This window comes from Salmonella sp. 32100201201700099SM (genome assembly GCF_017572645.1).
GTDB lineage: Bacteria > Pseudomonadota > Gammaproteobacteria > Enterobacterales > Enterobacteriaceae > Salmonella > Salmonella enterica.
In genome coordinates, this window is sequence record NZ_JAGERQ010000004.1 from 287,762 (window position 1) to 341,518 (window position 53,757).

The following is a 53,757-nucleotide window of genomic DNA, read 5'->3' on the forward strand; positions in this document are numbered from 1 at the left end:
AAAGCGTTTGTGACTTACCTGAAAAAAGAATCACCGGCTATGCAGTTACCCAGTGGTTCAACCGGTTGGATAGAACTGCCGAACGGCCAGCGTTGGAATCCTGGTCACACCTATAAATTCAATGCACATGAGTCTGTCCAGATGAAGGGCGGTTCTGTTCTGCGTTTCCTGACGACTAAAATCCGCCGCTTGCTGGGAATGGTTGGGGGGCGTTATGGCAATTAACCAGGAACAGCAAAAGCGTGGGCTGGATCATCTTAAAAAGATTCGGCGCAAATATTTTAGTACCAGCAGTGAAGCCGCTGAATGGTGGGACAACCTGACACCAGAATGGCGCGGGGTGGTTCTTCATGCTGCTGCAATCAATTCCAGATCCGGAGTTTTTAAACGCAGCTTAAGTAATTGTTGCTGGCGAGAACTTTTTGAGCGGTTGGAGTATCGGGACATGATACAGCTGCGCTAGGGAATTTCCCGTGCTCGTTTAACTTTTAGCGGATTCGGGAGTTTACGGGACAGTGATTTCTCCAGACGAACCGCTGAACGTCCAGTAAAAATCGTCCATCCCATTAATACCAGGAACAAAGTGCAGATGATTATCGCACCTCATATTGTCCATAAATTGCAGCAGGGGAATCACTGATGAGCATTATTTCTGTAGAGGGTAAATCGTTGGGGGCTGAACTGGCTGTGTGGGGAGTCCCGCATAACTACGCGGTAGCGTTTGCAGAGAAAAGCGCCAGTAAAAATGGCCGCATTGCGTTGCATCCGTTCTTCTTCAATGACACCGAACACATGACTAACCAGCGCCACTGGCTGGCGATCAATGCCGCTTTCTGGTGCTGCGTGTACCGCGAAGCTGAGAGCAAAGAGGCACAGATTGAAGCGCTGGCGGGGATTCGCGCAATTTTCTATACAGCCGGGGCGCTGGGTGTTGGCGAGATAAAGGCGCTGATCCAGGAGTGGTGGCGGACAACCTATGAGCTTCACCTTATTCCGGCACCGAATTATTCAGCCGTCACTACACAACCCGCTTTTCACTAATTAACAACCTGAATTTTTTGGCCACGGTTCAAGTGGCCGGGGATTCTTTTGTCTTGAGGATATTGAAATGGCACAAATTAGCTCTGAAGTAAACGTTACTACTCCTCTTTCAAACTATCAGGAAATCTTAAAAAAAGCCGTAGATGAGGGAAAGGCAGCAGCCGCCGTTCTGTTTTCCTCTCGTCTGGATAAGCTGGCCACCCATGCGGCCACCGAGGGGCTTAATGCTGCTGAAATAATTGAACTGTTGCGCGAAGAATCGGTGATTTTTGGTAAGGGCGGTGCCGCATGGCAGTAAAAACTCCTCTTAAATGGGTGGGCAGCAAAGCCCGCCTTATGCCGAAGTTGCGCCAGCATCTTCCAGAAGGTAAACGCCTGGTTGAACCGTTCGCCGGTTCCTGTGCCGTCATGATGAATACGGATTATGACGAGTATCTGATTGCAGATGTGAATCCTGATCTGGTTAATCTTTATAAAGCGATGGCATATCACACAGATGCGTTGCTTAATGAGCTGGAGAGTCTGTTTACTGCCGGTTCGTTAGGTGACGAAGAAAGCCGAGCGGTTTTCTATTACGCGGTGCGTGATGCGTTCAACCTGTCAGGTAAATCCTTTGGTTCGGAATCCGTAGAAGCTGCTGCGCGTTTCCTGTACCTGAACCGGCACTGCTTTAATGGCCTGTGCCGGTACAATCGCCGCGGTCAGTTCAATGTTCCGTTTGGTAAGTACAAAAAGCCTTATTTCCCTGCTGATGAAATCTGCGCCTTTGCTGAAAAAGCAAAGCGCGCAACATTCATTACTGCCGACTATTCAGAAACGCTCGATTTGGTTCGGGACGGGAATGACGTTGTTTACTGCGATCCGCCTTATCTGACAGATAGCGATAATTTCACCGCTTACCATGAGCGTGGTTTTTCGCACATGGATCAGGGGCGGCTGGCGCGTAAGCTGCGGCGCCTGGCTGAACGTGGAGTTCAGGTAGTAGCGTCAAACAGCGATCTGGAAATAGTGCATTACCTTTATGCAGGGTTTGAAGCCTTAAAGGTTAATGCGCCGCTGTTGGTGCGGCAGCTGCAAGCCCGAAAATGGCGGCAGAACTGATACTTAAATGGCCTTTACCGACGAATCCTGAGGCCAGCGCATGACGCTGGCAATAAACGAAGATTGCTACGCCGTTGATGCCTGGCGGCGTGAAACCTTCGCGCCAGGTACACCGGCAGACGTGACAATCACGGAGCGCCGCCTGTGGGCTGTAAACCCGCAGGATCATAAATGGCGTGCTTAATACCTGCATGAAATACCCGACTGGTTAGCAGGGTATTTTGGCCGTCGTTACGAAAAGCTTTTTACTGGCCCTGACGGGCGTCGCCGTGTCAATACATTCCTGCGTCAGACTATTGGAGGGAATGTATTGCCACGTCTGCGCAAAGTGGCTGCTCGTTATAAGCTGGCCGCTGATGCAATAGACCTTCCTTTTGGCAAGTCGCTGGAACGCCTGCCGTCACTTGACCGCCCGGAACTTAAAAAACTGGCTGGCCAGATATCTGGCTGGATCTCCCAGTCGCTGTATGACTTCACAGAACGGTTTGATTCCGGCACTGACGACGCTAAAGAGCTGCACCGCCGAACGATGGAGTCTTATCGCTATCTTTGTGCGTGCAGTCGGATGCTGAATAATCAGCCGCCATACTGGGCAGAACATGAAGCCAATGCCGGGCAACTGGAAACACGTAAGGCTGAATCCGGCATTCTTCGCATGATGGCACCTGAATGGTGGTATCTGCGCCTGAAGCGAGCGCGTGACGTACAGCGTGAGCATATGGCCATAGCCGTGGGGCAGGTGCAGAAAGCGGCCAGCGCTTATGTATCCCGTAAAACGCTGGGGGAATGGATAGAACAGAAAAAACGAAATCTGGAGTTCTTTAAAAAGTTTGATCTGCTGAATGATGAAGGGTTGCGCATTGCACTGGACAGCATGGTACACCGCAGTGTTGCAAATCCGGCGATCCGTCGCTGTGAGCTAATGGTAAGAATGCGAGGATTTGAAGATATGGCCAATGAAGAAGGGCTGGCCGGTGAGTTTTACACTATCACCGCGCCATCTCGTTTCCATGCGGTACACAGCAAAGGGGGCTTTGTATCGCAATGGGATGGAAGTACGCCGCAGGATACCCAGCGCTATTTATGTGGCGTATGGGCAAAAGCCCGCGCCGCGATCTCGCGTGCGGGTATCCATGTATTTGGGTTCAGGGTTGTCGAACCTCACCATGACGGGACACCGCACTGGCATATGTTGCTGTTCATGCGCCTGCAGGACGTGGACACGGTGCGAGATATTCTTTGTTATCACGCCAGAATTACCGATTCCGAAGAACTGCAAACGCCAAATGCGCTAAAGGCACGTTTCCATGTTGAAGCCATCGATCCCGCTAAAGGGTCAGCGACGGGCTACATCGCCAAATACATTTCCAAAAACATTGATGGATTCGCGCTGGATGGCGAGCAGGACGAAGAAACCGGCGAAAACCTGCGGGATATGGCTAAATCTGTTTCTGCATGGGCTTCACGCTGGCGCATTCGCCAGTTTCAGCAGATTGGCGGTGCGCCGGTGACAGTCTGGCGTGAGCTTCGTCGGTTGCGGGATCAGGTGCTGACCGATCGCAGAATGGATGCGGTTCTGGCTGCTGCTGATGTCGGGGACTGGGCTGCATATACCCAGGCGCAGGGCGGCGCACTGGTTGCCCGCCGTGATCTGGTTGTTCGTCTGGCCTATGAAATTACGGAACAGGGTAACGAATATGCGGAAGACGTGCAGCGCGTACAGGGTGTTTATTCTCCTTTGGTTCCAGATTCAGAGGTCTGCACCCGTCTGGTTAAGTGGCAGAAGGTTGCGAAGTTGACCGAAGCGTCAGCGGAGGCGGGTTTTTCTGGCGGCAACGCCGCCCCTTGGAGTTCTGTCAATAACTGTACGGAGGGTGGAACCCGCAGACGGTTAAAACTGGAATTAAGAAGCCGGGGGTTCGATGGTTCTGATGAAGAGATAGACATTCTGAAACGAGGGGGAGGGCTTCGTTTCGGTCAGTCAGCACTCATATACCGGAACGGACGACTACAGGAGAAGCAAAACGAGCCAATGCAGGAGCTGTGGCCGGGATGGTTTTAGTTTTAAGTCTGTGAAAGGTAAACGCTTATCACTAAATAGCAGGAAAAATCCCTTTTACATTTTGTGCTTGAATGTATACTGTAATTATATACAGTTATTCTGTTTTAGGAGGATGCTTGTGCAGGATTTGTTTTTGGAAACCATCGCATTGCAGCGGATTGCTTTGTTTACCCGGTTGATTGCAAACAGTAAGTGCACTGGCTGTGAAAAAGATATAGCACTGGCCTGGCTGAGCGAATTGACTGCGGATCTGGAAAGTAAACTTGATGAATATGAAGGCAAAAGCCCCCAAAAAGGGGGATTGTCATGCGGCGGGAGTCGCTTTCAGTAAGTCTAATGCCATCTGACGCTGATCGGGTGAAAGGGCATTCAGTATTTTTTGTACCATAGCATCACCTGTTTTAGCGCTTGGGCTGAGAGTGTGGGAGAACGTCAGATTCATGACAAACGTGTGGCCACACTCGACATCTGAACAGGCGCAGTAAATATCGGCAATCTGCCGGTGTTTCCGGTTCGTTTTACGAATAACAGCTTTTGAGCCGCATTCCGGGCATTCGATTTTCAGAACTCGCATATTCCATGCTCCAGCTGTTAAATGATGCCTGGATTTTAGCCTTTTTTGCCTCATACCGCACCCTTATCCGTTGATTCTGTGTAACTTAAATCAAAGTTCAGGTGCAGGTTTTCCGGTATTTCTGGATCATTGTTTACGGCCATCATAAACCGGCGCTGAACAGGGGCGACTTCGCTTTTTTTATAAATCCGTTCGGCCTTTTCTACGTCACCAAGTCCGGCAGTATTTTGCGGGACAATGCCGGCAAGCCCGGCAGGAAAACGGTGCGCGTTCAGAATATCCTGGGCGCTGATATTTTTGATGTTGGCAAATTCATCCTTAGCGGAAATATCCCCCATTTCAATGAATTTGATGGCGTCACCTTCTCCACCGGGAATGTTTACCAGGATGGTGGAGAAGTTGCCGATCCCTTTGCTGTCACGCAGCTGCTGTTCAATTTCCTCTTCCATTTCATCCGTCATGCTGGGATCGCGCGTGTAGAGAATGCCGCCAGTGTGGGCGCCATTGTGGTAGTAACGGCGACGGAAAATGACCGCTTCACTGTTGAGTAATGCAGAATGTACGCCGCCGATGTAGTCCGGCAGTCCGTAAATATGCTGTTGCGGATCATACATTTTGATGAAGATAATATCTTCTTCAGGCCATATCTGCGGTTCGCCTTCCTGTAACACCACGTAATCACCAGGTTGATCAGTTGCGTTGTTCCTGTCTTTCCTGCGTCGGATATAGAGCCCGGGTAAGGGTTCCAGTCCGATCACATCTCCCCATCCGTTACGAATTTTTCCAAGCGCAATATCCCCAAATGTGATGTAGTCAAAAGCTGCGGCTTCCAGCTGGTCGTAAGTCAGGCCGCCAGACAGATAATCAGACACAATCATGTTTTTACGGGCGTGGATGATACCGCCATGTTGACCGTTAAGGTTAATCAGTTGTGCCAGTGCCAGCCGGTCAATTGGCTGAGTAAAATGATCGGCGGCATTGTCGTACCAGATATCCCGGTAGTCGGTGCCAGTGGTCAGAACCGGTTCCGGTTTGCCGAACGTAATGATGCTCATTTTTTTTGACTTATCGCCGCGCTGGTCGCGCTTAACGAAGTGTTTCTTTTTACTCATGCTGCCTTGTTCCTTAAATTCCAGCGTGATTTAGGTTTATTTTCATAGTTCAGAGGTTCGTTATGCAGGGCGTGGGTTATCGCCCAGAACGCTTCGGCGTGTCCTGTGTCCTGGCTGCGGTCTGCAACAAAGGTCATGGCGTTACCGCTTTGCGTGGTTGTGCGGCGTACGGACATAAAGCTGGCCGGGATCTCTTTCAGGTTTTTGTCCCATTCAATTCGCTGACTTTCGACCACGCCAGCCGCCTTCAGTACCAGCTGATTTTTTGTGTTCAGGTCGTAACGAATGGCGACGGCCACACGCATGGCAAAATGCTGAATGTTGTCAAAAACGCCCTGGCCAATACCGGTAACGTCCACGCCCAGATAGGTGAAGTTGTATTTTTTAAACAGCTGCTCGATCTGCTTTGCTTGGTACCGGAAGTTCATCCCTTTCCAGTAAATCACCTTCAGAACGCGGAATTTCTCCACGGCGAACATCGGCGGCGCCACAATCACAAAACAGGACAAATCCCCGCTGCGAGCCGGATCAAAGCCGCCCCATACTGGCCTGTCACCAAATGGCCGGGCGGCGTCCGGGTTATGATCCTGCCAGGTATCCACTTCCACGCCGCAGGCTTCCAGGTCGGAAAAGCTGAAAACGGAATCTTTATTGTCCACGAACACGCACATATAGAGCATGTTGAAAGTGGCTGTGTTGTAGCGGTTGCGCAGCTTCTCGATGTTGGCCAGATTGAAGCCGCCCGCAATAGCATCCTCCATCGTAATGACGTAGCGCCACTGGCCATCCGGACAAACCCGCCCGCCGTCGCGCAATTCATCAAAGGTCGGAAACTTAATGGCAGTACGTTTTTTACTGCCCTGTTTCCATTCATCGCCTGTCCAGAACGGGTACGCCTGGTGAGTTTTAGCTGACGGTGTTGAAAAGTAGGTGGTACGCCACTTGTCATGTGTGGCCATTGCACTGGCCACTTCATTAAGTTTTGTGAAATTTGGAACCCAGAAATATTCATCACAGTACAGGTGGCCGCTGTAGGACTGGGCGGTGTTCTTGTTGGTGGACAGGAAGCGCAGCTCCGCGCCGTTGGACAAGCGGATGGGGTTGCCGGTCAGCGTGATCCCGAAATACTGTTCAGCAATATTTACGATGTAAGACCGGAAGTATTCCGCTTGGACTTTGGAGGCAGACAGGAAGATTTGCGGATCGCCTGTCATGACCGCGTTTTCAAAGGCTTCAAATGCAAAATACCAGGTCGCACCTATCTGGCGGCTTTTGAGGATGTTTCTGACCAGCTGGCCAATGTTCCGGCGCAGGTGTTTCTGGTATTCAAAAAGATGTTCTTCCGCCCAGGTGTCAAAATCCTCCTGCGTCAGCGAGGAAATATCGTTTTTCTTGTATTTCCGTTTGCGGCGGGGTTCGTCGTCATTGCTGTCCCGTGCATCTGCCTGCCCGGAATTCTGACCGCTGGCCATCTTTTCTTTATGCTTATTGCTTTGCGCACGTAGCTTTGTGGCGTGAGCAATGAGCATGTCCATTTCTTTCAGGTCGAGATCGGTTTTGTTATCCCGGCTGGCCAGTAGCTGGTAGCGGCGTTCGATAGCCTCTTCAGTGCTTTCAAAACTGAGCAAATCAGCCCAGCTGTATTTTTCAGCCCAGTAGTAAACTATCCGCGCATTCGGCAGATTTAATTCAGATGCAATTTCTTTTGGCGTATAGCGGCGCAGATAAAGTGCGCGGACAACGCCTTTTAATTCTTCAGAGTATTTAGCCATGCGGTAATTATGCCGTGGCTGTAATAAAAAAACGGTGGTGATAATTCGTCTGTATTCGGTAAAGCGTTATATCCGAACTGTTCAGAATAAAACGTAATGCAGCAATGGTTTTATTTGGCAATAATTGATTTGCAGCGTCAGGGAGTGGAACAGGGGGGATATGTCACATTTAAAAACTGACTGGCTGTGTGTTGCTACTGAAGGGGATACCGTTGACGGACGGATTATTGAACGTCAGTGGATTATCGATATGGGGGAAACCTATGACTATAACCACTATGTCGCTTTAATCTGGCCGGAACACCAGAAAGGCGGGGGTAATTTCGGTGAAGTACTGGAAGCCACCTGGCGGGACGGGGATGACGGGCTGGCGCGGTTGTATGTCAGTCTTTGCCCGAATATGCGGCTGATATACGCTAACGAAGAAGACCAGCTTCTTTTCTTCTCCATAGAGCCGGAGGAAGACTGGCGCGGAACAGGACGAACATACCTCAAGGGACTGGCAGTGACGGATACTCCTGCCAGCATTGGCACCACACGGCTGCGCTTCAGTCGGCAGCGCAAATTATCTGAACAGGGTTATTACCGTTATGTAATTTCCCGCGATGGCAAAATTAAGCAGGAAGGAAAAATGAAGAACTGGCAAAATTTGTTTGGTATTAAACCGAAGTTTGAAGATGAAACGCCGCCAGATAATACCGCGCAGGGTGATGATAAGTTACAGGCACTGGCAAACGCGGTAAACGAGCTGGAAGGCCGTGTGGCCAAAATTGAAAATCAACTGAATGATGTTCAGGGTGATGTGGATACTATTGCGGAAGTGGTGGATACAGAAGAATTTGCCGCCATTCGTGATAATGCAAAAGATATCGTTAAGCGTTTTAACGATTTGGGAAATAAATCAGTCCGTACACCAGGACGCAAAATTTCAGAGAAAGCCGGGAAGTTTAATTTCCTGTAATTCACTTTAGCGCTGATTAGTTTCAAATATTTTTATTATCGCTTAATCGCGAGGGAGTTTTATGCACCTTAATAACCGTGCGCGGGAATTACTGGACGGATATTCGGCGGGCATGGCGCAGCAGTTTGGGGCGCGTGATGCCAGCCGTTATTTTTCCCTGAATAACCCGCAGGAAAATGCGCTGCGTCTTGCGCTGCTGGAATCCGTCGAATTCCTGGACATGCTTACCTGTCTGGATGTTGATCAGCTGAGTGGCCAGGTGATTTCCGTTGGTTCTTCCGTATTACACACAGGACGTAGTGAAAGTGGCCGTTTTATTCGCCAGGTTGGTGTGGACGGAAACGACTATTCACTGGTTGAAACAGACAGCTGCGCCGCGTTGCGCTGGGATCTGCTTTCGGTCTGGGCAAACGCCGGTAAGGATGAAAACGAGTTTTATAACCTTGTCCAGGCATTTACCACACAGGCTTTTGCACTGGATATGTTGCGTATCGGCTTTAACGGTAAGAGCCGCGCAAAAACCACTGATCCCGAAGCTAACCCGAACGGTGAAGATGTGAATATCGGCTGGCATGAGCGCATGAAAACGCTGCTGGGCGGCAATCAGATTATGACCGATCCGGTGGTGCTGGATGCAGCCGGGGATTACAAATCACTGGATGCAATGGCGTCAGACTTGATTAACGCCAAAATTCCGGCGCAGTTCCGCAATGACCCGCGTCTGGTGGTTCTGGTGGGGGCTGATCTGGTTGCTGCTGAACAGTATCGCCTGTATCAGGCCGCAGACCGTCCGACTGAAAAAATCGCAGCGCAGTTGCTGGGGAATACCATTGCTGGCCGTCCGGCCATTATCCCGCCTTTTATGCCGGGAAAACGCATGGTGGTGACGCCGCTGAAAAATCTGCACATCTATACCCAGCGCAATACCCGTATGCGTAAGGCGGAGTTTGTGGAAGACCGTAAGCAGTTCGAAAACAAATACCTGCGCAATGAAGGATATGCGGTGGAAGTGCCGGAACTGTATGCGGCCATTGATGAATCCGCCGTAACTATCGGCAAGGTTTCCGAACCAGCGGAGGGCTGATAAATGGCACTTTCTCCCGCGCAGCGTCACAGCCAGCGCATTGCGATGGAACAAAAGCTGAAGCGAAGCCAGGCGCTGGAAACCACGGAAAGTATGCACCTTCTGGTCAAAGCGCTGGAAACGGATGTGGGGCACGTACGCAGCCTGCCGACAATCGCGGATCGCATTGAGTTTAAAAGGGATGTGTTGCTGCCGCGCTGGGTACCGACTGTTGAAGCGTATCTGGAAAGCAAGCAGGTGTACGCCAATCCGGTATTTGCCTGGTGTGTTATCTGGCTGTTTGACGTGGGCGACCTGGATCAGGCGCTGGAATGGGCTGATATCGCAATCAGTCAGCAACAAGCCACACCGGATCAGTTACGCAGCAATTTTCCCACGTTTGTGGCCGATACGATGCTGGCATGGGCGCAGGAAAGCGCCGGGCGCGGAGAAAGTATTGAGCCGTATTTCTCCCGTACGTTTGAACGTGTGGCAGGGGTATGGCGACTGCATGAGCAGGTAACAGCCAAGTGGTACAAATTTGCGGGGCTGGAGCTGCTGCGCAATGAGGATGGCCAGCAAACTGCTGCGGGTGTGGATGATATTGAAACGCTGGAAAAAGCCGATCATTTGCTGGCCATCGCAGAAAAACACTATTCAAAAATTGGCGTCAGAACAGCGCGGCAGACCATTGCCGCCCGTGTCCGAAAACTGACGCAGGGGTAAAGACTACCGTACGCCAGGCGGACGCGGTGGAGGGCAAAACACCTTGTGTGTCATTGCGCCGTGGAAACCGGTCAGTCCGCCTTTTTCGGGGGATTTATGTTTAGTGGAAAACCGCTGGATTATCAGGACGAACCGCTGGCTAATAACGGTTTCTGGCCGGATCTGAACCTGAAGGATTTTCAGGCGCAGCGGTCACTACCGCCAGATATTGACGCTGATACCATCAGCCAGGCGCTGCTTGCCGCTGTCGCGGAGGTGAATGCCGAGCTGGAAAACGTGGAGGCCAGCTGGAAAGCGAAAGGCCATACGCTGGCGGCAGATGTGCCGGGTGTAAAGATGGGCGGACTTAACAGCCTGTGCGCCCAGTACATGAAAGCCGTTTTTGCCAGGGCAAAAGCGGATCTGTTGGGTGAGTTCGCCACTATCGGACGGCGTGATACCCATCCGGGGCAGGAAAGCCAGGAGACACGGGCCGGGTTACTGGCTGAGGCGTCCGTGGTGATCCGTCGCATGAAGGGGCTTAAACGGGCAACGGTGAAAAAAGTATGAGCCAGACGCAGATCCAAAGCCTGACCGCTTTTTTTCAGGAGAACGTTCCGCCGCGGGCGATGCAGTCATTTGACAGCGTACTGGATGAAATGAAGTTCATCCCCGCCGCGAAGGATTACGGGCTGGGGCAATATCGCCAGGCGGTTATTCGGTATGACGCAGTTCTGAGCTGGGCGCGTTTTCCCTATCGCCTGTGTCCGCCGCAGTTACTTATGTCCTTACTGGCGGCGTGGCTGGACGATGCAGACAGAGACCTGCTGGATGAAGTAGGGCTGAGTGAAGCCGAACCTGACTGGGATGTGTCGGTGGAAGATGAGGAAACCGCCACTGTGGTGCTGACCGTTCCGATGGTGGAAGAACTGGTGATCAGGCAGGACGAAAACGGGGCTATTCCGTGGCGTGGTGAACGCTGGTCACTGGCAGATCCTGAAATCTGGACGGCGTTAACTGCCAGCATTTTCAGTGTGGATGAAACCGGGGCGCCGGTGAGCGGGGAAATATGATAGCCGGTGGCGAGCTGAATAAAAAACATCTGACTGAATTACGTAAGGCACTGGCCAGTATGGAGTTGCCACCGCAGAAGCGCCAGCGGCTGATCTGGCGTCTGGCGAAATATGGCGTGATTGCTGCTGCAAAAAGACATGTTCGTAACCAGGAATCCCCGGACGGCCAGAAATGGCCGGGACGTAAGACAAAACGCAAAGGGAAGATGCTGCGTAACCTGCCAAAGCTGCTTCATATCCGCGAAATGCCTGAGATTCAGGCCGTACGGATCTATTTGCAGGGCGGCGGGTACCGGAACGGGGAAGCGCCGGTTCCGGCAGGAACCGTAGGTTATGCGCAACAAAACGGAATGCGGGTAAAGGTCAGCCGCAGAAGTCAGCCACGTAAGGCGGACGCCGGAAAAATGGCGACACCTGCCCAGGCTAAAAAACTGCGTGCGCTGGGATATCGGGTGAGAACCGGAAAACGCTGGAAAAAGCCCACGCTGGGCGATATCACGCGGACGATACCATACAGCCAGGCCGGATTACTGATTCGAAAGCTGAGTGGTAAAGCAGTGAAAACCAGCTGGACAGTGGATCTTCCTGCCCGCGTATTTCTGGGCATGAATGACGATGAATTTGATAAAGCGCTGGCGCGTCAGCTTCAGGCTATAGGCTTTGGCTGGAATGTAAAGGCGCAGGATATTAAGGGGAAAACATGACCTGGCCAACCGTGACCGTTAACCAGGTAAACCAGCTACTGGGTGAAACCAATGAGGTGGAGCGCACGTTGCTGTTTATCGGTACGGGTACCAAAAATGTGGGTAAAACGCTGGCTGTTAACGCACAGAGTGACTTTAACGCGCTACTGGGTGAGGGGAACAGCCCGTTAAAAAGTGATGTACTGGCGGCAATGGCGAACGCCGGCCAGAACTGGTGGGGATTTGTTCATGTACTGGCCGCAGACAGTGAGCCGGGCGCGTGGGTGGATGCCGTCAAAGCTGCACAGGTTTCCTGCTCGGTGGAAGGCGTGGTGCTGTCGGATGATGTGGCGGCAAAAGAACAGATTAACCAGGCGGCAACGCTGCGATCTGAACTGATTGCGCAATACGGGCGCTGGGTGTGGTTCATCCTGGCGGTTCAGGGAATGCAGGAGGATGAAGCCCAGGCGGATTATCTGAAACGTCTGTCCACCCTTCAGCAGGGTATTGCAGAGAAAGCGGTTCAGCTGGTTCCGCGTCTGTGGGGGAATGAACCGGGCGTGCTGGCCGGTCGCCTGTGTAACCGGGCGGTGACGGTGGCTGACAGCCCGGCGAGGGTGAAAACCGGGGCGCTACTTAATCTGGGCAGCGATGAACTACCGGAAGATGGCACCGGGAAAACACTGGAGCTGGCTACCCTTAAAGCGCTGGAAGCGCAGCGCTACAGCGTGCCGATGTGGTATCCGGATTATGACGGTTTTTACTGGGCTGACGGACGTACGCTGGATGTGGAAGGGGGGGATTATCAGTGCATTGAGACGCTGCGTATTGTGGACAAGGCCGCCCGTCGTGTCCGTCTGCTGGCTATCGGTAAAATTGCCGATCGTTCGCTGAACAGTACGCCGGGCAGCATCGCGGCACACCAGACGTTGTTTGCCCGCCCACTGCGCGAAATGTCCACGGCGGCCAACATTAACGGTGTGTCGTTTCCGGGAGAGGTGAAGCCGCCGCAGGATGGAGATGTCTCTATTGTCTGGAAGAGCAAAAAGGCAGTGGATATTTACATTGTGGTACGCACGTATGAAGTGCCGCTGCAAATTACTATCAGCCTGTTACTGGATGCCAGTCTGGAGGCCGCAGCATGACCAAACGTATTTCAGGTATGTCATTTGATGCCTACATCGATGGTGAACTGATCCATATAGAAAAAATTTCGCTGGATATCACGGATAACAGCGCCGCCGCCCAGACCCGTGGTGTGCCGGACGGCCATGTTGATGGCGATGTGGCCGCAGAGGGAGAAATTGAAGTCAGTTCTAAAGTGCTTCAGGTACTGACAGCCAAAGCCCGCGCCGCAGGTTCGTGGCGAGGTATTGAACCGCTGGATTTTCTTTTCTACGCCAAAGCAGGCAGTGAAGAAGTGAAGGTCGAGACGTTCGGCAATAAATTGCAGTTAAGCAATCTGCTGGATATTGATCCAAAAGGCGGCAGCGTATCCACGCACAAAATTAAATACTTCGTGACCAGTCTGAAGTTCGTCAACATCAACGGGGTTCCGTATCTGGAAGCGGAAGCTACGGAAAATCTGATCGGGTAAGGAAAAGGGATGCAGGACTACGAAAAAGGGTTTATTGCGCTGGCAATTATGGGGGCGCTGATTGCCCTGGGCAAGATGCTGAACAGTGACGAGCCGATCACGGCACGTCTGGTTCTGGGGCGTGTCATTGTGGGCAGCGCGTTATCAGTAGCGGCAGGGGTGGCGCTTTACTTCGTACCGGATATCCATCCGCTTGCGCTTGCCGGCATTGGTTCAGCGTTGGGGATTCTTGGCCTTAATGGTGTTGAAGCCTGGTTACGTAAGAAAGGGATCGGTTTTCTGGGGAAAGGGGCTGACAAATGACACTGAGTGAAAAACAGCAGCTGTTTACCGTTATGGTGGCAAATCTGATCCACTGGGCAGAAGAACACGGCTACCGGCTGACGTTCGGGGAGGCTTACCGCACGCCGGAACAGGCGGCGCTGAACGCGAAAAAGGGCAGCGGTATTACCAACAGTCTGCATACACGGCGTCTGGCAGTGGATTTTAACCTGTTTGTTAACGGCCAGTACCAGACCCGCACAGAGGATTACCTGCCGCTGGGCGAATACTGGGAGTCACTGGGCGGCAGCTGGGGCGGGCGCTTCAAATCCAGGCCGGATGGTAATCATTTCAGTCTGGAGCATGACGGGGTTCGCTGATGGATCGTGTGGTGGCGGGCTGGCTTATGACGGTTGTTCTGGCCTTCTGGGCAGGGTGGAAGGCGGCTAACTGGCAGCGTGACAGTATCGATCTGGCCATCAGCCGGTCAGCCAGCGCTACCGGGGAAAGGCTGGCAAGCATGGCCAGTGAATCCGGGCGAAAACTGGAAAAACAACTGGAGGCTTTGAAAAATGCACCGCCGCGTGAAATTCGTACGGAGGTGGTTAAGCCGGTGTTTACTAACGTGTGCCTGTCTGACGACTTTGTCCGCATGTACAACGACGCCGCCGCCAGTACCGAACGTGCGTTATCAGGAAAACCTGAAAACTAAATGCGTCACGCAGCTGCCACGCCTGAAAGGGACTACGGGTAAAGATGCTGCGGAACTGTTGAATGCGTATCTTGAAATTTATGGTCAGTGCGCAGCACGCCATAATCAGTTAATAGATGAAATTAATCGTAGAGAGAGTCTTTTATATGGAAAAAATTAAACTGTGTGTCTGTGGGACTGATATTATTTTTGAACCAAATCAGACCGCCTATAATAAGTTTATTAATGAAATGGCAATGGACAATAAAGTGGCACCTGCGCATAACTACCTGACGCGTATTGTTGCAACGGAAAGCAAGGAAGCTTTAGCTGAAATATTAAAACGTCCGGGCGCTGCGCTTCAGCTTGTCAGTAAGGTTAATGATATTTACGCCCCTGAACTGGAAATTGAAGTAAAAAACTGACAAAGCGAGTCCGGGCAATTGAACAGAACGGACTCGAACAATATTTAATACTTCGCCGTCATTATTTACCACATGGTCAGGATTCCGTTGACGATATTGCCGCCGCTATCTGGCTGGATAATCGTCACTGGGAATATACAGGAATTGCTGTAGCCAATGGTGTGGCTAAAGCATTTAAAGGCACAGAATGAAACAGTTAGATTTTACATTAAGCCTGATTGATAAGCTGTCCCGCCCGTTAAAACAGGCACAGAGCAGCGTCACCGGCTTTGCGGAAAAATCAAAAGCGGCCTTTATGCAGATTGGCGGTGGTGTGCTGGCTTTAGCGGGTACAGGAATGGCCATACGGGGTGCGTTATCACCGGCAATTGAAATGTATGATGCGCTGAATGATGCAGCGTCAAAAGGGATTGATGATCAGGCATTAAAAGCCGTACAGCGGGATGCGCTGCGCTTCAGTACAACTTATGGCGCCAGTGCGGTGGAATTTGTTCAGTCCACTGAAAGTATTAATTCCGCCATTGCCGGGCTGACCGGTAATGAACTGCCGAAAGTGACAAAAGTTGCTAATACCCTGGCGTTTGCACTGAAATCCACCGCCGCAGAAACGGCGGAATTTATGGGGCAGATGTTTGGTAATTTTTCCGCCGATGCGGAGCGTCTGGGCAAGGTTCAGTTCGCTGAACAGCTGGCCGGAAAAATGGTGTATATGCGTAAAACGTTCGGTACTGAAATGGCGACGATTAAGGATTTGATGGAAGGTGCGCGCGGCGTGGGGACTAACTACGGTGTCGGACTGGATGAACAACTGGCGGTACTGGGGCAGCTTAACCGCACGCTGGGAACGGAAGCCAGCAGCGCCTATGAAGGCTTTATGACGGGGGCAGTTGAAGGGGCAAAAAAACTGGGTCTGTCCTTTACTGACGCCACCGGAAAAATGCTGTCCATGCCTGAGATGCTGATTAAATTGCAGGGCAAATACGGCAAGAGCCTGGAAGGGAATCTGAAAGCCCAGGCGGAACTGGATGCGGCATTCGGTGACAGTTCGGCTGTGGTCAAACACCTTTACGGTAATGTGGCGCTTCTTCAGAGGAACATCACCGAACTGGGCGGATCTGACGGTCTGAAACGTACGCAGGAGATGGCCAGTAAACTGGTGAAACCGTGGGATCGGTTTGTACAAATCCTGAAAGCCATTCAGACCGTAATAGGGCTGACACTAATCCCGGTATTGTATCCGGTGCTGAACCGTCTGGCGGATATGGGACAGACATTTGCCAGATGGATGCAGCTATTTCCCAACATTGCCCGTGTTATCGGCTACGCCGCTATGGCGTTGCTGGGGTTTGCGGCAGTGGGCGCGGTTGCCAATATTGTGATGGGCGCTTCTAAGTTCATCATGGCAGGTTTACGCGGGATCTGGGTTGCCATGACCGCCGTCACGAAAGCATATACGGCAATGGTATGGCTGGCACAAATTGCTGTTATCGCCTGGAATGCGACGCTTAAATTTTTGCGCGGAGCGTTGCTGGCCGTTCGTATGGCGGCAATCATGGCCGGAATCGGTATTAATCTTATAAGCTGGCCGGTCTTGCTTGTGATCGGGGCGATAGCGTTGCTTGCGGCGGGTTGCTGGTTGCTGATTAAACACTGGGATACGGTGAAAGCAGCTGTTATGGAAACATCCGCGTTTCAGGCATGTGCCAGGGCGGTGGCGTGGCTGGCCGGGGTGTTTTCCACAGCATGGCAATTTATCAGTGAAGGCTGGAACAGTTTTATTGCGCTATTAACAGGGTTTTCACCCTCACAGGCATTAAGTGGACTGGCGTCGGGTATTGTATCCATGTTTGATAATGTCTGGCAGTCCGTTAAAGGTGGTTTTCTGAAATCGTGGAACTGGATTGTTGAGAAGCTGAATAAAATACCCGGCGTTGATATCTCAATGGCTAATGAAACCTCTTCGCCACCATTAACAGTAAATAATTTATCTACAGGTGGCGAGCTAAAAGGAATTGATAAAGGTGGTATCAGTAAATCAGTCAGTAATAACTCAAGGTCTGTGACGGATAACAGCCGGAAAATTAATACTGTCAATATCTATCCAAAAGAAATGATAACGCCGGGGCAGTTAATGGAGTTTCAGGAGCTGGGCGTATGAATGAAATCCTGTATGTTGATTTATTAATTCAGGGAAATGACTTTGTCCTGAATACCGGTAATGAACCTGAATTATGTAATAACCGTAAAAGTATCGGGCAGGACATTATTCATTCCATTATTGAAAGCGGTCTGGCGACGGAATTAATTGCCGAGAGAAGCCCGACCATGCGGGCAGATATTTTTACCCGTATGGAATTACTGATTGAGGATGATGAACGTATCGTTCCGGGAACAGTGGAAATCGGTGAAGAAAGCCGGACACGGTTGTGGATCACGGCCAGTACTTATGACTTCGGCGGAATATCGGTACAGGTGGATTTATGACGGAAAAGCCACAGGTTGACTTTGAAGAGGTGGTGAAAGCCAGCGGTATGCCGGTGACGGAAGAAGAGATTCGCGATCGCTTTAATGCCATTGCGACGGAGGAGGGAATTATCACGAATACCTCCCGTATGTCTCCGTTCTGGCGACTGGTCACGGCCATTGTAACCGCGCCGGTGATGTGGCTGAAGGAGGTTCTGATCTCCACCGTACTGGCCAATATGTTTGTGGCCACGGCCAGTGGAAGCATGTTACGGCTGCTGGCATGGGCGGTGAATATCACGCCGAAGCCCGCCAGCGCTGCACAGGGCGTTATCCGTTTTTACAAGGAAGACGCCAGCGCCGTGGTGACGGTGAAGGCCGGAACGGTGATACAGACAGAACGTATTAACGGCAGGGTGTATGAACTGGCCATCACGGAAGATGTGGTGATGGCCTCCGGTACCGCCAGCGCACTGCTGCCGGTAAAGGCAACGGGAACGGGCGGCGCATATAACCTTGCTCCGGGATATTACCGCATTCTGCCGGTGGCCGTGGACGGCATCAGCCATGTGGCCAGTGAAGAAAACTGGCTGACCGTACCGGGCGCGGATGAGGAAAGCGATGATGAACTGCGTGAGCGTTGCCGTAACCAGTTTAACCTGGTGGGCAACTACCACACGGACGCGGTGTACCGGTCGATGATAGCCGGCGTTGCCGGACTGAGCATTGACCGGATTTTCTTTGAGCACGAAGTACCGAGGGGGCCGGGGACAGCCAACGCCTATTTATTGCTGGACAGCGGCGTGGCTTCTGCGCCGTTTGTGGATGCCGTGAATGACTATATCAACACGCAGGGGCATCACGGCCACGGGGACGATATGCAGTGTTATGCCATGCCGGAAACCCTGCACGATCTGGTGGTCACTGTCTGGGTCAGGAACCTGAACAACATCAGTGATGATGAACAGAAGCGCCTGAAGGACGGTATTGAAAACCAGATCCGGTGCGCCTTCCGGGAAAATACGGACTATGACGTCAGAAGGACGTGGCCGTATTCACGGTTCTCCTTCTCGCAGTTGGGGCGCGAAATCCATAAAAATTTTCCGGTAACAGAATCGCTGAATTTTTCGCTGGATGACATTGCCAGTGAGCTGAATGTGCCGCGCCTGAAATCGCTTGTGGTGAGTATTGAGAATGAATGAGTTCATGAAAAAACTGGCCGGAATGGTACTTCCCTCCTGGATGGACAGGGGAGAGCCGCGAAAACTGCTGCAAACGGCGCGGCGATTCTGGGCGGAGGTGTACGTCTGGGTGACGTGGCCACTGAACCAGTTTGATCCGCTGACCTGTACACCGGCGTTACTTAACCTGCTGGCGTATGACCGGGACATTTCCCGCTTTGACGGGGAGCCGCTGGAACTGTTCCGCAGGCGTGTGGCGTATGCCTTCGTGAATGCGCGTGACGCCGGTTCTGTTGAGGGATTTATCAGTATCTTTGAGCGTCTGGGGATCGGGTACGTTGAACTGATGGAGCGCCAGCCGGGCATTGACTGGGATGTGATTCAGGTTCGCGTCACGGACAGCCAGATTGCGGATAACACGCAGCTGATGATCCAGATTATCCGGCAGTACGGGCGGACATGCCGCCGTTACCAGTTTGAAGTGATCACGTCCGAACGGCTGACTATACGGGCGGGATGGGATCAGGGGGAATATGTGGTTTATCCGGCAGCACTGAGCGGTACGGAAACCAGCAGCGCGACGTACAGCGCAGGGTTATAAGGGGATTATATGTCGCAGACAACAATTACACTGGCATTTGAACAGTGGAAAGCGCAGCAGGGAACCACGGGTGAGCCTGTTCTGCTGGATGAATTTGTATTCGCTAACGTACCGGGACTTGACCCGGATCAGCCGGTTGATCGCAATGAAACCCTGCCACCGGCTGAACAGATTGTTCACCGGCAGGCCGTCAGCCGTAAGGGTGTGGTGAATGACAACGCCGTGGTCCATTCCGTCGTACTGGGGGCGGACGTGGGGGATTTTTCCTTTAACTGGATTGGTCTGATTAATAAGGCCAGCGGTACGCTGGCAATGATTGTTCATGCGCCATTACAGCAAAAACTTAAAACAGCTGAAGGGCAACAGGGGAACGTGCTTACGCGCTCGTTTCTGATGGAATATAACGGCGCACAGGCTGAAACCGGAATTAATACGCCTGCTGAGACCTGGCAGATTGACTTTACCGCGCGTATGGCCGGAATGGACGAGCGCCAGCGCCTGGAAAATATCGACATCTTCGGGGCGGCGGCGTTTTTTGGGGACGGCTATCTGGTCGGGAAAAGCGGGAATCAGTTTTATGTGACCAAAGGTACCGGCTATGTGGCTGGGCTGCGTACAACGCTTGCAGCAAACCTGAATATTACCGTGACAACCAGGCCGGTCAAAGTCTGGCTGGATGTATGCTGGACAGGAACGCTTACCAGCGTGTGGGGTGTGCAGTCCCGTATTACGGTTGCTGACAACCTGGCGGATTATGTGCAGAACGGCGTACAGCATTATGTGTTTGCGGTGGCGGGTATTGATGAAAACGGCAATATTACGGATTTACGCCCGAAAGGGACGCTGAATGAGCAACAGGCCAGCGATGCGCTGAGAAAACACGAACAATCCCGTAACCATCCGGACGCCACAACCCGCGAAAAAGGGTTTGTACGGTTAAGCAGTGATACGAACAGTGAGTCGGAATCACTGGCCGCAACGCCGAAAGCGGTTAAAGCGGCTATGGATAATGCGAACGGGCGTGTCCCGTCAGACCGTAAGGTCAATGGGCATCCATTATCCGGGGATATCACCCTGTGGGCGTCAGATGTGAAGGCTATTTCCGCCGATGCCATTGGACAGATTACCGATAACGGCACGATGGCATCAGCTAATACTCCAGGATGGTGGCGGGTGGCGGTGTCGAATTCTGATACGGTCGCTGATTTTCCGACCTATCCGGATGGCAGCAAGCTGTACAGCTACGGATATATGTTTGTTGAGAAAATCGGGGAAGTCTGGTTTCAGCACTATTACGCGCATATGGGCGCGAACGCAAAGCGCCAGGACTGGGGAACGGTACCGAATACCAGCCGCCCGTGGGTTATTGACTACAACACCGCAAATAAACCTTCAGCCGGTGATGTGGGTGCATTGCCGATTACCGGGGGGCGGATTAACGGGTCTTTAGGTATTGGTACTGATAATGCGCTGGGTGGAAGCTCAATTGTATTCGGCGATAACGATACCGGGTTTAAGTGGCACAGTGACGGCGTTCTGGGTATTTATGCCAATAATGCCCAGGTCGGTTATATCGACAATTCCGGGTTTCACATGCTGGCAGATATTCGCGCTACTGGTATCGTGCGTGCCGGCAACGGAAAAACACTGACGTTATCGAGTGGTAACAATTCTGCACTGAATGCCGGTTTCAGTCTGTGGGGAGGTGGAGAACGTCCAACAGTCATTGAGCTTAGCGACGATCAGGGATGGCATTTATACAGCCAGCGAAGGCCAGACGGTGGAATTGAGCTGAGTGTAAACGGCAATATTTACCCTGGTAATTACAGTAATTTTGACGCCCGCTACGTCCAGAATATCCAGCGCGGTGCTCCAGTATGGCCTGGTAAAGTAGATGAATATGGTCCCAATGAAGCGCCTGCCGGCTGTTTTTTAACACAGGCAAGACACGATCCTACCACCGCCTATGGTGTCACATTCGCGTACAGGCCATTGCAGATGTTTATCAACGGTGCGTGGCGAACCATTAACGGCTAATGATCTGAAGGAATATGATGGAGCTAAAAAACGTAGTTATTTATTCACCTGAAAAAAAGCCAGTCGGTGATGCTTTTCTGTATTTTTGCAGCGAAGACGGAAAAGACTTTTATGATTCGCTGGATAAGTTCACGAAAAAATACAAGCTGTGCATTGACCCGGATACAGGTATTGTCCGTTCTGTAGCCGAAGATGTGTCGCGCCTTTATCCGGCAGGTTTTACGGTAGTTGAGACCGATGTACTGCCAGACGGATTTGATATTTATGGGGGATGGCGTTTCATTAACGGGAAGGTAAAACCCGTACCGGTTGATTATCAGGCGAAAGCAGAAGAAACGCGGAAAAAATTACTTAATGATGCAGATAACAGAATCAGGGACTGGCGTACAGAATTAACGCTGGGAACTATCAGTGATGAAAATAAAGCGGTTTTGATTCTGTGGATGAATTATATCAATACGCTTAAATCACTGGATATCAGCAATGTAACAACTGAGGCGAAATATAAGGCCATTAAATGGCCGGAGGTACCGGATGTGGCGTGAAGCGCGTCTGGCTTTTACGGATTCCCTGGCTGCGCTGGATTGTTCCGTCGTTCCGGCGCATCCGTGGATTCACGGTCTGGGGCAGCAGACCGATAACGGGGCATACCTGAGTCCGGTCAATGCAATCCATTATCTGGCGGAAAGGCTGGCCGGAACGGGAGGCAATACCGATGTGGTGATCATGATGGTAACGGGACAGACCCATGAAAACTTCATGAAGGGGCTTAACAGCCTGGTGGATGTTTTCCCCGCGCCCGCATTCACCCAGGTTAGACGTCTGGCTGAGTCTGCGGCGACACTGGCTACTGAGAAAATGCAGATCCCCGCGAAAGCCGGGGCAGGACTGCCGGTTGCCATTCCGCTGTCCGTTCCGACCAGCAGGGCAGCCTTATCCGCTGCCGCTATCAGTGAGGCGCAGAAAGCGGCTGGCGCCGGATTCAGCCTGGACGGGCTGAAACAACAACTGGGGGAGTTTACGCAACTGCGTGACAGCCTGATTAACGATGTGGCCAGCGGCCTTGCTGATTTGCAGGGGAAAAGCGCCAGGGCATGGGTATTTACGGCCAGTGGCGACACCGCCGCCACCCTGCTGGCGCTGGTACAGGACATTCCGCAGCCTTCAGCCGTTTATACTGCGGCAATCATGCTGGCCGGGAAAAATCTTGATGGAATAAGGGGCATGATTCATGACGTCGATCCCGACACTGGCGCTTAATGGTGAGGCCATTCTGCTGAAAAACATGCGCGTGACCGTTTCCCAGCAGTTTCAGGATAAAGACCAGTCCGGTCAGACCAGCGCGACCACCAAATCAGAGCAGGGGGCAAAGGGCAAAGAGCTGCGTATCAGCGGCGAAATACCCTTTAAAAACCCGGAGATCCTGAAGCGTATTTTTGAACTGGCCAGCGCCACCGATGCAGACGGGAAACGCATGAAATACCGCGTTGCGCATGAGGTGGCCAGAGCGGTGAATTTTCGTGAGGCCACCTTCAGCGGAATGCTGGATGCGCCGCAGCAGGACGGGAAAATGGCCTGGCTGGTCACGTTCACCCTGGCGGAACATGTCAGCGTACAGGAGAAACGGGAAGCCAGGGCAACCGGTAAAACAACGGCAAAAAAACAGACGGTCAGCAGTACGGGACAATCCGGTGGCCAGAGTGCCGGAGAGGATGAAGAAAAACTGACGTGGTTTGAACGCAGGGTGCTGAAGCCCGTCAATGACGCTTTGGGTTAATGATGAAACCAGTAAAACGCCTTTACCTTTCAACGGATGAAATACACCTGGCTGATGCCAGTCTGGTGCTGGAGCTGAACAGCTGCGGACGTGGCTTTATTACGGCACAGACGACCACAGACTACACCGGCAAACTGGTGCGGCTGGATGTGGGGTATTCCGGTTTACTTCTGCGCTGGTTTACCGGCTATGTGGAGCGCTCACAGCCTGCCGAAAACGGTTATCAGCGTCTGTTTGTCCGCGAACTGGCTGGCGTATTTGAACGGATGTGGCCATGCTCATTCCAGCATCCCACACTGCGCGATGTGGCCGGATGGCTGGAGGAAAACAGCGGGATCAGCATTGCGGTACCGGATGTGCCGTACAGTGATAAACCGATCCCCCATTTTACCCATAACGGGACGGGATACCAGCTGCTGAATAACCTGGGCAGGGCATTCAGTATCACGGATTACATCTGGTATCCATTGCCGGATGGTTCGCTGTATGTCGGCGGCGCAGAAAAGGCGCTGTTTGCCGGACGTCCGGTGGAAATCCCGGCAGAGTTCAGCCAGGGAACGGCGGGCGGTAATTCCATGACATTGCCGGTGATCCAGAGTCTGCGTCCGGGTGTGGATGTGAACGGGGAGCGCGTGACCAAAGTTCATCTGACGAATGACACAATGACCATCACCTGGACACCACGGAACCGCGCCACAGGTCAGCCATTGCTGAAAACACCGGCGCAGCGCCAGATAGAAAGCCATTACCCGGAACTGGCATCCGGGCTTCACCTGCCCAAACTGGCCAGGGTGGTGGCACCCAGCGAGGCCGTAAAAAGCGGTAATTTTGCCGACCCGTTCCGGCCACGGTACGCCGTTGACGTGCAGCTGCTTGACGCGGACGGCAACCCGGACAACCAGACGCCGGTATATTCCGCCGTACCGCTGCCGGTGCCAATGGCCGGTAACGATTCGGGAATGTTCCAGTTTCCACCGGAAGGAACGCTGGTAGAAGTGGCGTTTACGGGCGGCAGGCCGGACAAACCCTTTATCAGGCAGACGCTGCCGGATGGCACCAGTCTGCCGGACATTAAGCCCGGCGAACAGCTGCAACAGCAGCGCGCGGAAGTCTCGCAACGCGTGACACAGGCAGGAGACTGGGTACGCCAGACGGATCAGACCATCAGTGAAACATCGATGGTGCGGACGGTGAAAGCCGACACGGAACGGCGCGAACTGGTCAGCCGTGAAACCACGGTGAAAGCCACGGATAAAATCACAGTACTGGGTACCGCCACGCTGATGGCCGGAGCCATACAGCAGGTCAGTGCTGGCGACTTCAGCCAGGCGGTAAAAGGAAACCGGCTGGCCAGTATTACAGGAAATGAAGAAACCGAAATCGCCGGGCAGCTGTCCACGAAAGTGGCCGGCGCCATGAATGTTGATGTGGGGGGAACCCTGACAGAAAAGATTGCCGCATTACGTAAATCCGTGGCGGCGGGCGGTCAGCAGATTATGGGGCCAACCGTGCATATCGGTAGCGAGGGCGTAAATACGCTTACCATGATGCTGGACATCATTGATTTACTGGCAGAGCTGGCGCAACAATGTGCAAGCCATTCGCACCCCAGCGTCGGTACACCGACGAACGCGGGCGCATTTAACCAGACGGCAGCGAAGGCCGGACAGACCCGGAGCAAGTACCAGAACATCATCGCCTGATTCTCTCTTTTCAGCCCGCATAATGTGGGTTTTTTTACACCCTTCATCAGGCGTCACCAGACGCATTCTAAGCTCTTCTTTTATCTGACAACTACCGCGCAACACCACAAAAGGATCTGTGCTGTCACGTTACGCTGACGACGCCACACGCTGACAAAATAAATCTTTCGCAGACAAAAACGGCGCTACACCGCACCCGCCTGCGGTTTTTGGATCGATAAAATTTTTCAGTTTTCTTTTTCTACAAACCAGACCGCCAGATAGCGCCATTACTGGCGGCTTTGCGGAAAACCAGAACTGAAAAGATTGAAAGTAATTTCAGTGTTTTTCACTTTCACGGATCTGTGGAGGATTAAGAGAAAACATAACTAACAGATAAATAAGGAAAATGTTTTTTTGTGTGAGTTCGGAGGATCGTTTTGGTTTTGTGGCTGTATTCGCTGCGGAAAAGTTGAAGCCAGAGTTAGCAAGGCGTAGGGACAATTAGAAGGTTAATAGTAAACTGAAAAAGCTGCCGCGTGTCGTGTAAACCAGCGATCTCACAATTGCATCAAAATCTACTTTTAATCTTGGAACTTGAGAAAACTTTTGCCACATTAGTAGTTGCTTTTTAGCTGTGGATATTATTCCGAGGATTTTATTGCGTTTACTTGGCTGAGCTTATATTAAGGCATTCGATATGACTGAAAAATTCACCGCGATCTTGCTAGATACGAGTATCTACGATCAGTACGGATTAAAGCTTGAGAAAGGACTGCTGGGTAAGCTTTCCCAGTTCAGCAGAACTTCGACGACGTTTTTGATACCGGATGTAATATACAATGAAGTTAAAAATCATCTAGAAAGAAAAATCAAGACTTCACGTGGCTCACTTGAGAAAGCTTTCGAAGAAGCTGGCGACCACCTTTTTTTTGATGGAAGTGAACTAAATGATGCAAAAAAAACATTGATTGAAAGCAGAGAAGTTGAAGGATTAGGAAAGAGCAGATTAGACAGATTTGTTGCTGTCACAGATGCGGAGGTTCTAACCACTGGGGATTATGTTTCGGTACCTGAGCTCCTTGAGCGATATTTCTCTTCAGAAGCTCCTTTTGCGGATACAGGTAAGAAAAAAAATGAGTTTCCCGATGCCATAGCATTAATGGCTGTCCAAGCTTGGGCTGAAGAGAATGGTGAAAATGTTCTTGCTGTAGCAAGAGATGATGATTGGCAGAGATTTTGTGTTGATGCTGAGAATCTGCACTATGAACCAGACTTATCAAGCGCTTTAGCACACTTCAATGAAGAAACCGCACCTTATGAGCTAATTGATAACTTACAAAAAGCACTTGATGAAGGACAAGCCGGTAAATTCTTGCATGATGTTGCTGTACACCTTGAGTCAACTTTTGAAGGGTTTGCACCAGAACAAGAGGCAGATTCATATTTATATTGGGAGGCTGATGGATGCTCAGGTGGGTTTGAAGATTTTGAGTTTTCAGATAATCAATTCACTGTTATTGATAAGGATGAAAACTGGGTTGTTTTAGAAGCATTCGCTGAAATTTCACTTTACGCAGAAGGGGATTTCTCCCTATCGGTTTACGATTCATGTGACAAAGACCACGTGTACATGGGGTCAATTACTAAGCGAGCTGAGGAAACGTATACATCCAGAATACTTATCACAATCTCCGGAGACTTATCGGGTTCTATAGATGATTTGACCGTTGACGATGTGGAAGTGATCGAGCGCCCAACGTCGATGGATTTCGGAGAGCTTGAATTAGAATATAGGCCTGACGAGGAAGACTTGTAATTACTAAGATTAGGCACTACCTCTGTGGCTATTTCGTCGCCACTCCGATGAAGGTTGTGCCCTAACATATTGAATTAAATTGTTTTTGTCTTTAGGCAACAAAAAAAACATTTATGTAAATGGGTTTTGAAAAACAAACACTTACCTAATATTCAATAACTTACAAAGGTGGTTAGGGGCGTCTAAGGGTGACGAGTGGTAACGCCTGCCGCCATTTTGTCGCCATTAGGTTATAAATTCTGAATCGCTAGAACATAACATGTGAGTTGTGGTATAGCGGTTTTGTAAGTAAACTATAGACAGTTAGTGGAAGTGTGACGTTTCCCGCTAGACTACCAATCTAGTAGGATTGTAAAAAAGCCCAACCTCACCAGTTGGGCTTTTTTACGTCTGAATACTACTTATTCGTTGAAACAATCGCTCATAACCTTATAATCCAAGGCGTTAGTGACGTGACGCATATGCTAAGCCAAAGTACTTACTACTCGAAAAGGAATTCGAATTTTCTGCATGGCTTGCGGAAATGTTTATAAGCCCTGGCTGATTACGAGTGGTGTCGGGTCAGACTTTTGGTTTGAGCGCGTCACACTTCCACTAACACTTGAAGTGAGGGTGATTATCCAGGCAACGTAAGGAGTATAATCATCTAAACGCGCTCCCTATTCTGGGAGCAAACGGATGAAAGCAATTTTAGATATTGCAATCATTGCTCTGAAGGCGCTAACTGCCCTTCTTGAGCTGATTCGCGCGATCTGGTTCTAAGTGAGCGTGGAAACGTAAGTAAGGCCGCTGGGTTCACCTCCAGCGGCCTTTAATATTTGGTCGTTATGCCGCTTGCATTGTTGCCAGCGTGTTGAACCTCAGCGCGGTTTCAAGGTGATCTGGGGCTAGGTGGGCGTAACGCATTGTCATCTTTATATCATGGTGCCACAGTATTTTTTGAAGCGCCAGTATGTTGCCACCGGACATCATAAAGTGAGCGGCGAAAGTATGGCGCAGGACATGTGTTAGCTGTCCACGAGGCAGAATGATGGATGTTTTATCCATCACCGAAGCAAACTGAAAGTAGTAATCGTCAAAGAATTTGAATCCTTTTAGCGCTGTGATCTCTTCATACAGTTCTTTGCTGATAGGGATACTTCTATTTTTTTTACCCTTAGTCCTGGTGAAAGTAATGCGGTACTTAGTCACCTGCGATCTGGTTAGGTTTACAGCTTCTCGCCATCGGGCGCCGGTGCTTAAACAAATCTTGACTACCAGCGTTAACAATTCGTTCTGGTGTTGGCAATCATAAAGCAATTCTGCGATCTGCTCGTGGGTTAGCCACGCCATTTCTTTTTCGGCTATGGTGAACTTACGCATGTTCTCAAGAGGGTTAGGTTGCAACCATTCCCCCAAACGTATCAGCTCACTAAAAGCACCGCTTAAATAGTTTTGCTCCAAATTAACGGTTACAGGACTGGCACCGTTTTTCCATTTTTCGCTGAAGTAAATTTCTCCGGTTAAACGCTTATCCCGATAATGAGCAAACATTTTTGGAGTGAGGGACGTAGCCAAGGGATTGCCTAGCGCATCTACTATCAAAAAACCATTTGCTTAGAAGCAGATGGGTTTTAGTCGCTGGTTAGAAATTCTCAATGTTTCCTGGAGCTATATCAGGCCGCTTCCCCGCGATTGCCTCTACGTTAATAAAGAGTACATCTTCCGCTCCACCTCGCTCCCTGTATGAATCCTCTTTCACAAAGATTTTTTCCTGTTGCATACGCAAAATAGCATCGTCAATGAGCTTATATAAGTCTTGACCAGAGTGGTTCAACTCAATGAGTAAAGCCTTCAGTGCCAGTTCTGTTTGATATTTTGTGGCCATCTGCATTAAATCCTTTAACTGGGCGGACGTAAAGTGGACATGGACAACAAAAAGGGACTACGTTTTCACGTAACCCCTTGTTTTATTTGGTGGAGCTGGCGGGAGTTGAACCCGCGTCCGAAATTCCTACATACCATTTTTAGTATAGTTAAAACAGTGTTTTATGTTTAAAAACAGCGAGTTAGTATTATTAAGTATTTGTCCGTTTTACGCGTTTTTAATGCCCTGCCGCCAAAATGCCGCCATAAATTAGCGCTTCCAATTGAGGTTGTGAAGCGGGTTTTTTGTCACGGCATCTTCGAGGTGGTCAGGGGCAAAGTGAGCGTAAACCATCGTCATTTTTATATCGGCATGGCCCAGAATATCGCGCAGTACCAGTATGTTTCCGCCGTTCATCATAAAATGGCTGGCGAATGTATGGCGCAGTACGTGAGTGCACTGGCCTTCTGGCAGTTCGATACCAGCTCGCTTTACTGCACGCTCAAAGGATTTTCTGCATGGCGTGAATAACTTCCCCCTGTTTTTAGGGAGTTCATCATACAGTTCCTGAGATATTGGCACGGTTCGGTTTTTCTTGCCTTTGGTCTTGGTATAAGTGATGCGGTATTTTGATAGCTGATGGCCCTGCAGGTTTTCGGCTTCACTCCATCGGGCGCCAGTTGCCAGGCATATTTTTGCAATCATCAGCAAACTGGGACTCTGCGAATCAGCACAGGCATCCAGTAGACGTTTAATTTCTTCCGGTGCCAGGAACGCCAGTTCGCCCTCTGCGATTTTGAATGTTGGCAGCCCAGCGAGCGGGTTGGGTGCTGGCCAGTGGCCCAGCTTTTTCAGTGTGCCAAAAACAGATGATAGGTTACGTTGTTCAAGGTTTACCGTACGGGGCTTAACTGGCGACATAAGCACGCCATCTTCATTTTTTACTTCACCTTTTAACCGTGCTTCCCGGTATTTCGTAAAATCGCCTGCGGTTAACTCTGAGGCAATGGGATCGCCCAAACCATTACAAATAATGCTGAGTTTTGCCAACAGGCGTTTGGGGTCTGCCAGCGTCTGCCCATAAAGTGAATGCCACTGCTCAATCACTTCTGACAAATGCCGCCGATCTTCTTTCTCCCCCAGCCACGGTTTTTTGTTCACCTCATCCATGGTGTGGTTTTCGAATGCTATGGCCTCGCCTTTAGTCGCAAATTGCTTGCGTACACGCTTGCCATCCCGTCCGTTCGGGTAGCATTCACACAACCATTTTCCGTTAGGCTGTTTTCTGATGCTCATAAGTTAGAGGCTCTTGATTACTTTGACTGCACGCCCGATAGCTTCAATGTCGTCGACCGAGCATTCAAATGATGTTTCATCTTGGTGAACTACAATTTTGTTGCCTGGAACGCGAGCGATTTTGACGATGCTTTTAACTCCGTCCATATCGACTAACCAGAAGCCATTACTGACTTGTTTAACAGACGTATCCACAACAAAGCTATCAGTAGCTGTTTTTACAAACAAAGAGTTGGATGAGTCACCATCGAGCAGTCTGCTATCAAGAAGAATTTCATCACTTGGCTGCAGTTCACCGTTCTTCAGTTCAACATGTTTGATGCTAGGAGCAACAATTTTAGAAAGTGGTCTTACCGTGACGGAGGTTTCGTTTTTGAGATTTCTTTCTTCGTTCTCACACGCATACATATCTCCTTGGCCCGTAGCCAGCCATAGAAGGGAAATTCCTGTTTCAAGAGCGCATTGAATTACCCATTCAGCAGGGAAACTATCCCTTAAGTATCTGTTAGCCATAGTGCTTTTTGATACTTCCAGATGTTCGCAGAGCTGCTGTCGTGAGCTGAAATTGTAAGCCTTAATAAGCCTGTTAATCGCATCGCGCCCACCACTATCATTCCCTGCCTTGATTAAACTCATAATCAAACCTCTTGACGTATATAAAAAGTGATCTTAATATCCGCTCATGGTTTGAAAAGTAAAATCAAACCACATAAAACAAGATAAAACGAACCCAAACTAAGAGATACTGCACTATGAGTACTGATATTTCAATTCGTGTACCAAAAGAGATGGCAACGCCTGCTGAGTTCGCGGAGTGGGAAGGTATCTCCCGTGGCTCGGTGTATCAAAAAATTCACCATGGTCAGCTTGCTAAGTACATGGTGAAGAAAGAAAAAAATAAAGGACGTGTAAGCCTGCGGTACCTGATGTACAAAACCGACCAGGTTCGTGAGTCTCTGGGTCATTCCAACTTCCGCGTCATTGTTGGTCAGTAAGTTCGATTATGAGAACTTTCTAAGGGGCTTGCATGTTTGATTATAAGATTTCCAAACATCCACACTTTGACGAAGCCTGCCGGGCTTTCGCGCTGCGTCACAACATGGCGAAGCTGGCAGAACGCGCGGGAATGAAAGTCCAGACGCTGCGTAACAAGCTGAACCCGGAACAACCGCATCAGCTCACGCCGTCGGAGATCTGGCTGCTTACCGATATTACTGAGGACTCCACGCTGGTAGATGGTTTCCTGGCACAGATTCACTGCCTGCCATGCATACCGATGAACGAAGTGGCAAAAGAGAAGCTGCCGCATTACGTCATGAGCGCTACTGCTGAAATCGGACGTGTTGCTGCCGGTGCTGTATCGGGTGATGTGAAAACTACTGCAGGCCGCCGCGATGTTATCAGTAGCATCAACTCAGTTACTCGTCTAATGGCACTGGCTGCCGTTTCCATGCAGGCACGTTTGCAGGCTAACCCGGCGATGGCAAGCGCGGTGGATACCGTGACGGGCCTCGGCGCTTCATTCGGTCTGATCTGAGGTGGCTATGCTGACTAAAGAACCATCTTTTGCATCACTTCTCGTTAAGCAAAGTCCTGCAATGCACTGCGGTCATGGCTGGATTATGGGGAAGGATGGCAAGCGCTGGCATCCGTGCCGCTCTCAGGATGCGTTGCTGGCTGAGCTGTCCGCTAAAAAGCAGGGGAAACCATGGCTATTGAAGGTGATGCTGCGACTGTTCCGCTAAGCGCTGGCCTCCGTCTTAATGGGTTAAACCACATCGCGGAATTAAGGGCGAAAGTGTTTGGCTTAAATATTGATTCAGAACTGGATCGCTTTATTAGCGATATGCGGGACCAACGGGATATTAACCATGAGCAGAATAAACGCGCACTAGCCGCAATATTCTTTATGGCAAAGATTCCGGCGGAACGTCATAGCGTCAATGTTAGTGAACTGACGACTGACGAAAAGCGGGAGCTGATTAAAGCAATGAACCATTTCCGTACAGTGGTGAGTTTATTTCCAAATCGGCTAGCCATGCCGAATTAACCAACAACCGAAATTAAAGGCGTAAACCCGCCGGGCTTCTTATTGCCCAAATTCAGGAGAAACAACAATGCGAAATATTGAAACCCGAATCACCAAAACAGGACCAGATGATGCTGGCCTTAACCAGATGCTGACTGATGCACGCATGGAAGAACGCCGTGGACGCGCTGATGTGATGGCAGCACGTCTGGACTCTTTGGCTGCCCGTATCGTGTCACGTCAGCTTAACCACACGGAAGCGGCTGAGCTGCTGCGTCAGGAAGCGGTGAAGATTCAGAACGAAGCGCAGGAGATCCACTGATGGCTGATTCAATGGACCTCGTACAGCAGCGCGTTGAAGAAGAACGCCAGCGCCACATTCACACCGCCCGCAATAAAACGCCGGGCGTTTCCCGTGTTCTCTGCATTGATTGCGATGCACCGATCCCGCCAGCACGCCGCCGCGCCATTCCGGGCGTGCAGTGCTGCGTCACCTGTCAGGAAATCGCAGAGCTGAAAGGCAAACACTACAATGGAGGTGCTGTATGAATACCGATAAGATGACAATTAGCCAACGTGCAAATCAATGGCTTGATAATGACTACTTATTTATTGATACCGAAACGACCGGGTTGGGTGATGATGCGGAAATAGTTGAAATATGCATTATTGATAGTCATGGGTTTATTATGCTTAATACGCTTATTAAGCCCACTAAGCCTATCCCTGATGAAGCAATAGCAATTCATGGAATTACTAATGAAATGGTTGCTTTTGCCCCTGCCTGGACTGATATATGCGGGGCAGTGGAGGAACTATTTCGGCGCTTTGGGTTTGTTATCTATAACGCCGATTTTGATCTCCGGTTAATTCGTCAGACCTACGCATTGAATGAAAGACCTTCTGAAGGTGCGCCATGGATGCTTGCTGCTCATTCTGTTTGCGCGATGAAGCTTTATGCAGAGTATCGAGGCGAGCCGGGACGATTTAATGGCTATAAATGGCATAAGCTGGTTGATGCTGCTGCGCATGAAGGTGTTGTAGTTGAAGGTAAGGCGCACCGTGCTTTAGCTGATTGCAAAATGACGTTAGGGCTTGTCCGTGCTCTGGCTAAAGGTGGTGCTAAATGAGCACCATCCTGAAATGGGCGGGAAATAAAACCGCCATCATGCCGGAACTGATTAAGCATCTGCCTGCAGGTCAGCGACTGGTGGAGCCGTTCGCCGGTTCCTGTGCTGTGATGATGGCAACAGACTATCCTCATTATCTTGTCGCGGATATTAATCCAGATCTTATCAATCTCTATAAAAAAATTGCCCTTGATTGTGAAGCTTTCATATCACGCGCAAAGAATATTTTTGCGATTGCGAATAGAGAAGTTGCTTATTACAACATTAGGCATGAATTTAATCATTCCTCTGAAATTACTGATTTCATGAAAGCAGTATATTTCCTTTATCTCAATCGTCATGGTTATCGTGGACTGTGCCGCTATAACCTGAGCGGTCATTTTAATGTCCCTTACGGTAATTATAAAAATCCGTACTTCCCTGAAAACGAAATACGTGCTTTTGCAAAAAAGGCACAACGCGCAACGTTTATCTGCGCCAGCTATGATGAGACGCTGGCAATGCTGCGGGCGGGGGATGTGGTTTATTGTGATCCGCCATATGACGGCACATTTAGCGGTTATCACACTGCCAGTTTTACCGGGGACGATCAGTACCATCTGGCGTCTATTCTTGAACGCCGGTCATCAGAAGGTCATCCGATTATTGTGTCCAACAGCGACACCTCTCTGACACGTTCCTTATATCGTAATTTCACCCGCCACCGCATCATCGCAAAGCGCAGCATGGGTGTGGCTGCAGGTGATGGTAAATCTGCAACAGAAATCATCGCTACGAAGTTAGTGCGCTGGTTCGGTGTTGATTTGGCGTCTGGTCCTGATGTCTCGGTGGAAACTGAGGTGCGGGCGTGGCAGTGAGTAAAATCACATTACATTATGCACAAACCACCGGCGGCTCGAATGAGGCCGCCGCAGCCTTTCCATGGAATACCCCAAAAAAAGCGGTTAACCCGTATCTGGACCCGGCGGAATTTGCGCCGGAGTCTGCGCTTTCAAACCTGATCGCTCTTTACGCTGTGGATAACGAGCAGGAGCAGTTGCGCCGTGAGACGCTGAGCGATGAGGTCTGGGAGCGCTATTTCTTCAATGAATCCCGTGATCCTGTCCAGCGTGAAATGGAGCAGGATCGGCTGATTAGCCATGCCAAAACGGCGCGCGAGCAGCAGCGTTTTAATCCCGATCTGGTCATTATTGCCAACGTGGGCGCCCAACCGGCGCATATCAGCAAGCCTCTGCTGGAGCGGATTAAATATTTCCATAGTCTGGGCAGAGCAAAAGCTTATTCCCGCTACCTGCAAAAAACAATCAGGCCGTGTCTTGAGCGGCTGGAGCGCGTGCGCGACAGTCAGGTATCTGCCTCTTTCCGGTTCATGGCGAGTCATGACGGGCTGGAGGGGCTGCTGGTACTCCCTGAAATGAATCAGGATCAGGTTAAACGCCTATCCACGCTGGTTGCGGCACATATGAGCATGTGTCTTGATGCAGCCTGCGGTGATCTGTTTGTCAGTGATGATGTTAAACCAGAAGAAATTCGTCAGGCATGGGAAAGGGTTGCTGCAGAGGCCATGCGCCTTGAGGTCATCCCGCCTGCGTTTGAGCAGTTGCGCCGCAAAAAGCGCCGCCGTAAGCCGGTGCCTTATGAACTGATCCCACCGTCGCTGGCCCGTATGCTGTGCGCGGACTGGTGGTATCGCAAATTGTGGCAGATGCGCTGCGAGTGGCGGGAGGAGCAGTTGCGCGCCGTCTGCCTGGTCAACAAGAAAGCCTCACCGTATGTCAGCTACGAAGCCGTGATCCACAAACGCGAGCAGCGCCGCAAATCGCTGGAGTTCTTCCGCTCGCATGAGCTGATCAACGAAGACGGCGACACGCTGGACATGGAAGACGTGGTGAACGCCAGCAACAGCAACCCGGCGCACCGCCGTAATGAAATGATGGCCTGTGTTAAGGGGCTGGAGCTGATCGCGGAAATGCGCGGAGACTGCGCGGTGTTTTATACCATCACCTGCCCGTCACGCTTCCACGCAACCCTCAACAACGGCAGGCCTAATCCGAAGTGGACCAGTGCCACTGTCCGGCAGAGCAGTGACTATCTGGTTGATACGTTCGCCGCTTTCCGCAAGGCAATGCACAAGGCCGGGCTGCGCTGGTATGGCGTCCGCGTTGCAGAGCCGCACCATGACGGCACCGTGCACTGGCATCTTCTGTGCTTCATGCGCAAAAAAGACCGCCGTTCCATCACCGCGCTGTTGCGTAAGTTTGCCATCCGTGAAGACCGCGAGGAGCTGGGCGCCAATACCGGGCCGCGCTTCAAGCCCGAGCTAATCAACCCGCGCAAGGGTACGCCGACAAGCTACATCGCCAAATACATCAGCAAGAACATCGACGGGCGCGGGCTGGCTAAAGAAATCAGCAAAGAAACCGGCAGATCACTGCGTGACAGCGCCGAGCATGTCAGCGCCTGGGCGTCACTGCATCGTGTCCAGCAGTTCCGTTTCTTTGGTATTCCGGGGCGTCAGGCATACCGCGAGCTGCGCTTGCTGGCTGGTCAGGCGGCGAGAGTGCAGGGCGAACGCAAAGCGGGTGCGCCGGTACTGGATAATCCGCGTCTGGATGCGGTACTGGCGGCGGCTGATGCGGGCTGCTTTGCCACCTATATCATGAAGCAGGGCGGTGTGCTGGTTCCCCGCAAACATCACCTTGTCCGCACGGCATATGAGCTTAACGATGAGCCGAGCGCCTACGGCGATCACGGTATCCGTATATATGGCATCTGGTCCCCGATTGCGGAGGGCAAGATTTGCACGCACGCGGTGAAGTGGAAAAAGGTTCGTAAGGCCGTTGACGTTCAGGAGGCGGCAGCCGACCAGGGCGCTTGCGCCCCTTGGACTCGTGGCAATAACTGTCCCCCTGTTGAAAATCTGAACAAATCAGGGGGTGATTTACCCGATATTAAAACCATGAATGAGAAGGAACTGCAGGATTATCTCCACAATATGGGCCAGAAGGAACGGCGGGAACTTACAGCCAGGTTGAGACTGGTAAAACCGAAGCGGAAAACAGTATACAAACAGAATATTTCGGAGCAGCAACGCCTGCAGCTTGAGGCAGAACTGACAGCCAGAGGGTTTGAAGGTAGTGCATCTGAGATTGATTTGCTTCTGCGTGGTGGCAGCATTCCGTCAGGTGCCGGGCTACGGATTTTTTACCGCAACCATCGACTGCAGGAAGATGACAAATGGCGTCAGTGATACTGACGGCAAGGCTTTAACAATTCATGCTCTTAACGACCTTCGTAAGAACGTTCTCATTGACGGATAAAAAATATTTTACTTTTGGATATCAGGGGTGCACTGTATATATAAACAGTGGATATACATGCAGTTAATGCGTATCCGAGGTCGTGATAGGAGGGAAGATGCAGGACTATATTTTGGAGTCGTTGAAGCTCCAGCGCATTGATTTTTTTATTAAGCTTGTAGCGGCTAGTGAGTGCAGCGACGAAGAAAAGCGGCTGGCTATCCAGTGGGTGTCAGAACTGACCGACGAGCTGATGGCGAAAATCCGCAGCCATGAATACTGCCGGTCAATGGACGTAACCAGTTAAGGGAAATCTGTATGCGCATTGAAATAATGATCGATAAAGAGCAGAAGATTAGCCAGGCTACACTGGACGCCCTTGAATCCGAGCTTTACCGTAATTTGCGCCCTCTGTATCCCAAAACAGCAATTCGTATCCGCAAGGGCAGCGCCAATGGTGTTGAACTGAGCGGGTTAAAACTGGATGAAGACAAAAAGCGAGTGATGGAAATAATGCAGCAGGTCTGGGAGGACGACAGCTGGTTACATTAGCGAACGTTGCGGACGATAAAACTGGTTTTTACCGTCCGCAAGGTTGAACAACGAGCCACGTGAGGCGTTAGCGCTGTTGTGCATGTCTATGCCGCATGAAATCGCATGATCGTTTGAGGATCGTTTTTGCTCAGGCCCGCCAGAACTGGCGGGCTTTTGCTTATGTCATGCAGGTGCATGAAAACCACTACACAAAGCGGGCAGGCGTGGCGGGGATACGAGCGCGCGCTCAGCGTCTCACGTTAGGTCCAAAGTCCTTGCAAGCAAAAAAGCTTACCTTTATCTTTCAATTAGAATTGTCTGCAAAAAAGTAAGGAAATCAAATGGCAGAGAACGGCCCTATTGAAGATTTGGCGAAACGCATATCGGAGGATCTACTGAGTCGATTTAAGTGGCAGCAGCATGGCCCCTGCGACCGAGATTTCCTTTGTGATGATGAGGCTAAACATAAGCCTGAAGGTAAGAAGCAGAAGCACACGCATCCTGTAGATGTTGTATTTAGTTATAAAGACCCATATTTAAACAAAGTTATTTATTTAAATACTGATTTAAAAAGTTATAAAGCAGGTTCAATAAATGCGTCAAAAATAGAATCTGCATTGGCGTCATTAGCAAAAACTATTGAATGTGCTCGCTATAGTCCTGAGTGGTCAGAAAAATATAATTTTTCTCAAATTGACTGTGAAGTTCGCGGTTTACTGTTTGTTTTTAATCATGATAATCAGTTGCAGCATGATTTTTATGAGTTTTTTAATCCTCCCAAACCCGCTAAAGGAAGAAGAGATAAGGCTGTCAACTTAGAAAAGATTCCTTTATCCGCAGGTCAGCAAATTCATATAATCGATCCGTTTCTGATTAATTATATGTTGGCAATAACGAATGATATGAATGATTTGATTGCCAAGAAAGAGTTTCCTGATGAAGAATATGGATTCTATTACCCTCAATTGACTTTTCATAAGGTTGCTGTGACTGAAAAATATCTTCCAGCTACTATAGAAGTCTTGTCATCACCTTTCATGGTTATCAAACATGGTGCTGTTTATAAATTTAACAGAGCTAAAGGTATTGAGGAGGAAGTTTATCCAGAAGGGTTTGTTGTGTATTACAACAAAAAAGGTAACAGCGACAATGAATTCTTTTATTTGTTAGATATTTTGTCAAATTATCAAATTCTTGATGGTATAAATAAAATTAGGATAAGGCTGGCATATCGAGAAAAAGATGAGAGGATTCTCTCCCATTTTCAACGGGGAGTTGAAAAATATGCGCATGAGTATGGGTTAGATGAAGAAGCTAAAAAGAGGCTTGAAGATTTAGACGTTAAAGTTGTGTCTACAGTAAAAGAATTCTTCTCTGCAGAAGTTATTTCTTGGGAGCCGAAATGAAAAATATTCACAGCGTAACTGATAAAGCTTTGTATGATGCTTTAAACCAAAAGCAAATTACCCTAAATGAAATTCAAGACCTTTTCTTAGAGAGAGGAACGATTATATGTAAAAAAACTCCTCGAAAGGAATTGGCAAGAAACTATTCTCGAATGACTCATGATTATTACGAGTATCAAAAAATTGCAACCCTGCTAGGTGGCCAGACAAGGACCGAAAAAATTACATGTGTAAGAATTGAGACTGGTATAGATAAGAAAGGTATTATAGACGCGGCAGAAAAACTTAAGAAAGAAATTACCGGGCAGGATGATTATTGTAAAATAATCGTGGATGGGCCGCGAGTTCTGATTAATATTAGATATCTTTCAACTAATTATGGAAAAAGTGATTTCAAACAGGCTATTAATAAAGAGGCGTTAATTGAAATTGAGCCTCTTGATGATGGTTACAGTATCCGTCGTCCAGATAATGAAAACCTTGACGATTACGAGGGGCTTTTACTGGGGCACATCAGCGCTATTCAGAACGAGCAAGCGGATGATAGTAACCTTGATTTAAAATTAAACGAAATTTCACTCTCTCACAATACATCTGCTGATGTTAGAACTTTATTCTTCGATAAATTAATCCGTACACTTGATGGCTATGAGTTACTGGATGTTACTGATGCTTATGTATATCACCCTAAGCCTGAAACTATAGAGGCTGAAGATGGAAACACCGAAACTGGAGTGCATGTGTCTAGGGCATCACCTAGGGGTGAGGGGGTACTTAAATCTGATGAATTAAGTGATCTTTATGATAGAGGATTCTATATCTGGAAAATAAAATGGAAGGTCAAGGAGAACTTGGCAGATCCAGATATATTTGAGCTTGAGGCCCAATTTGGTGATCCTCTCAATTGTACTAATTTCTCATATTTAGTTAAGGGAGTCAGAAAATATAAGGCAAACGGACAATATTTCAGTAAGCCGCAAAAACTCTCTGGTAGAGAAACTGAGCGATTCAATAAATTAATTGAAAATAGAGCTTATTCTATTATAATGGAAATCAGCTAATACATCATAAGGAGTGGCTATGTCACAATTAAGATTGAAGTGGATGAGATTGAAAATCAGGACCAGCCCTGAAGCTGTCTTTGATTTTATCAAAAACACGCCTTATTCTGATGCTATTGGTGCTGGTTTTACTAAGTATGAAACCATTCATAATGGTATGACTGCAACTTTCAATAAAAAATCTGTTGTTTTAGAGCCGATTGCCGATCCATTTGGTGAGGTGCTGGAATTCGAAAGGGTTGTATTTGATCAGATTAGTTTTTCTATCCAAACCCTCAGCAATAAGATATGTTTGTTAACTTTTTACAATCCTCCAAAAACAGTTAAACCTTTTATCGATTTTTTGTCTCAGGCCGAAGGGTTAAATGTTGCTTATGGGAATTTAACCGTAGATCTTAAAGCTTTCATGAGGGTCATTCGAGAAAATTTCGGCGTAAAGGTGTTTGGCATTTCCAAAGTGAAGGTGTCAAATCTTCCTGTTACTGAAAAAACAAGAGCATGTTTGGAATTGAATTCTAGCGGCGATGCTTTGCATGATTTGAAGATTTTTGTTGGGGATAGTGAATTCAAGCTCGATAAAATAAAAGCAGGAGGGTTTTACCTTGATTCAAAGATTAGTTTTGAATTAACCAGTGGGGCTTCTGCAGTGGTTCCTGATGAGCATTTTTCGATTTTCAATGATGCTATTTCATGTATGGAAATTGATAAATTTTAGGGGCGATGGTGTCATCGTTATATGATGGCACCATCTTTTATAATAAAATTAGCTTATGTCGTCGAGTGTATATTTCGCAAATCTAATGACTTCATCCCCTAACCATTCATTGAGTTCTTTAATCCTTTCTTGAAGGTGTATTAATTCATTTCGTACAAACACGCGGCTGGCCTTTTCCACATCACCAAAGCCGCCGGTATTGTTGGGGATGATGCCCATCATCTGCGGTGGCACGCGGTGCGCTGCCATCATGTCATCGCGGCTAACGTTCTTGATGTTAAGAAACTCATCCTTTGCCGCAACTTCCGACAACGGGATGATCTGGATGCCGTCCTTTTTACCATTGGGCGAGTACATAAACAGGTTGCGGAAGTTGCCCGGCCCTTTGGCGCTTTTCATTGCCTGGCGGATATTGTTCACGTCCTCCTGATTCTGTGCTGCATCGGTCATATACATGATGAACCCCGCATGGCTGCCGTTGATGTAATACTTCCGGCGGAACAGCGTTGCGGACTCGTTGAGCAGGGTTGACGGAATGGCGGAGAGATAGCCGGGCAGCCCGTAAATCTCTTGGTTAATATCCGGCTCCATAAAGTGAAAGATGTTGCCCTGTGTAAATTCATAGGGCTGCGTGGTCAGGTCGTACTGCACAAACCAGTAGGTGTCGAGGTCCAAGCCACGGCGTGTGTACTTCGCCAGTGCTGGCTCCAGTGAGAGAACGCCGCCGAGCCGGTTGGTGCGCTTTTCCAGATAGGCGTTACCGAACACCAGATAATCTTGGACGAAACGGGCAAAAGCCTGCTGGCTGAGCAGGCGGTGCGGGATGTACGTACTGCTGAGAATGTCACGCTTAACCGCTATCGGTGAGCTGTGATGCACAGCGGCGCGGTAGGTTCGCGCCAGCCCGTCAAAGCTTACTGGCGGCTCATACCATCTGTCCATCTGTACGCATTCCACATAGTCCAGCAGTTCGCGGCGGTCCAGTACCGGGATCGGATCGCCAAAGCTGAACGCTTCGGCGTGAGTTGTATTCTTCTGCTGTTCGGCCTCCTGCACTGGCGCGGTGCTGGTCAGGGCGTCGTGTTCACTCATCAAAAAATCTCCACAATATTGCTGGTATTGGCGGCTTCGCCCTGCAGCGGTTCGTTAAACAGTGCGTGCATCGTTGCCCAGGCCAAATCTGCGTGGCTGGCTTCTTCGCTGCGGCTGGCTTCATAGGTTGGGCGGTTGCCGCTGGCGGTGGTGGCCCGGCGGATAGCCATAAAGGACTGCGCAATGTCGGTATGCCCGGCGTCAAACTCCAGACGGCGGTGGCTGATAATGTCGTACGCCTTGAGCACCAGGGCGTTTTTGACGTTGGGGTTGTAGACAAACTCTCGTACTGCTGGAAAAAAGTCTTTTACGTTCAGGTAAACACCGTGACCGACGCCGGTCGAGTCGATGCCGATATAGGTCACGTTGTACTGCTGTGTCAGCTTTTTAATGGCGTCAGCCTGGGCGCGGAAGTCCATCCCACGCCACTGATGACGCTCCAGAATGCGGAACTTTCCGCCCGGTACAGTGGGCGGAGCAATAACCACACAACCTGCGCTGTCACCGTTCTGCGTACCTTTCGCCGAGTCATAACCGATCCAGACTTCGCGCCAGCCAAACGGGCGCAGCGCCAGCGCCTGAAAATCGGTCCAGACTTCCCAGCTGTCCACCATGCACGCCTGCAGTTCGCTGAGCGGGAATACTGACGCCAGATCGTCAATAAATTCGCACATCAGCAGGTTCTGGTATTCGTCCGGGCTGTACTCCATGCGCAGCTGGTCGAGGTCGAACAGGTTACAGCCGCCGCGCACCGCATCCTCCACGGTGACGATCTGGCGGTACTGTCCGTCAGGGCAGAGCAGGCCGCGTGCAAGGTTGCTGTGGGTCAGGTCAATATCTACCTTGTCCGCTTTGGCTCGGCCCCGGTTAAACAGCGCGCCGGACCAGAACGGATAGGCACTGTGGGTCAGGCTGGACGGCGTGGAAAAGTAGGTTTGTCGCCATTTCTTGTGAATGGCCATACCGGAGGCAACCTTGCGCAGCTCCTGGAATTTCGGTATCCAGAAATATTCATCAAGGTACAGGTTGCCGTGGTAGCTCTGCGCCGTACGGGCGTTGGTGCCGAGAAAGTACAATGCTGCGCCATTGGGTAGCACCATAGGATCGCCTTTCAGCTCCACCTCAACTTCTTTTGCAAAGTCGATGATGTACTGCTTAAAGACGTGCGCCTGTGCCTTACTGGCAGAAAGGAAAATCTGGTTGCGTCCGGTCAGCAGGGCGTCAATCAATGCTTCACGGGCAAAATAAAACGTGGCGCCAATCTGGCGCGACTTGAGCAGATTACGGATGCGGTTTATTTTTCCTGCTTCAAACCAGTGACGCTGATAGTCGAACATTGAGGCGTGGAAGACTTCTTCCAGCTTTTCGATCTGTTCGTCGGAGAAAACGTTCTTTTCCGGCTGCCTGCGCGGACCTTTGTTACGGTTGGCTACTTTCGGGTTTAAATCTGCTTCGTTCCCGCCGTCGTTAAATTTTCCGATCCGGGCGTGACGCTCTGACTGGCGCGCCAGCAGGTCAATTTCCTTGAAGTCTTTCCCTTCTTTCTGCTCCTTCATGATGAGCTGGCAGTAACGTGCGGCGGTGGTGAGCTGCATCTGATCCAGCGGCCCATAGTCGCCCCACTTGTCGCGTTTTTTCCAGCTGTGAACGGTTGCAACTTTTTCGCCCAGCATTTCAGCAATGCGGGCTACGCGGTATCCCTGAAAGTACAGCAGCATGGCCTGCCGACGGGGATCGAGGTCTGCGGGGGTCAGTGTCGTGTTCATGGCCCAAACATACGGCCTTGGATGGCGGCTTTCCCCGGCTGCGGTTTGTGTGGTTTACCGTACAAATACAGCGCGTTGTCTCACTCCCCCCATCACCGCAAACATAAGACTCCAGTAAGTTATTTCTAACGGAGCACGGCTCATGACAGTGAAAGCAAAGCGTTTCCGCATCGGGGTGGAAGGTGCCACCACTGACGGGCGCGAGATCCAGCGTGAATGGCTGGTACAGATGGCTGCCAGCTACAACCCGACGGTCTATACCGCGCTGATTAACCTTGAGCACATCAAGTCTTATCTGCCGGAGAGCACTTTTAACCGCTATGGCAGGGTGACGGGGCTGGTTGCAGAAGAAATCCAGGACGGCCCGCTGGCGGGCAAGATGGCACTTTATGCCGATATCGAACCCACTGACGCCCTGGTGGAACTGGTGAAAAAAGGCCAGAAGCTTTTCACCTCCATGGAGGTCAGCACGAAGTTTGCCGACACCGGCAAAGCCTACCTTGTGGGGCTGGGTGCGACGGACGATCCTGCGAGCCTTGGCACCGAAATGCTGGCTTTCAGCGCCAGCGCCGCACATAACCCGCTGGCAAACCGTAAGCAGAACCCTGAAAACCTGTTTTCGGAAGCGGTTGAAACGCTGATCGAACTGGAAGAAGCCCAGGACGAAAAGCCGTCCCTCTTTGCCAGCGTCACCGCGCTGTTCACCAAAAAAGAGCAGACCGACGATGCGCGTTTCTCCGATGTGCATAAAGCCGTGGAACTTGTCGCCACCGAGCAGCAGAACCTGAGCGAGCGCACTGATAAATCCCTGGCTGAAAACGGTGAGCGCCTTTCCGCGCTGGAGTCCTCCCTGCAGGAACAGCAGACCGCCTTTGCCGAGCTACAGCAGCAACTGAGCCGCGAAGACAGCCGCAAGGATTACCGCCAGCGCGCGCCGGGCGGTGACGCACCGGCAGGCACCCTGACCAATTGCTGATGGAGCATAAAACCCGATGAAAAAGAAAACCCGCTTTGCCTTTAACGCTTACCTGCAGCAGCTGGCGCGCCTGAATGGTGTGGATGTTGAAGAACTCTCCAGCAAGTTCACCGTGGAGCCGTCCGTGCAGCAGACTCTGGAAGACCACATCCAGCAGTCTGCTGCTTTCCTGACGCTGATTAACATCACGCCGGTCACTGAGCAGTCCGGTCAGTTGCTGGGGCTGGGCGTTGGCAGCACCATTGCCGGAACCACCGATACCACCACCAAAGAGCGCGAGCCTACCGATCCGACGCTGATGGAAGACGTGGAATACAAATGCGAGCAGACCAACTTTGATACGGTGCTGACCTACGCAAAACTGGACCTGTGGGCGAAATTCCAGGACTTCCAGGTGCGTATCCGCAACGCCATCGTCAAGCGTCAGGCGCTGGACCGCATCATGATCGGCTTTAACGGCGTGAAGCGCGCCAAAACCTCCAACCGTGCTGAAAACCCGCTGCTGCAGGACGTCAATAAAGGCTGGCTGCAGAAAATCCGCGAAGACGCGCCGGATCACGTCATGGGCAGCAAAACCGCAGAAGACGGCACCACTACTGCAGAACCAGTAAAAGTAGGTCCGGGTGGTAAGTATGTAAATCTTGACGCGGTGGTGATGGATACCGTCAACGAGCTGATCGATGTGGAGTATCAGGATGATGACGAGCTGGTTGTTGTCTGCGGACGTGAACTGCTGTCTGACAAGTATTTCCCGCTGGTCAACAAAGAGCAGGACAACAGCGAGAAAATCGCCGCCGATCTGATCATCAGCCAGAAACGCATGGGCGGCCTGCAGGCTGTGCGCGCGCCTTTCTTCCCGGCAAATGCCCTGCTGATCACCCGTCTGGATAACCTGTCCATCTACTGGCAGGAAGACACCCGCCGCCGTTCAGTTATCGACAACCCGAAACGCGACCGGATTGAAAACTTTGAATCCGTCAACGAGGCGTATGTGGTCGAGGACTACCGCTGCGCGGCGCTGGTAGAAAACATCGAAATCGGTGATTTCAGCGCGCCTGCCGCACCGGAAAGTGGGGAATAACGCATGAGCCTGAGTCCCGCACGGCAGCACCGCCTGCGCATTCAGGCTGAACAGGCCGCCCGTGAGGGCGGCAGTGTTCGCCATGCGTCGGGCTATGACCTGATGCTGCTGCAGCTGGCAGAAGACCGCCGCCGCCTCAAGGGCGTCCAGTCCACGGTGAAAAAGGCGGAAATCAAGGTGGAACTGCTGCCGAAATATTCCGCCTGGGCGGAGGGCGTGCTGGCTGCCGGAGGTGCGCAGCAGGATGACGTGCTGATGTACGTGATGCTGTGGCGTATCGACGCCGGTGATTATGCCGGTGCGCTCGAAATCGGGCGCCATGCGCTGCGCCATGGCTGGGTGATGCCTCTGGGCAACCGTAACGTGCAGACCGTGCTGGCAGAAGAAATGGCAGACGCGGCGCAAAGCGCTCTGCTTGCCGCTGCCGGTTTTGATGCCGATCCGCTTCTGCAGACGCTGGACCTGACCACCGATCTGGATATGCCGGACCAGTCGCGGGCGCGCCTGCATAAAGCCATCGGTGCTGTACTGAGCGAAAGCAACCCGGCGTCTGCCCTGAATCACCTTAACCATGCGCTGCAGCTTGATCCCCGCTGCGGTGTGAAAAAAGAAAAGCAGCAGCTGGAGCGCAGACTGCGCAATGACAGCCGCTAACGAACGTGCCCCGCGCACGGGCGGCACGGGATGGCGAAAGGCACTGCCACATCAAAATTCCGTCCACCGCCCACTTATTCAGGAGAACGCCGCATGAAGTTTGTTGCGCCAGAACAGGCACCGGAACAGGCGGAGGTCATCAAAAATACGCCGTTCTGGCCTGATGTGAACCTGTCGGAATTTCGCAGTGTGATGCGCACTGACGGCACGGTGACGCAGCCGCGTTTAAAGCAGGTCGTGCTGACGGCGATCTCTGAGGTTAACGCTGAGCTGTACGACTTCCGCAACCGTCAGCAGATGCTGGGCTGGCGGACACTTGCTGAGGTTCCCGCAGAAATGCTGGACGGTAAAAGCGAGCGTATCCGGCACTACCACAACGCTGTTTTTTGCTGGGCGCGCGCTGTGCTTAATGAGCGTTATCAGGACTATGACGCCACGGCGTCAGGCGTGAAGCGAGGGGAGGAGCTGGCGGAGGCCAGCGGCGATCTGTGGCGTGATGCCCGCTGGGCCATCAGCCGGGTGCAGGATGCACCGCACTGTACGGTGGAGCTTATCTGATGAAAGTGCGTGCGCATCAGTATGACACGGTGGACGCGCTTTGCTGGCGTCATTACGGGCGCACGCAGGGTGTCACTGAGCAGGTTCTGCAGGCAAATCCGGGGCTGGCTGAGTACGGCCCATTTTTACCGCACGGGCTGCAGGTGGAGCTGCCGGACATTACGGCGTCAACCACGGCGCAGACCGTCCAGCTATGGGACTGAATTATGACGCTTGAACGAATCAGCGCCTTTATCACTTACTGCATTGCCGTGCTGCTGGCATGGCTGGGCGATCTGTCGCTCAAGGATGCGTCAACGGTTGGCGGCGTACTGATTGGTGTGCTGATGCTGGCTATCAACTGGTACTACAAACACCAGTCTTTCAAATTGTTACGTGGCGGCAAGATTTCGCGGGGGGAATATGAATCCTTCAATCGTTAAGTGCTGCCTTGTCGGGGCAGTGCTGGCTATCGCAGCCACGCTGCCCGGATTTCAGTCGCTTCATACCTCCGTTGAGGGGCTGAAACTGATCGCCGATTACGAGGGATGCCGCCTGCAGCCTTATCAGTGTAGCGCGGGCGTCTGGACTGACGGGATCGGCAATACGTCCGGTGTGGTGCCTGGAAAAACCATCACGGAACGGCAGGCGGCGCAGGGACTTATCACCAATGTGCTGCGCGTGGAGCGGGCGCTGGAAAAATGTGTGGTGCAGCCGATGCCGCAAAAGGTCTATGACGCGGTGGTGTCGTTTGCTTTCAACGTGGGCACCGGCAACGCCTGCAGCTCCACGCTGGTTAAGTTGCTGAACCAGCGGCGCTGGGCGGATGCCTGCCATCAGCTGCCGCGCTGGGTATATGTCAAAGGTGTGTTTAATCAGGGGCTGGACAACCGCCGCGCGCGGGAAATGGCCTGGTGCTTAAAAGGAGCCTAACGGAATGAAAAAGAAAGTCATGAGCGTTTTTTTCCAGCTGGCATGGGCTGCGCTGTTGGTAATCAGCCTGCTGTATCCGCGCAGCGGTGCGCCGGTTCTGGTTGGTGCGTCTGTCCAGGTGTCATGCTTCCTCGCCTGGCTGCTTGCTGCGCTGTGCGCTGTCGGGTGGTTCGCCGGAGATCGGGCGCGCGATGAGGTCAGGGCGGCATTAATCAAATTCAGGGCGCACCCCGTAAAACCCGTGCGTACATGGGCTATCAGGCTGCTTATTGTTCTGTGCCTGGCGTTTTCGGGATGGGTGATCACCCTGGTGTTTTACCTGCTGACGCTGGTTTTGTATCAGATTGCCCGCTCGCAGCTTCATGAGCCGATGGCGGCCTGATGCGTGCGCTGGCGGTAGTGCTGGCGCTGGCACTTGCGGCGCTGGGCTGGCAGTCGTGGCGGTTAAACAATGCCAGCCACACCATCGAAACGCAGGGCGCGGCGCTGAAAAGCAAAACGCAGGAGCTGACGAAGAAAAACAGCCAGCTGATCGGCCTGTCCATTCTGACCGAAACCAACAGCCGGGAGCAGACGCGGCTTTATGCGGCTGCGGAGCAGACCACCGCACTGTTGCGAAGTCGCCAGCGCCGGATCGAGGAGCTAAAAAGTGAAAACGAGGATTTACGCCGCTGGGCTGACACTCCTTTGCCTGCTGACATTATCAGGTTGCGGGACCGCCCGGCCCTCGCCGGAGGTGCAGCTTACCGTGAGTGGCTGTCCCAGAGTGACGCAGTGCCGCCTGGAAAGGTCAGCGCCGCGCAGTAACGGCGATCTGAATGCGGTGCTGGATGAAACCGAGGCCGCTTGGGCGGTCTGTGCTGACAAAGTGGACACAATTATTGCGTGTCAGGAGCGAGACAGTGAACAAACCGCAGTCCTTACGCAGCGCCCTGAATAAAGCGGTTGCCTATGTCCGGGACAACCCGGACAAGCTGCACCTTTTCGTTGATAACGGATCACTGGTGGCAACAGGAGCCAGTTCCATGTCATGGGAATACCGCTACACCCTGAACGTGGTGATCGAGGATTTCAGCGGCGACCAGAATCTGCTGATGGCCCCAGTCCTGCTGTGGCTCAGTACCAGCCAGCCGGACGCCATCAACAACCCGGATCTGCGCGAAAAACTGTTCACCTTTGAAGTGGATATTCTGCGAAACGATGTGTGCGATATCAGCATGAACCTGCAACTGACTGAGCGTGTGCTGGTCAGCACTGACGGCAGCGTGTCAAGCGTTGAAGCGGTGCCGGAGCCGGACGAACCCGAAGAAATGTGGACGGTGAAACGTGGATGAGCTGCAGAAGGTTGATGACTGGCTGACGGCGCTGCTGGCGAATCTGGAGCCTGCCGCACGCAACCGTATGATGCGGCAACTGGCGCAACAGTTGCGCCGGACGCAGCAGCAGAACATCAGGCTGCAGCGTAATCCTGACGGCATCGGCTATGAGCCGCGCAGGGTGACAGCCCGCAGCAAGAAGGGACGTATCAAACGCCAGATGTTTGCAAAGCTTCGCACCACAAAATACCTGAAAACCGCCGCCAGTGCGGACTCCGCCAGCGTGCAGTTTGATGGCAAGGTGCAGCGCATTGCCCGTGTTCACCATTACGGCCTGCGTGATCGCGTCAGCCGAAAAGGCCCGGAGGTCCGCTACGCAGAGCGCCGCCTTTTGGGCGTGAATGATGAGGTGGAAACCATCACCCGTGACACTCTGCTGCGCTGGCTGGCGGGGTGATCTTTGTGCCACTGCTGGCACAAGCGCCCGCGCTGCCTCCCTTTTCCCTCTGATGGCAACCTTTCGTTATGAATGCACAACTGACCGAAATCATGCGCCTTATCACCAACCTGATCCGCACCGGCACCGTGACCGAAGTGGACCGGGAAAACTGGCTGTGCCGGGTGAAAGTGGGCGAGCTTGAAACTAACTGGATTAACTGGCTGACGCTGCGTGCCGGTGGTGCCCGTACATGGTGGTGCCCGTCGCCGGATGAGCAGGTGGTGGTGCTGAGCATGGGCGGCAATCTGGAAACCGCTTTTGTGCTGCCCGCCATCTACTCCAATCAGTTTGCGCCGCCGTCGGATTCTGTGGACGGCTGCGTGACGGAGTACCCGGACGGGGGCTGGTTTGAGTACGAACCCGCCACCGGGAGGTGGCATGTCCGGGGTATCAAATCCATGGTGATCGAGGCGGCGGACAATATCACCCTAAAAACCGGTGAGTTTGTGGTGGAGGCTGACACAACACGCATTAATAGCGAGGTGGTGATCAACGGCGGCGTCACCCAGGGCGGCGGCGCAATGAGTTCTAACGGGGTCGTGATGGATAAACACGGTCACACTGGCGTTAAGCCAGGCGGGGATACATCGGGAGGTCCGGTATGACGTTGTATATCGGTATGAGCAGGAATGACGGGCAGGTCATTGCAGATACCGACCATCTGCGCCAGTCGGTGCGGGATATTCTGCTGACGCCGCAGGGCAGTCGTCTTGCTCGCCGGGAATATGGCTCCCTACTGTCAGCCCTGATTGACCAGCCGCAGAACCCGGCACTGCGCCTGCAGATTATGTCTGCAGTCTATGTGGCGCTGAACCGCTGGGAGCCGCGCCTTACGCTGGACTCCATCACCATCAACGGCAATTTTGACGGCTCTATGGTGGTTGAGCTTACCGGGCAGCGCAACAACGGCGCGCCGGTTTCACTTTCGGTAACTACAGGAGCAGACAATGGCAGTGATTGACCTTTCCCGGCTGCCCGCGCCGCAGATAGTGGACGTGCCGGATTTTGAGACGCTGCTGGCTGAGCGCAAGGCCGCTTTTGTGGCTCTTTATCCTGTGGATGAACAGGACGCGGTGCGGCGCACGCTGGCGCTGGAATCTGAACCCGTCACCAAGCTGCTGCAGGAAAGCACATACCGCGAAATCCTGCTGCGCCAGCGTATTAACGAGGCTGCGCAGGCGGTGATGGTGGCCTATTCGATGGGAAATGATCTTGAGCAGCTGGCAGCCAACTGCAACGTGAAACGCCTGACTGTAGTGCCTGCTGATAATGATGCAGTACCGCCGGTCGCCGCAGTGATGGAAGATGATGAGGCGCTACGCCAGCGCATCCCTGCTGCGTTTGAGGGGTTGTCGGTTGCTGGCCCGACGGGAGCCTATGAATTTCACGCCAGAAGTGCGGACGGACGTGTGGCAGATGCCAGCGCAACCAGTCCGGCCCCTGCAGAGGTGGTACTTACCGTGCTGAGCCGGGAGGGTGACGGTACAGCAGTAAAAGACCTGCTGGATGTGGTTGAAAAAGCCCTGAACAGTGAGAGTGTACGCCCGGTGGCTGACCGTCTGACGGTTCGTAGTGCGGAGATCATCCCGTACCGGGTGGAGGCTACCATTTTTCTTTATCCGGGGCCGGAAGCGGAGCCTGTTATGGTGGCGGCAAAAGCCAGCCTGCAGAGGTACATCGCCAGTCAGACGCGGCTGGGACGTGATATCCGCCGCAGCGCCATTTATGCCGCGTTGCACGTGGAGGGCGTCCAGCGTGTGGAGCTGACGTCCCCTCTGGAGGATGTGGTGCTGGATAAGACACAGGCGGCATCCTGTACCGAATGGAGCGTTACCAACGGGGGCACGGATGAATAGTCTGTTGCCGCCGGGTTCGTCGCCGCTTGAGCGCCGACTGGCGCAGACCTGCAGCGGGATTTCCGATCTGCAGATATCGCTGCGTGATTTGTGGAACCCGGCAACCTGCCCGATCAGATTCCTGCCTTATCTGGCCTGGGCGTTTTCCGTTGACCGCTGGGATGAAAGCTGGACAGAAAATGTCAAACGCCGTGTGGTGCAGGATGCTTTCTATATCCATCAGCATAAAGGAACAACCAGCGCCGTGCGGCGTGTGGTTGAGCCGTTCGGCTTCCTGATCCGCATCATTGAGTGGTGGCAGACCGGCGAAACGCCGGGGACGTTCCGTCTGGATATTGGCGTACAGGATCATGGTATCACCGAAGACACCTATCTGGAGCTTGAGCGCCTGATAAGCGATGCCAAACCATGCAGCCGCCACATGACAGGTATGTCCATTAATATGCAGACCAGCGGCCCTTACTGGGTTGGCGCAGCCAGCTACCTTGGCGAAGAAATCACGGTGTATCCGTATATCAACGAAACCATCATTTCCGGCGGCACCGCACATGAAGGCGGGGCAGTCCATGTTATTGACACAATGAGAGTGAATCCATGAGCGCAAAATTTTATACCCTGCTGACGGAGATCGGCGCGGCGAAACTGGCAAGCGCCACCGCGCTCGGTATCCCGCTGAAAATTACCCATATGGCGGTGGGCGACGGTGGCGGTGTGCTGCCCACACCCAGCGCACAACAGACCGCGTTAGTTGCTGAGAGGCGCCGCGCAGCGCTGAATATGTTGTATATCGACCCGCAGAACAACAGCCAGATTATTGCTGAGCAGGTAATCCCGGAAACTGAGGGCGGGTGGTGGATTCGTGAAGTTGGCCTGTTTGATGAAACCGGTGCGCTGATCGCTGTGGGTAACTGCCCTGAGAGCTACAAGCCGCAGCTGACAGAAGGGAGCGGACGTACGCAGACCGTGCGCATGGTACTGATTACCAGCAGCACCGATAACATCACCCTGAAAATTGACCCTGCAGTAGTGCTGGCAACCCGTAAATATGTAGATGATAAGGCGCTGGAGCTGAAGGTATATGTAGACGACCTGATGGCAAAGCATCTTGCTGCGCCGGACCCGCATTCACAGTATGCGCAGAAGGACAGCCCGACACTCACAGGGATTCCAAAGGTACCGACGCCAGCGGCGGGTAACAGCACTAAACAGATTGCGAACACGGAATTTGTGGCATCGTCTATTGCGGCAATGGTGGATTCTGCGCCTGCAGCACTGGATACGCTGAACGAGCTGGCAGCGGCTCTGGGGAATGACCCGAATTTTGCCACAACGATGTTAAACGCTCTTGGTGGAAAGCAGCCGCTGGACAATACGCTGACGAATTTAAGCGGAAAAGATGTCGCCGGCCTTCTCGCATACTTCGGTTTAGGAGAAACGATAAATCGTGCCGCCGATGCGCTACAAAAATCACAGAACGGTGCAGACATTCCTGACAAGCCGCGGTTTGTACAAAATATCGGTTTAAAAGAAACCCTGAACCCGACAAAACGCGTGAGTATAGGCAATATCGGAACCGGCGTTTTTGACGGCAGCACACCGTGTATAAATATCGGTGACAGTGACAGTGGATTTATCGGCAGCGCGGATGGCGTACTGGATATTTACTGTAACGGTGCCAAAGTGGGTTATATCAATGGTAACGGATTACACATGCTCACTGATATTCATTTCGATAATGCGCGCATGACCACTAATGGTGACATTTTTAGTTCAGTGTGGGGGGATAACTGGCTGAGTATCTGGATTACTAATCAGCTAAATACCCGTGGAACGATTGACTGGATCAATAGTGAACTGGCAATTCGTGACAACAACATCAACACCCGCGCCACCATTGATTATGTTAACCAGACTTTCGCCCGTAAAAATACCGGCAGCATTCAGGACTGGGGCTGGATTCTGGACGACAGCACCGGATTTATAATGCAGTGGGGAACACTTGGTAACTCAAACGGAACCTACAATTTCCCGCGCGCTTTCCCTGTTGGTTGCTTTGCCGTTTTTGTAACCAATACCAACGCTCAGGGCACCCAGGTGGATAACGCATTCGGATACCCGGTGAGCAACAGTCAGTTTTTTGCCGCCACCAAGTCATCAGGAATGGCCAATCTGGTCAATAATTTTCCTGTAGCCTGGTTTGCGATTGGGAGATAAATATCAATGAGCGAATATTATTACAGCTTTAAAGAAAAAGGTTTTTTCTGGCAACCGGATACCGAATCCGATAATTACCCTGACGATTTAATTCCCCTGACAGATGAGTATTATCGCGAGCTGATGCAGGGCCAGGTGGACGGAAAATATATCGAGCACAGGAAAGGAGGCCCGGTACTGGTTGAGCATCGCGAATATACGCCTGAAGAGCTGGTTGCACAGGCTGAAGCCAGAAAAGCGGAACTTCTTGCTGAGGCAGAGTCAGTTATTGCGCCACTGGCGCGGGCGGTAAAACTGAAAATTGCCACAGATGAAGAGATTAAACGGCTGGAAGCATGGGAACTTTATAGCGTAATGGTAAACCGGGTGGATACAGCTAACCCAGACTGGCCGGAGAAACCAGCTCAGATATAAAAATATAGATATGTAGTAGAGACTGCTGCTATATGTTATATAGCAGCAATGGCTATTTTTTTTGATGGTTGAGTGTATAATTTTAGCACTGGTAAATGACGGTTTAGCTCCGGAGTTAGTTCCTGGGGAAAATTATGGATACTATTGGTTCATATTAATCAGGAAGAGGCTCCGCATATTTTTTGGTTTTTCTGTGTTCAGGGAGTGTATTGTATATATTTATTAGCAATGTTTTCTAGTATCAGTTGGAATTGCTGTGGAGTCGGCATAGCACACTCATTAAACAGTGGTGCAACTTCTGTCATAATGATCTTCTCCGCATAGATTTTAAAGGATGCCTGCTGATGTTGATTGATAAACATACGTGGATACTTACTGTTTGCTGATGAAATCAACGGAGTTATAAAAGGATTGGCCCCTGC

At 51.4% G+C, this 53,757-nt stretch carries 70 protein-coding genes and 4 pseudogenes (2 of these 74 only partly in view); 64 read left to right on the forward strand and 10 right to left on the reverse strand.

The genetic code is table 11. The annotated features are described in order from the left end of the window. The 7 genes and pseudogenes from J4685_RS08760 to J4685_RS08795 form a co-directional block, all read left to right on the forward strand. A protein-coding gene (locus tag J4685_RS08760; protein ID WP_000643374.1) for a phage filamentation protein Fil family protein crosses the window boundary here: on the forward strand, positions 1-225 show its 3' portion. 3 nt of this gene lie to the left of the window's left edge; 225 of the gene's 228 nt are visible here — the last part of the coding sequence; its start codon lies off the left edge, out of view; its stop codon occupies positions 223-225. Further along, positions 215-640, forward strand: a pseudogene (locus J4685_RS08765) (hypothetical protein). Before J4685_RS08760 ends, J4685_RS08765 begins: the two are co-directional and overlap by 11 nt. Beyond that, the gene (locus J4685_RS08770) at positions 640-1,041 is read left to right on the forward strand and encodes a hypothetical protein (RefSeq protein ID WP_000022786.1); all 402 of its coding nucleotides are present in this window, start codon (positions 640-642) and stop codon (positions 1,039-1,041) included. Before J4685_RS08765 ends, J4685_RS08770 begins: the two are co-directional and overlap by 1 nt. A 67-nt stretch (positions 1,042-1,108) precedes the next feature. After that, a complete protein-coding gene (locus J4685_RS08775; RefSeq protein WP_000057334.1) occupies positions 1,109-1,339 on the forward strand; it encodes a DUF2732 family protein in 231 nt (76 codons plus the stop codon). Continuing rightward, positions 1,330-2,186: pseudogene (locus tag J4685_RS08780) on the forward strand (DNA adenine methylase). Before J4685_RS08775 ends, J4685_RS08780 begins: the two are co-directional and overlap by 10 nt. Beyond that, positions 2,183-4,204 (forward strand): annotated as a pseudogene (locus J4685_RS08790) (replication endonuclease). Before J4685_RS08780 ends, J4685_RS08790 begins: the two co-directional pseudogenes overlap by 4 nt. Positions 4,205-4,316: 112 nt before the next feature. Then, on the forward strand, positions 4,317-4,535 hold the full coding sequence (locus J4685_RS08795) for a hypothetical protein (RefSeq protein ID WP_000960960.1): 219 nt from the start codon (positions 4,317-4,319) through the stop codon (positions 4,533-4,535). On the opposite strand, the gene J4685_RS08800 is transcribed toward J4685_RS08795, so the two are convergent. Genes J4685_RS08800 through J4685_RS08810 form a run of 3 tightly spaced genes read right to left on the reverse strand, consistent with a single transcriptional unit; the run spans position 4,509 to position 7,662 of the window. Beyond that, entirely contained in the window at positions 4,509-4,832 is a 324-nt protein-coding gene (locus J4685_RS08800; RefSeq protein ID WP_001552031.1) for an ogr/Delta-like zinc finger family protein, read from the reverse strand. The genes J4685_RS08795 and J4685_RS08800 overlap by 27 nt on opposite strands. Beyond that, on the reverse strand, positions 4,829-5,890 hold the full coding sequence (locus tag J4685_RS08805) for a phage portal protein (protein WP_000038210.1): 1,062 nt from the start codon (positions 5,888-5,890) through the stop codon (positions 4,829-4,831). Before J4685_RS08805 ends, J4685_RS08800 begins: the two co-directional genes overlap by 4 nt. Next, a complete protein-coding gene (locus J4685_RS08810; protein WP_001151947.1) occupies positions 5,887-7,662 on the reverse strand; it encodes a terminase large subunit domain-containing protein in 1,776 nt (591 codons plus the stop codon). The genes J4685_RS08805 and J4685_RS08810 overlap by 4 nt, the downstream gene beginning before the upstream one ends. 160 nt (positions 7,663-7,822) lie before the next feature. On the opposite strand from J4685_RS08810, the gene J4685_RS08815 reads away from it, so the two are divergent. From J4685_RS08815 to J4685_RS08920, 24 genes are all read left to right on the forward strand, one after another. Further along, positions 7,823-8,623: a GPO family capsid scaffolding protein gene (locus tag J4685_RS08815; protein WP_000018798.1), complete on the forward strand. Its 801-nt coding sequence runs from the start codon at positions 7,823-7,825 to the stop codon at positions 8,621-8,623. Positions 8,624-8,684: 61 nt separating this feature from the next. Then, on the forward strand, positions 8,685-9,707 hold the full coding sequence (locus J4685_RS08820; RefSeq protein ID WP_000550496.1) for a phage major capsid protein, P2 family: 1,023 nt from the start codon (positions 8,685-8,687) through the stop codon (positions 9,705-9,707). 3 nt (positions 9,708-9,710) lie between these two features. Further along, the gene (gene gpM, locus J4685_RS08825) at positions 9,711-10,412 is read left to right on the forward strand and encodes a phage terminase small subunit (protein WP_001218536.1); all 702 of its coding nucleotides are present in this window, start codon (positions 9,711-9,713) and stop codon (positions 10,410-10,412) included. A 96-nt stretch (positions 10,413-10,508) separates the two neighbouring features. Then, complete coding sequence (locus J4685_RS08830; RefSeq protein WP_001680743.1) at positions 10,509-10,961, forward strand: head completion/stabilization protein; 453 nt, start codon at positions 10,509-10,511, stop codon at positions 10,959-10,961. Continuing rightward, positions 10,958-11,464: a phage tail protein gene (locus J4685_RS08835; protein ID WP_000084220.1), complete on the forward strand. Its 507-nt coding sequence runs from the start codon at positions 10,958-10,960 to the stop codon at positions 11,462-11,464. Before J4685_RS08830 ends, J4685_RS08835 begins: the two co-directional genes overlap by 4 nt. After that, the gene (locus J4685_RS08840) at positions 11,461-12,168 is read left to right on the forward strand and encodes a hypothetical protein (protein WP_000560074.1); all 708 of its coding nucleotides are present in this window, start codon (positions 11,461-11,463) and stop codon (positions 12,166-12,168) included. The genes J4685_RS08835 and J4685_RS08840 overlap by 4 nt, the downstream gene beginning before the upstream one ends. Continuing rightward, a complete protein-coding gene (locus J4685_RS08845; protein WP_000220202.1) occupies positions 12,165-13,292 on the forward strand; it encodes a DUF2586 domain-containing protein in 1,128 nt (375 codons plus the stop codon). The genes J4685_RS08840 and J4685_RS08845 overlap by 4 nt, the downstream gene beginning before the upstream one ends. After that, positions 13,289-13,744 carry a phage protein gene (locus tag J4685_RS08850; protein ID WP_000166742.1) on the forward strand — a complete coding sequence of 152 codons (456 nt, stop codon included), beginning with the start codon at positions 13,289-13,291 and terminating at the stop codon, positions 13,742-13,744. The genes J4685_RS08845 and J4685_RS08850 overlap by 4 nt, the downstream gene beginning before the upstream one ends. 9 nt (positions 13,745-13,753) lie before the next feature. After that, a complete protein-coding gene (locus tag J4685_RS08855) occupies positions 13,754-14,047 on the forward strand; it encodes a phage holin family protein (RefSeq protein WP_001154425.1) in 294 nt (97 codons plus the stop codon). After that, positions 14,044-14,385: a M15 family metallopeptidase gene (locus J4685_RS08860; RefSeq protein WP_000175560.1), complete on the forward strand. Its 342-nt coding sequence runs from the start codon at positions 14,044-14,046 to the stop codon at positions 14,383-14,385. Before J4685_RS08855 ends, J4685_RS08860 begins: the two co-directional genes overlap by 4 nt. Beyond that, the gene (locus tag J4685_RS08865; RefSeq protein WP_000376372.1) at positions 14,385-14,717 is read left to right on the forward strand and encodes a hypothetical protein; all 333 of its coding nucleotides are present in this window, start codon (positions 14,385-14,387) and stop codon (positions 14,715-14,717) included. The genes J4685_RS08860 and J4685_RS08865 overlap by 1 nt, the downstream gene beginning before the upstream one ends. Then, on the forward strand, positions 14,689-14,877 hold the full coding sequence (locus J4685_RS22515; RefSeq protein WP_001270303.1) for a hypothetical protein: 189 nt from the start codon (positions 14,689-14,691) through the stop codon (positions 14,875-14,877). Before J4685_RS08865 ends, J4685_RS22515 begins: the two co-directional genes overlap by 29 nt. Continuing rightward, positions 14,864-15,121 carry a putative phage tail assembly chaperone gene (locus J4685_RS08870; protein ID WP_000411339.1) on the forward strand — a complete coding sequence of 86 codons (258 nt, stop codon included), beginning with the start codon at positions 14,864-14,866 and terminating at the stop codon, positions 15,119-15,121. The genes J4685_RS22515 and J4685_RS08870 overlap by 14 nt, the downstream gene beginning before the upstream one ends. Positions 15,122-15,168: 47 nt before the next feature. After that, positions 15,169-15,312, forward strand: coding sequence for a DUF6890 family protein (locus tag J4685_RS22750; RefSeq protein ID WP_370922079.1), 144 nt, complete (start codon positions 15,169-15,171; stop codon positions 15,310-15,312). Beyond that, a complete protein-coding gene (locus tag J4685_RS08875) occupies positions 15,309-17,279 on the forward strand; it encodes a phage tail tape measure protein (RefSeq protein WP_000811085.1) in 1,971 nt (656 codons plus the stop codon). Before J4685_RS22750 ends, J4685_RS08875 begins: the two co-directional genes overlap by 4 nt. After that, on the forward strand, positions 17,276-17,605 hold the full coding sequence (locus tag J4685_RS08880) for a DUF2590 family protein (RefSeq protein WP_001002797.1): 330 nt from the start codon (positions 17,276-17,278) through the stop codon (positions 17,603-17,605). The genes J4685_RS08875 and J4685_RS08880 overlap by 4 nt, the downstream gene beginning before the upstream one ends. After that, positions 17,602-18,786 carry a baseplate J/gp47 family protein gene (locus tag J4685_RS08885; protein WP_000136924.1) on the forward strand — a complete coding sequence of 395 codons (1,185 nt, stop codon included), beginning with the start codon at positions 17,602-17,604 and terminating at the stop codon, positions 18,784-18,786. Before J4685_RS08880 ends, J4685_RS08885 begins: the two co-directional genes overlap by 4 nt. Further along, positions 18,779-19,366 carry a phage tail protein gene (locus J4685_RS08890; RefSeq protein WP_001001826.1) on the forward strand — a complete coding sequence of 196 codons (588 nt, stop codon included), beginning with the start codon at positions 18,779-18,781 and terminating at the stop codon, positions 19,364-19,366. Before J4685_RS08885 ends, J4685_RS08890 begins: the two co-directional genes overlap by 8 nt. A 9-nt stretch (positions 19,367-19,375) precedes the next feature. Continuing rightward, positions 19,376-21,403 carry a phage tail protein gene (locus J4685_RS08895; protein ID WP_000084304.1) on the forward strand — a complete coding sequence of 676 codons (2,028 nt, stop codon included), beginning with the start codon at positions 19,376-19,378 and terminating at the stop codon, positions 21,401-21,403. 17 nt (positions 21,404-21,420) lie between these two features. Next, positions 21,421-21,948: a tail fiber assembly protein gene (locus tag J4685_RS08900; protein WP_000421117.1), complete on the forward strand. Its 528-nt coding sequence runs from the start codon at positions 21,421-21,423 to the stop codon at positions 21,946-21,948. Further along, complete coding sequence (locus J4685_RS08905; protein ID WP_000267952.1) at positions 21,938-22,663, forward strand: hypothetical protein; 726 nt, start codon at positions 21,938-21,940, stop codon at positions 22,661-22,663. Before J4685_RS08900 ends, J4685_RS08905 begins: the two co-directional genes overlap by 11 nt. Beyond that, positions 22,635-23,180: a hypothetical protein gene (locus tag J4685_RS08910; RefSeq protein ID WP_000200793.1), complete on the forward strand. Its 546-nt coding sequence runs from the start codon at positions 22,635-22,637 to the stop codon at positions 23,178-23,180. The genes J4685_RS08905 and J4685_RS08910 overlap by 29 nt, the downstream gene beginning before the upstream one ends. Next, a complete protein-coding gene (locus J4685_RS08915) occupies positions 23,180-24,883 on the forward strand; it encodes a hypothetical protein (protein WP_000977532.1) in 1,704 nt (567 codons plus the stop codon). The genes J4685_RS08910 and J4685_RS08915 overlap by 1 nt, the downstream gene beginning before the upstream one ends. Before the next feature lie 679 nt (positions 24,884-25,562). After that, positions 25,563-26,681: a PIN domain-containing protein gene (locus J4685_RS08920; RefSeq protein ID WP_000136561.1), complete on the forward strand. Its 1,119-nt coding sequence runs from the start codon at positions 25,563-25,565 to the stop codon at positions 26,679-26,681. A gap of 825 nt (positions 26,682-27,506) precedes the next feature. Here J4685_RS08920 and J4685_RS08925 read toward each other — a convergent pair. The 4 genes and pseudogenes from J4685_RS08925 to J4685_RS08940 form a co-directional block, all read right to left on the reverse strand. Then, positions 27,507-28,265, reverse strand: a pseudogene (locus J4685_RS08925) (tyrosine-type recombinase/integrase); the annotation flags it as partial. A gap of 40 nt (positions 28,266-28,305) precedes the next feature. Further along, positions 28,306-28,548, reverse strand: a complete 243-nt coding sequence (locus J4685_RS08930; RefSeq protein WP_012512852.1) for a hypothetical protein — start codon at positions 28,546-28,548, stop codon at positions 28,306-28,308. Between the two features lie 249 nt (positions 28,549-28,797). After that, positions 28,798-29,823: a site-specific integrase gene (locus tag J4685_RS08935; protein ID WP_000027757.1), complete on the reverse strand. Its 1,026-nt coding sequence runs from the start codon at positions 29,821-29,823 to the stop codon at positions 28,798-28,800. Between the two features lie 3 nt (positions 29,824-29,826). Then, positions 29,827-30,459: a helix-turn-helix domain-containing protein gene (locus J4685_RS08940; RefSeq protein WP_000052560.1), complete on the reverse strand. Its 633-nt coding sequence runs from the start codon at positions 30,457-30,459 to the stop codon at positions 29,827-29,829. Positions 30,460-30,575: 116 nt separating this feature from the next. On the opposite strand from J4685_RS08940, the gene J4685_RS08945 reads away from it, so the two are divergent. The 15 genes from J4685_RS08945 to J4685_RS09015 all read left to right on the forward strand — a co-directional run bounded on the left by J4685_RS08945 (position 30,576) and on the right by J4685_RS09015 (position 39,997). After that, positions 30,576-30,818 carry a Rha family transcriptional regulator gene (locus tag J4685_RS08945; RefSeq protein ID WP_000102106.1) on the forward strand — a complete coding sequence of 81 codons (243 nt, stop codon included), beginning with the start codon at positions 30,576-30,578 and terminating at the stop codon, positions 30,816-30,818. 32 nt (positions 30,819-30,850) lie between these two features. Continuing rightward, the gene (locus J4685_RS08950) at positions 30,851-31,360 is read left to right on the forward strand and encodes a phage regulatory CII family protein (RefSeq protein WP_000460852.1); all 510 of its coding nucleotides are present in this window, start codon (positions 30,851-30,853) and stop codon (positions 31,358-31,360) included. A 7-nt stretch (positions 31,361-31,367) separates the two neighbouring features. Beyond that, positions 31,368-31,568 (forward strand): phage filamentation protein Fil family protein, encoded by a 201-nt coding sequence (locus tag J4685_RS08955; RefSeq protein ID WP_000956167.1) that lies wholly within the window; start codon positions 31,368-31,370, stop codon positions 31,566-31,568. Next, on the forward strand, positions 31,532-31,873 hold the full coding sequence (locus tag J4685_RS08960; protein ID WP_000963479.1) for a DUF5347 family protein: 342 nt from the start codon (positions 31,532-31,534) through the stop codon (positions 31,871-31,873). Before J4685_RS08955 ends, J4685_RS08960 begins: the two co-directional genes overlap by 37 nt. A gap of 67 nt (positions 31,874-31,940) precedes the next feature. Then, on the forward strand, positions 31,941-32,174 hold the full coding sequence (locus J4685_RS08965; RefSeq protein WP_001244240.1) for a DUF2732 family protein: 234 nt from the start codon (positions 31,941-31,943) through the stop codon (positions 32,172-32,174). Then, the gene (locus tag J4685_RS08970) at positions 32,174-32,401 is read left to right on the forward strand and encodes a TraR/DksA family transcriptional regulator (protein WP_000785510.1); all 228 of its coding nucleotides are present in this window, start codon (positions 32,174-32,176) and stop codon (positions 32,399-32,401) included. Before J4685_RS08965 ends, J4685_RS08970 begins: the two co-directional genes overlap by 1 nt. Continuing rightward, entirely contained in the window at positions 32,398-32,982 is a 585-nt protein-coding gene (locus J4685_RS08975; RefSeq protein WP_001090717.1) for a 3'-5' exonuclease, read from the forward strand. The genes J4685_RS08970 and J4685_RS08975 overlap by 4 nt, the downstream gene beginning before the upstream one ends. Beyond that, positions 32,979-33,839, forward strand: a complete 861-nt coding sequence (locus J4685_RS08980; RefSeq protein WP_000104130.1) for a DNA adenine methylase — start codon at positions 32,979-32,981, stop codon at positions 33,837-33,839. The genes J4685_RS08975 and J4685_RS08980 overlap by 4 nt, the downstream gene beginning before the upstream one ends. Then, entirely contained in the window at positions 33,830-36,232 is a 2,403-nt protein-coding gene (locus J4685_RS08985) for a replication endonuclease (protein ID WP_000301196.1), read from the forward strand. Before J4685_RS08980 ends, J4685_RS08985 begins: the two co-directional genes overlap by 10 nt. 167 nt (positions 36,233-36,399) lie before the next feature. Further along, positions 36,400-36,588 carry a hypothetical protein gene (locus J4685_RS08990; protein ID WP_001154438.1) on the forward strand — a complete coding sequence of 63 codons (189 nt, stop codon included), beginning with the start codon at positions 36,400-36,402 and terminating at the stop codon, positions 36,586-36,588. Positions 36,589-36,599: 11 nt separating this feature from the next. Next, positions 36,600-36,833, forward strand: coding sequence for a DinI family protein (locus J4685_RS08995; RefSeq protein ID WP_001217561.1), 234 nt, complete (start codon positions 36,600-36,602; stop codon positions 36,831-36,833). 95 nt (positions 36,834-36,928) lie between these two features. Continuing rightward, entirely contained in the window at positions 36,929-37,147 is a 219-nt protein-coding gene (locus tag J4685_RS09000) for a hypothetical protein (RefSeq protein ID WP_000835188.1), read from the forward strand. Positions 37,148-37,156: 9 nt separating this feature from the next. Next, positions 37,157-38,221 carry a hypothetical protein gene (locus J4685_RS09005; protein ID WP_000829584.1) on the forward strand — a complete coding sequence of 355 codons (1,065 nt, stop codon included), beginning with the start codon at positions 37,157-37,159 and terminating at the stop codon, positions 38,219-38,221. Continuing rightward, positions 38,218-39,282 carry a hypothetical protein gene (locus J4685_RS09010; protein ID WP_000789325.1) on the forward strand — a complete coding sequence of 355 codons (1,065 nt, stop codon included), beginning with the start codon at positions 38,218-38,220 and terminating at the stop codon, positions 39,280-39,282. Before J4685_RS09005 ends, J4685_RS09010 begins: the two co-directional genes overlap by 4 nt. Positions 39,283-39,301: 19 nt before the next feature. Beyond that, positions 39,302-39,997: a hypothetical protein gene (locus J4685_RS09015; RefSeq protein WP_000080839.1), complete on the forward strand. Its 696-nt coding sequence runs from the start codon at positions 39,302-39,304 to the stop codon at positions 39,995-39,997. 48 nt (positions 39,998-40,045) lie between these two features. On the opposite strand, the gene J4685_RS09020 is transcribed toward J4685_RS09015, so the two are convergent. Together J4685_RS09020 and J4685_RS09025 are read right to left on the reverse strand one after the other, a co-directional pair. Then, positions 40,046-41,089, reverse strand: coding sequence for a phage portal protein (locus J4685_RS09020; protein ID WP_011233140.1), 1,044 nt, complete (start codon positions 41,087-41,089; stop codon positions 40,046-40,048). Beyond that, positions 41,089-42,855, reverse strand: a complete 1,767-nt coding sequence (locus J4685_RS09025; RefSeq protein ID WP_001098454.1) for a terminase ATPase subunit family protein — start codon at positions 42,853-42,855, stop codon at positions 41,089-41,091. The genes J4685_RS09020 and J4685_RS09025 overlap by 1 nt, the downstream gene beginning before the upstream one ends. A 142-nt stretch (positions 42,856-42,997) precedes the next feature. On the opposite strand from J4685_RS09025, the gene J4685_RS09030 reads away from it, so the two are divergent. From J4685_RS09030 to J4685_RS09110, 18 genes are all read left to right on the forward strand, one after another. Further along, positions 42,998-43,831, forward strand: coding sequence for a GPO family capsid scaffolding protein (locus J4685_RS09030; protein WP_000216272.1), 834 nt, complete (start codon positions 42,998-43,000; stop codon positions 43,829-43,831). 16 nt (positions 43,832-43,847) lie between these two features. Further along, positions 43,848-44,912 (forward strand): phage major capsid protein, P2 family, encoded by a 1,065-nt coding sequence (locus J4685_RS09035; RefSeq protein WP_000730751.1) that lies wholly within the window; start codon positions 43,848-43,850, stop codon positions 44,910-44,912. Positions 44,913-44,915: 3 nt separating this feature from the next. Then, a complete protein-coding gene (locus J4685_RS09040; RefSeq protein WP_000059175.1) occupies positions 44,916-45,566 on the forward strand; it encodes a terminase endonuclease subunit in 651 nt (216 codons plus the stop codon). 93 nt (positions 45,567-45,659) lie between these two features. Beyond that, positions 45,660-46,124, forward strand: coding sequence for a head completion/stabilization protein (locus tag J4685_RS09045; RefSeq protein WP_000673540.1), 465 nt, complete (start codon positions 45,660-45,662; stop codon positions 46,122-46,124). After that, entirely contained in the window at positions 46,124-46,327 is a 204-nt protein-coding gene (locus J4685_RS09050) for a tail protein X (RefSeq protein WP_000868184.1), read from the forward strand. The genes J4685_RS09045 and J4685_RS09050 overlap by 1 nt, the downstream gene beginning before the upstream one ends. Before the next feature lie 3 nt (positions 46,328-46,330). Continuing rightward, complete coding sequence (locus J4685_RS09055) at positions 46,331-46,546, forward strand: HP1 family phage holin (RefSeq protein ID WP_000171565.1); 216 nt, start codon at positions 46,331-46,333, stop codon at positions 46,544-46,546. After that, positions 46,527-47,036: a lysozyme gene (locus tag J4685_RS09060; RefSeq protein WP_001069889.1), complete on the forward strand. Its 510-nt coding sequence runs from the start codon at positions 46,527-46,529 to the stop codon at positions 47,034-47,036. Before J4685_RS09055 ends, J4685_RS09060 begins: the two co-directional genes overlap by 20 nt. Before the next feature lie 4 nt (positions 47,037-47,040). Continuing rightward, positions 47,041-47,418, forward strand: coding sequence for a DNZ54_00345 family protein (locus J4685_RS09065; protein ID WP_000731034.1), 378 nt, complete (start codon positions 47,041-47,043; stop codon positions 47,416-47,418). Then, entirely contained in the window at positions 47,415-47,843 is a 429-nt protein-coding gene (gene lysB, locus J4685_RS09070) for an Rz-like lysis system protein LysB (protein WP_024131238.1), read from the forward strand. Before J4685_RS09065 ends, lysB begins: the two co-directional genes overlap by 4 nt. After that, positions 47,728-47,976, forward strand: a complete 249-nt coding sequence (gene lysC, locus J4685_RS22520) for an Rz1-like lysis system protein LysC (RefSeq protein WP_223229656.1) — start codon at positions 47,728-47,730, stop codon at positions 47,974-47,976. Before lysB ends, lysC begins: the two co-directional genes overlap by 116 nt. Then, positions 47,939-48,370 (forward strand): phage tail protein, encoded by a 432-nt coding sequence (locus J4685_RS09075; RefSeq protein ID WP_001039961.1) that lies wholly within the window; start codon positions 47,939-47,941, stop codon positions 48,368-48,370. Before lysC ends, J4685_RS09075 begins: the two co-directional genes overlap by 38 nt. Next, positions 48,363-48,809 carry a phage virion morphogenesis protein gene (locus tag J4685_RS09080; RefSeq protein WP_000343944.1) on the forward strand — a complete coding sequence of 149 codons (447 nt, stop codon included), beginning with the start codon at positions 48,363-48,365 and terminating at the stop codon, positions 48,807-48,809. The genes J4685_RS09075 and J4685_RS09080 overlap by 8 nt, the downstream gene beginning before the upstream one ends. Positions 48,810-48,877: 68 nt before the next feature. Beyond that, complete coding sequence (locus tag J4685_RS09085; RefSeq protein ID WP_000993747.1) at positions 48,878-49,456, forward strand: phage baseplate assembly protein V; 579 nt, start codon at positions 48,878-48,880, stop codon at positions 49,454-49,456. Next, complete coding sequence (locus J4685_RS09090) at positions 49,453-49,812, forward strand: GPW/gp25 family protein (protein ID WP_000177408.1); 360 nt, start codon at positions 49,453-49,455, stop codon at positions 49,810-49,812. The genes J4685_RS09085 and J4685_RS09090 overlap by 4 nt, the downstream gene beginning before the upstream one ends. Further along, the gene (locus J4685_RS09095; protein ID WP_000268328.1) at positions 49,799-50,707 is read left to right on the forward strand and encodes a baseplate assembly protein; all 909 of its coding nucleotides are present in this window, start codon (positions 49,799-49,801) and stop codon (positions 50,705-50,707) included. Before J4685_RS09090 ends, J4685_RS09095 begins: the two co-directional genes overlap by 14 nt. Further along, positions 50,700-51,305: a phage tail protein I gene (locus J4685_RS09100; RefSeq protein WP_001086800.1), complete on the forward strand. Its 606-nt coding sequence runs from the start codon at positions 50,700-50,702 to the stop codon at positions 51,303-51,305. The genes J4685_RS09095 and J4685_RS09100 overlap by 8 nt, the downstream gene beginning before the upstream one ends. Further along, positions 51,302-52,921: a phage tail protein gene (locus tag J4685_RS09105; protein ID WP_001274654.1), complete on the forward strand. Its 1,620-nt coding sequence runs from the start codon at positions 51,302-51,304 to the stop codon at positions 52,919-52,921. Before J4685_RS09100 ends, J4685_RS09105 begins: the two co-directional genes overlap by 4 nt. A 6-nt stretch (positions 52,922-52,927) precedes the next feature. Then, a complete protein-coding gene (locus J4685_RS09110) occupies positions 52,928-53,335 on the forward strand; it encodes a tail fiber assembly protein (protein ID WP_000006337.1) in 408 nt (135 codons plus the stop codon). 197 nt (positions 53,336-53,532) lie between these two features. On the opposite strand, the gene sopE is transcribed toward J4685_RS09110, so the two are convergent. After that, on the reverse strand, positions 53,533-53,757 hold the end of the coding sequence (gene sopE, locus J4685_RS09115) for an SPI-1 type III secretion system guanine nucleotide exchange factor SopE (protein ID WP_000161709.1). 498 nt of this gene lie beyond the right edge of the window; only the last 225 of its 723 coding nucleotides appear in the window; its start codon lies off the right edge, out of view — the gene reads right to left on this strand; it ends in the stop codon at positions 53,533-53,535.

Bases quoted from the DNA above. Each gene is read 5' to 3' on its own strand.
- J4685_RS08845 (WP_000220202.1), top strand. From the start codon at position 12,165: ATGACCTGGCCAACCGTGACCGTTAACCAGGTAAACCAGCTACTGGGT.
- J4685_RS09110 (WP_000006337.1), top strand. From the start codon at position 52,928: ATGAGCGAATATTATTACAGCTTTAAAGAAAAAGGTTTTTTCTGGCAA.
- J4685_RS08905 (WP_000267952.1), top strand. From the start codon at position 21,938: ATGTGGCGTGAAGCGCGTCTGGCTTTTACGGATTCCCTGGCTGCGCTG.
- J4685_RS09020 (WP_011233140.1), bottom strand. From the start codon at position 41,089: ATGAGTGAACACGACGCCCTGACCAGCACCGCGCCAGTGCAGGAGGCC.
- J4685_RS08885 (WP_000136924.1), top strand. From the start codon at position 17,602: ATGACGGAAAAGCCACAGGTTGACTTTGAAGAGGTGGTGAAAGCCAGC.
- J4685_RS09035 (WP_000730751.1), top strand. From the start codon at position 43,848: ATGAAAAAGAAAACCCGCTTTGCCTTTAACGCTTACCTGCAGCAGCTG.
- J4685_RS09085 (WP_000993747.1), top strand. From the start codon at position 48,878: ATGAATGCACAACTGACCGAAATCATGCGCCTTATCACCAACCTGATC.
- J4685_RS08935 (WP_000027757.1), bottom strand. From the start codon at position 29,823: ATGAGCATCAGAAAACAGCCTAACGGAAAATGGTTGTGTGAATGCTAC.
- J4685_RS08930 (WP_012512852.1), bottom strand. From the start codon at position 28,548: ATGGCCACAAAATATCAAACAGAACTGGCACTGAAGGCTTTACTCATT.
- J4685_RS08850 (WP_000166742.1), top strand. From the start codon at position 13,289: ATGACCAAACGTATTTCAGGTATGTCATTTGATGCCTACATCGATGGT.
- J4685_RS09000 (WP_000835188.1), top strand. From the start codon at position 36,929: ATGAAATCGCATGATCGTTTGAGGATCGTTTTTGCTCAGGCCCGCCAG.
- J4685_RS08815 (WP_000018798.1), top strand. From the start codon at position 7,823: ATGTCACATTTAAAAACTGACTGGCTGTGTGTTGCTACTGAAGGGGAT.
- J4685_RS08980 (WP_000104130.1), top strand. From the start codon at position 32,979: ATGAGCACCATCCTGAAATGGGCGGGAAATAAAACCGCCATCATGCCG.
- J4685_RS08915 (WP_000977532.1), top strand. From the start codon at position 23,180: ATGATGAAACCAGTAAAACGCCTTTACCTTTCAACGGATGAAATACAC.
- J4685_RS09105 (WP_001274654.1), top strand. From the start codon at position 51,302: ATGAGCGCAAAATTTTATACCCTGCTGACGGAGATCGGCGCGGCGAAA.
- J4685_RS09055 (WP_000171565.1), top strand. From the start codon at position 46,331: ATGACGCTTGAACGAATCAGCGCCTTTATCACTTACTGCATTGCCGTG.
- J4685_RS08945 (WP_000102106.1), top strand. From the start codon at position 30,576: ATGAGTACTGATATTTCAATTCGTGTACCAAAAGAGATGGCAACGCCT.
- J4685_RS09010 (WP_000789325.1), top strand. From the start codon at position 38,218: ATGAAAAATATTCACAGCGTAACTGATAAAGCTTTGTATGATGCTTTA.
- J4685_RS08875 (WP_000811085.1), top strand. From the start codon at position 15,309: ATGAAACAGTTAGATTTTACATTAAGCCTGATTGATAAGCTGTCCCGC.
- J4685_RS08870 (WP_000411339.1), top strand. From the start codon at position 14,864: ATGGAAAAAATTAAACTGTGTGTCTGTGGGACTGATATTATTTTTGAA.
- J4685_RS09050 (WP_000868184.1), top strand. From the start codon at position 46,124: ATGAAAGTGCGTGCGCATCAGTATGACACGGTGGACGCGCTTTGCTGG.
- gpM (WP_001218536.1), top strand. From the start codon at position 9,711: ATGGCACTTTCTCCCGCGCAGCGTCACAGCCAGCGCATTGCGATGGAA.
- J4685_RS09060 (WP_001069889.1), top strand. From the start codon at position 46,527: ATGAATCCTTCAATCGTTAAGTGCTGCCTTGTCGGGGCAGTGCTGGCT.
- J4685_RS08770 (WP_000022786.1), top strand. From the start codon at position 640: ATGAGCATTATTTCTGTAGAGGGTAAATCGTTGGGGGCTGAACTGGCT.
- J4685_RS09065 (WP_000731034.1), top strand. From the start codon at position 47,041: ATGAAAAAGAAAGTCATGAGCGTTTTTTTCCAGCTGGCATGGGCTGCG.
- J4685_RS08800 (WP_001552031.1), bottom strand. From the start codon at position 4,832: ATGAGGCAAAAAAGGCTAAAATCCAGGCATCATTTAACAGCTGGAGCA.
- J4685_RS08940 (WP_000052560.1), bottom strand. From the start codon at position 30,459: ATGAGTTTAATCAAGGCAGGGAATGATAGTGGTGGGCGCGATGCGATT.
- J4685_RS08860 (WP_000175560.1), top strand. From the start codon at position 14,044: ATGACACTGAGTGAAAAACAGCAGCTGTTTACCGTTATGGTGGCAAAT.
- J4685_RS08895 (WP_000084304.1), top strand. From the start codon at position 19,376: ATGTCGCAGACAACAATTACACTGGCATTTGAACAGTGGAAAGCGCAG.
- J4685_RS09040 (WP_000059175.1), top strand. From the start codon at position 44,916: ATGAGCCTGAGTCCCGCACGGCAGCACCGCCTGCGCATTCAGGCTGAA.
- J4685_RS08975 (WP_001090717.1), top strand. From the start codon at position 32,398: ATGAATACCGATAAGATGACAATTAGCCAACGTGCAAATCAATGGCTT.
- J4685_RS08830 (WP_001680743.1), top strand. From the start codon at position 10,509: ATGTTTAGTGGAAAACCGCTGGATTATCAGGACGAACCGCTGGCTAAT.
- J4685_RS08990 (WP_001154438.1), top strand. From the start codon at position 36,400: ATGCAGGACTATATTTTGGAGTCGTTGAAGCTCCAGCGCATTGATTTT.
- J4685_RS08950 (WP_000460852.1), top strand. From the start codon at position 30,851: ATGTTTGATTATAAGATTTCCAAACATCCACACTTTGACGAAGCCTGC.
- J4685_RS09100 (WP_001086800.1), top strand. From the start codon at position 50,700: ATGAATAGTCTGTTGCCGCCGGGTTCGTCGCCGCTTGAGCGCCGACTG.
- J4685_RS09015 (WP_000080839.1), top strand. From the start codon at position 39,302: ATGTCACAATTAAGATTGAAGTGGATGAGATTGAAAATCAGGACCAGC.
- J4685_RS09030 (WP_000216272.1), top strand. From the start codon at position 42,998: ATGACAGTGAAAGCAAAGCGTTTCCGCATCGGGGTGGAAGGTGCCACC.
- J4685_RS08970 (WP_000785510.1), top strand. From the start codon at position 32,174: ATGGCTGATTCAATGGACCTCGTACAGCAGCGCGTTGAAGAAGAACGC.
- J4685_RS09090 (WP_000177408.1), top strand. From the start codon at position 49,453: ATGACGTTGTATATCGGTATGAGCAGGAATGACGGGCAGGTCATTGCA.
- J4685_RS08835 (WP_000084220.1), top strand. From the start codon at position 10,958: ATGAGCCAGACGCAGATCCAAAGCCTGACCGCTTTTTTTCAGGAGAAC.
- J4685_RS08890 (WP_001001826.1), top strand. From the start codon at position 18,779: ATGAATGAGTTCATGAAAAAACTGGCCGGAATGGTACTTCCCTCCTGG.
- J4685_RS08865 (WP_000376372.1), top strand. From the start codon at position 14,385: ATGGATCGTGTGGTGGCGGGCTGGCTTATGACGGTTGTTCTGGCCTTC.
- J4685_RS09045 (WP_000673540.1), top strand. From the start codon at position 45,660: ATGAAGTTTGTTGCGCCAGAACAGGCACCGGAACAGGCGGAGGTCATC.
- J4685_RS09095 (WP_000268328.1), top strand. From the start codon at position 49,799: ATGGCAGTGATTGACCTTTCCCGGCTGCCCGCGCCGCAGATAGTGGAC.
- J4685_RS08955 (WP_000956167.1), top strand. From the start codon at position 31,368: ATGCTGACTAAAGAACCATCTTTTGCATCACTTCTCGTTAAGCAAAGT.
- J4685_RS08910 (WP_000200793.1), top strand. From the start codon at position 22,635: ATGACGTCGATCCCGACACTGGCGCTTAATGGTGAGGCCATTCTGCTG.
- J4685_RS09005 (WP_000829584.1), top strand. From the start codon at position 37,157: ATGGCAGAGAACGGCCCTATTGAAGATTTGGCGAAACGCATATCGGAG.
- J4685_RS08810 (WP_001151947.1), bottom strand. From the start codon at position 7,662: ATGGCTAAATACTCTGAAGAATTAAAAGGCGTTGTCCGCGCACTTTAT.
- J4685_RS09025 (WP_001098454.1), bottom strand. From the start codon at position 42,855: ATGAACACGACACTGACCCCCGCAGACCTCGATCCCCGTCGGCAGGCC.
- J4685_RS08960 (WP_000963479.1), top strand. From the start codon at position 31,532: ATGGCTATTGAAGGTGATGCTGCGACTGTTCCGCTAAGCGCTGGCCTC.
- J4685_RS08795 (WP_000960960.1), top strand. From the start codon at position 4,317: ATGCTTGTGCAGGATTTGTTTTTGGAAACCATCGCATTGCAGCGGATT.
- J4685_RS08855 (WP_001154425.1), top strand. From the start codon at position 13,754: ATGCAGGACTACGAAAAAGGGTTTATTGCGCTGGCAATTATGGGGGCG.
- J4685_RS08920 (WP_000136561.1), top strand. From the start codon at position 25,563: ATGACTGAAAAATTCACCGCGATCTTGCTAGATACGAGTATCTACGAT.
- J4685_RS08965 (WP_001244240.1), top strand. From the start codon at position 31,941: ATGCGAAATATTGAAACCCGAATCACCAAAACAGGACCAGATGATGCT.
- J4685_RS08805 (WP_000038210.1), bottom strand. From the start codon at position 5,890: ATGAGTAAAAAGAAACACTTCGTTAAGCGCGACCAGCGCGGCGATAAG.
- J4685_RS08820 (WP_000550496.1), top strand. From the start codon at position 8,685: ATGCACCTTAATAACCGTGCGCGGGAATTACTGGACGGATATTCGGCG.
- J4685_RS08900 (WP_000421117.1), top strand. From the start codon at position 21,421: ATGGAGCTAAAAAACGTAGTTATTTATTCACCTGAAAAAAAGCCAGTC.
- J4685_RS08775 (WP_000057334.1), top strand. From the start codon at position 1,109: ATGGCACAAATTAGCTCTGAAGTAAACGTTACTACTCCTCTTTCAAAC.
- J4685_RS08880 (WP_001002797.1), top strand. From the start codon at position 17,276: ATGAATGAAATCCTGTATGTTGATTTATTAATTCAGGGAAATGACTTT.
- J4685_RS08995 (WP_001217561.1), top strand. From the start codon at position 36,600: ATGCGCATTGAAATAATGATCGATAAAGAGCAGAAGATTAGCCAGGCT.
- J4685_RS08840 (WP_000560074.1), top strand. From the start codon at position 11,461: ATGATAGCCGGTGGCGAGCTGAATAAAAAACATCTGACTGAATTACGT.